The organism is Streptomyces naganishii JCM 4654, assembly GCF_014650575.1.
In the GTDB taxonomy this organism is placed as follows: domain Bacteria; phylum Actinomycetota; class Actinomycetes; order Streptomycetales; family Streptomycetaceae; genus Streptomyces; species Streptomyces naganishii.
Window position 1 is genome coordinate 57,672 of record NZ_BMVF01000018.1, and the last position, 56,885, is coordinate 114,556.

Annotated in this window: 52 protein-coding genes, 1 pseudogene and 1 riboswitch (2 of these 54 cut by a window edge); of the genes and pseudogenes, 32 read left to right on the forward strand and 21 right to left on the reverse strand. The window is 72.6% G+C overall.

Annotation, left to right across the window (positions count from 1 at the left end):
• The 4 genes from IE217_RS27365 to sucD all read left to right on the forward strand — a co-directional run.
• On the forward strand, nt 1–241 hold the 3' portion of the coding sequence (locus IE217_RS27365) for a VWA domain-containing protein (protein WP_190180625.1). The gene continues 953 nt to the left of window position 1, outside the view; 241 of the gene's 1,194 nt are visible here — the last part of the coding sequence; the start codon falls outside the window, past its left edge; the stop codon is at nt 239–241.
• Nucleotides 242–344: 103 nt separating this feature from the next.
• Nucleotides 345–1,919, forward strand: a complete 1,575-nt coding sequence (locus IE217_RS27370) for a hypothetical protein (RefSeq protein WP_190180626.1) — start codon at nt 345–347, stop codon at nt 1,917–1,919.
• Nucleotides 1,920–2,476: 557 nt separating this feature from the next.
• On the forward strand, nt 2,477–3,658 hold the full coding sequence (gene sucC / locus IE217_RS27375; protein WP_190180627.1) for an ADP-forming succinate--CoA ligase subunit beta: 1,182 nt from the start codon (nt 2,477–2,479) through the stop codon (nt 3,656–3,658).
• A gap of 21 nt (nt 3,659–3,679) precedes the next feature.
• A complete protein-coding gene (gene sucD, locus IE217_RS27380) occupies nt 3,680–4,564 on the forward strand; it encodes a succinate--CoA ligase subunit alpha (protein ID WP_189703472.1) in 885 nt (294 codons plus the stop codon).
• A gap of 108 nt (nt 4,565–4,672) precedes the next feature.
• Here the strand turns inward: sucD and IE217_RS27385 are convergent, their stop codons facing one another.
• On the reverse strand, nt 4,673–5,500 hold the full coding sequence (locus tag IE217_RS27385; RefSeq protein WP_373298142.1) for an RNA polymerase sigma factor: 828 nt from the start codon (nt 5,498–5,500) through the stop codon (nt 4,673–4,675).
• A gap of 96 nt (nt 5,501–5,596) precedes the next feature.
• Here IE217_RS27385 and IE217_RS27390 point away from each other — a divergent pair, with 96 nt between their 5' ends.
• Nucleotides 5,597–7,387 (forward strand): cell division protein PerM, encoded by a 1,791-nt coding sequence (locus tag IE217_RS27390; RefSeq protein ID WP_190180628.1) that lies wholly within the window; start codon nt 5,597–5,599, stop codon nt 7,385–7,387.
• A 10-nt stretch (nt 7,388–7,397) separates the two neighbouring features.
• Here IE217_RS27390 and IE217_RS27395 read toward each other — a convergent pair whose 3' ends face one another.
• A complete protein-coding gene (locus IE217_RS27395) occupies nt 7,398–8,414 on the reverse strand; it encodes a helix-turn-helix transcriptional regulator (RefSeq protein ID WP_190180629.1) in 1,017 nt (338 codons plus the stop codon).
• Between the two features lie 93 nt (nt 8,415–8,507).
• On the opposite strand from IE217_RS27395, the gene IE217_RS27400 reads away from it, so the two are divergent.
• Nucleotides 8,508–8,906 carry a VOC family protein gene (locus IE217_RS27400; RefSeq protein WP_190180630.1) on the forward strand — a complete coding sequence of 133 codons (399 nt, stop codon included), beginning with the start codon at nt 8,508–8,510 and terminating at the stop codon, nt 8,904–8,906.
• A 65-nt stretch (nt 8,907–8,971) separates the two neighbouring features.
• Here the strand turns inward: IE217_RS27400 and IE217_RS27405 are convergent, their stop codons facing one another.
• Complete coding sequence (locus tag IE217_RS27405) at nt 8,972–9,814, reverse strand: hypothetical protein (protein ID WP_190180702.1); 843 nt, start codon at nt 9,812–9,814, stop codon at nt 8,972–8,974.
• Nucleotides 9,815–10,104: 290 nt separating this feature from the next.
• Between IE217_RS27405 and purN the strand changes: the two genes are divergently transcribed.
• The gene (purN, locus tag IE217_RS27410; protein WP_190180631.1) at nt 10,105–10,734 is read left to right on the forward strand and encodes a phosphoribosylglycinamide formyltransferase; all 630 of its coding nucleotides are present in this window, start codon (nt 10,105–10,107) and stop codon (nt 10,732–10,734) included.
• The gene (gene purH / locus IE217_RS27415; protein ID WP_190180632.1) at nt 10,731–12,296 is read left to right on the forward strand and encodes a bifunctional phosphoribosylaminoimidazolecarboxamide formyltransferase/IMP cyclohydrolase; all 1,566 of its coding nucleotides are present in this window, start codon (nt 10,731–10,733) and stop codon (nt 12,294–12,296) included. Before purN ends, purH begins: the two co-directional genes overlap by 4 nt.
• 136 nt (nt 12,297–12,432) lie before the next feature.
• Here the strand turns inward: purH and IE217_RS27420 are convergent, their stop codons facing one another.
• Nucleotides 12,433–12,981, reverse strand: a complete 549-nt coding sequence (locus IE217_RS27420; RefSeq protein WP_190180633.1) for a hypothetical protein — start codon at nt 12,979–12,981, stop codon at nt 12,433–12,435.
• A gap of 280 nt (nt 12,982–13,261) precedes the next feature.
• On the opposite strand from IE217_RS27420, the gene IE217_RS27425 reads away from it, so the two are divergent.
• The 14 genes from IE217_RS27425 to IE217_RS27490 all read left to right on the forward strand — a co-directional run bounded on the left by IE217_RS27425 (nt 13,262) and on the right by IE217_RS27490 (nt 30,028).
• Nucleotides 13,262–14,116 carry a bifunctional methylenetetrahydrofolate dehydrogenase/methenyltetrahydrofolate cyclohydrolase gene (locus tag IE217_RS27425; protein WP_190180634.1) on the forward strand — a complete coding sequence of 285 codons (855 nt, stop codon included), beginning with the start codon at nt 13,262–13,264 and terminating at the stop codon, nt 14,114–14,116.
• Entirely contained in the window at nt 14,106–14,609 is a 504-nt protein-coding gene (locus tag IE217_RS27430; RefSeq protein WP_190180635.1) for a DUF3017 domain-containing protein, read from the forward strand. Before IE217_RS27425 ends, IE217_RS27430 begins: the two co-directional genes overlap by 11 nt.
• A 267-nt stretch (nt 14,610–14,876) precedes the next feature.
• On the forward strand, nt 14,877–15,338 hold the full coding sequence (locus tag IE217_RS27435; RefSeq protein ID WP_190180636.1) for a helix-turn-helix domain-containing protein: 462 nt from the start codon (nt 14,877–14,879) through the stop codon (nt 15,336–15,338).
• 117 nt (nt 15,339–15,455) lie between these two features.
• Nucleotides 15,456–16,826: a helix-turn-helix domain-containing protein gene (locus IE217_RS27440; RefSeq protein WP_190180637.1), complete on the forward strand. Its 1,371-nt coding sequence runs from the start codon at nt 15,456–15,458 to the stop codon at nt 16,824–16,826.
• Nucleotides 16,827–17,128: 302 nt separating this feature from the next.
• Nucleotides 17,129–18,118 (forward strand): malate dehydrogenase, encoded by a 990-nt coding sequence (locus IE217_RS27445; RefSeq protein WP_190180638.1) that lies wholly within the window; start codon nt 17,129–17,131, stop codon nt 18,116–18,118.
• A gap of 143 nt (nt 18,119–18,261) precedes the next feature.
• Entirely contained in the window at nt 18,262–19,245 is a 984-nt protein-coding gene (locus tag IE217_RS27450) for a serine/threonine kinase C-terminal domain-containing protein (RefSeq protein WP_190180639.1), read from the forward strand.
• Nucleotides 19,246–19,384: 139 nt separating this feature from the next.
• Entirely contained in the window at nt 19,385–21,124 is a 1,740-nt protein-coding gene (locus tag IE217_RS27455) for an AbeC-like domain-containing protein (RefSeq protein WP_190180694.1), read from the forward strand.
• The gene (locus tag IE217_RS27460; RefSeq protein ID WP_190180640.1) at nt 21,108–21,467 is read left to right on the forward strand and encodes a hypothetical protein; all 360 of its coding nucleotides are present in this window, start codon (nt 21,108–21,110) and stop codon (nt 21,465–21,467) included. Before IE217_RS27455 ends, IE217_RS27460 begins: the two co-directional genes overlap by 17 nt.
• A 7-nt stretch (nt 21,468–21,474) precedes the next feature.
• Complete coding sequence (locus IE217_RS27465) at nt 21,475–22,437, forward strand: serine/threonine kinase C-terminal domain-containing protein (RefSeq protein ID WP_190180641.1); 963 nt, start codon at nt 21,475–21,477, stop codon at nt 22,435–22,437.
• Nucleotides 22,438–22,625: 188 nt separating this feature from the next.
• Nucleotides 22,626–24,152 (forward strand): aldehyde dehydrogenase family protein, encoded by a 1,527-nt coding sequence (locus tag IE217_RS27470; RefSeq protein WP_190180642.1) that lies wholly within the window; start codon nt 22,626–22,628, stop codon nt 24,150–24,152.
• 90 nt (nt 24,153–24,242) lie between these two features.
• Nucleotides 24,243–25,796 (forward strand): GMC family oxidoreductase, encoded by a 1,554-nt coding sequence (locus IE217_RS27475; protein ID WP_190180643.1) that lies wholly within the window; start codon nt 24,243–24,245, stop codon nt 25,794–25,796.
• Nucleotides 25,796–27,100, forward strand: a complete 1,305-nt coding sequence (locus tag IE217_RS27480; RefSeq protein ID WP_229865635.1) for a quaternary amine ABC transporter ATP-binding protein — start codon at nt 25,796–25,798, stop codon at nt 27,098–27,100. Before IE217_RS27475 ends, IE217_RS27480 begins: the two co-directional genes overlap by 1 nt.
• Nucleotides 27,100–29,058, forward strand: a complete 1,959-nt coding sequence (locus tag IE217_RS27485; RefSeq protein ID WP_190180644.1) for an ABC transporter permease — start codon at nt 27,100–27,102, stop codon at nt 29,056–29,058. The genes IE217_RS27480 and IE217_RS27485 overlap by 1 nt, the downstream gene beginning before the upstream one ends.
• A 1-nt stretch (nt 29,059) precedes the next feature.
• The gene (locus IE217_RS27490) at nt 29,060–30,028 is read left to right on the forward strand and encodes an ABC transporter substrate-binding protein (protein WP_190180645.1); all 969 of its coding nucleotides are present in this window, start codon (nt 29,060–29,062) and stop codon (nt 30,026–30,028) included.
• 127 nt (nt 30,029–30,155) lie between these two features.
• Here the strand turns inward: IE217_RS27490 and IE217_RS27495 are convergent, their stop codons facing one another.
• Together IE217_RS27495 and IE217_RS27500 are read right to left on the reverse strand one after the other, a co-directional pair.
• A complete protein-coding gene (locus IE217_RS27495) occupies nt 30,156–30,563 on the reverse strand; it encodes a barstar family protein (protein ID WP_229865636.1) in 408 nt (135 codons plus the stop codon).
• A 715-nt stretch (nt 30,564–31,278) separates the two neighbouring features.
• Entirely contained in the window at nt 31,279–31,692 is a 414-nt protein-coding gene (locus IE217_RS27500) for an ATP-binding protein (RefSeq protein WP_190180647.1), read from the reverse strand.
• A 248-nt stretch (nt 31,693–31,940) separates the two neighbouring features.
• Here IE217_RS27500 and IE217_RS27505 point away from each other — a divergent pair, with 248 nt between their 5' ends.
• Both IE217_RS27505 and IE217_RS27510 read left to right on the forward strand, forming a co-directional pair.
• Entirely contained in the window at nt 31,941–32,792 is an 852-nt protein-coding gene (locus IE217_RS27505; RefSeq protein ID WP_190180648.1) for a helix-turn-helix domain-containing protein, read from the forward strand.
• Between the two features lie 11 nt (nt 32,793–32,803).
• A complete protein-coding gene (locus tag IE217_RS27510; protein ID WP_190180649.1) occupies nt 32,804–32,995 on the forward strand; it encodes a hypothetical protein in 192 nt (63 codons plus the stop codon).
• Between the two features lie 28 nt (nt 32,996–33,023).
• Here IE217_RS27510 and IE217_RS27515 read toward each other — a convergent pair whose 3' ends face one another.
• Complete coding sequence (locus tag IE217_RS27515; RefSeq protein WP_190180650.1) at nt 33,024–33,533, reverse strand: carboxymuconolactone decarboxylase family protein; 510 nt, start codon at nt 33,531–33,533, stop codon at nt 33,024–33,026.
• Nucleotides 33,534–33,580: 47 nt separating this feature from the next.
• Between IE217_RS27515 and pdxR the strand changes: the two genes are divergently transcribed.
• Complete coding sequence (gene pdxR, locus IE217_RS27520) at nt 33,581–34,975, forward strand: MocR-like pyridoxine biosynthesis transcription factor PdxR (protein WP_190180651.1); 1,395 nt, start codon at nt 33,581–33,583, stop codon at nt 34,973–34,975.
• Between the two features lie 47 nt (nt 34,976–35,022).
• On the opposite strand, the gene IE217_RS27525 is transcribed toward pdxR, so the two are convergent.
• A complete protein-coding gene (locus IE217_RS27525) occupies nt 35,023–35,871 on the reverse strand; it encodes a hypothetical protein (RefSeq protein WP_190180695.1) in 849 nt (282 codons plus the stop codon).
• Between the two features lie 82 nt (nt 35,872–35,953).
• Nucleotides 35,954–37,159, reverse strand: coding sequence for an ornithine--oxo-acid transaminase (gene rocD, locus IE217_RS27530; protein ID WP_190180652.1), 1,206 nt, complete (start codon nt 37,157–37,159; stop codon nt 35,954–35,956).
• A 125-nt stretch (nt 37,160–37,284) separates the two neighbouring features.
• Nucleotides 37,285–37,410: riboswitch (ZMP/ZTP riboswitch) on the forward strand.
• A 31-nt stretch (nt 37,411–37,441) separates the two neighbouring features.
• Between rocD and IE217_RS27535 the strand changes: the two genes are divergently transcribed.
• Entirely contained in the window at nt 37,442–38,890 is a 1,449-nt protein-coding gene (locus tag IE217_RS27535; RefSeq protein ID WP_190180653.1) for a glycine hydroxymethyltransferase, read from the forward strand.
• A 268-nt stretch (nt 38,891–39,158) separates the two neighbouring features.
• Here IE217_RS27535 and IE217_RS27540 read toward each other — a convergent pair whose 3' ends face one another.
• Nucleotides 39,159–39,842, reverse strand: a complete 684-nt coding sequence (locus tag IE217_RS27540; protein ID WP_190180654.1) for a hypothetical protein — start codon at nt 39,840–39,842, stop codon at nt 39,159–39,161.
• A gap of 131 nt (nt 39,843–39,973) precedes the next feature.
• Between IE217_RS27540 and trpS the strand changes: the two genes are divergently transcribed.
• Complete coding sequence (gene trpS / locus IE217_RS27545; RefSeq protein WP_190180655.1) at nt 39,974–40,987, forward strand: tryptophan--tRNA ligase; 1,014 nt, start codon at nt 39,974–39,976, stop codon at nt 40,985–40,987.
• A 171-nt stretch (nt 40,988–41,158) separates the two neighbouring features.
• Nucleotides 41,159–41,752, forward strand: coding sequence for a 2'-5' RNA ligase family protein (locus IE217_RS27550; RefSeq protein ID WP_190180656.1), 594 nt, complete (start codon nt 41,159–41,161; stop codon nt 41,750–41,752).
• Between the two features lie 48 nt (nt 41,753–41,800).
• Here IE217_RS27550 and dprE2 read toward each other — a convergent pair whose 3' ends face one another.
• A complete protein-coding gene (gene dprE2, locus IE217_RS27555; RefSeq protein ID WP_229865637.1) occupies nt 41,801–42,577 on the reverse strand; it encodes a decaprenylphospho-beta-D-erythro-pentofuranosid-2-ulose 2-reductase in 777 nt (258 codons plus the stop codon).
• 85 nt (nt 42,578–42,662) lie between these two features.
• Here dprE2 and IE217_RS27560 point away from each other — a divergent pair, with 85 nt between their 5' ends.
• The gene (locus IE217_RS27560; protein ID WP_190180658.1) at nt 42,663–43,577 is read left to right on the forward strand and encodes a YihY/virulence factor BrkB family protein; all 915 of its coding nucleotides are present in this window, start codon (nt 42,663–42,665) and stop codon (nt 43,575–43,577) included.
• Here the strand turns inward: IE217_RS27560 and IE217_RS27565 are convergent.
• On the reverse strand, nt 43,525–44,799 hold the full coding sequence (locus tag IE217_RS27565) for a D-alanyl-D-alanine carboxypeptidase family protein (RefSeq protein WP_229865640.1): 1,275 nt from the start codon (nt 44,797–44,799) through the stop codon (nt 43,525–43,527). The two genes, IE217_RS27560 and IE217_RS27565, sit on opposite strands and share 53 nt — an antisense overlap.
• A 91-nt stretch (nt 44,800–44,890) precedes the next feature.
• Between IE217_RS27565 and IE217_RS27570 the strand changes: the two are divergent.
• Together IE217_RS27570 and IE217_RS27575 are read left to right on the forward strand one after the other, a co-directional pair.
• Nucleotides 44,891–45,025, forward strand: a pseudogene (locus tag IE217_RS27570) (SCO4848 family membrane protein); the annotation flags it as partial.
• 349 nt (nt 45,026–45,374) lie between these two features.
• Complete coding sequence (locus IE217_RS27575) at nt 45,375–46,931, forward strand: ABC transporter substrate-binding protein (protein ID WP_190180660.1); 1,557 nt, start codon at nt 45,375–45,377, stop codon at nt 46,929–46,931.
• A 4-nt stretch (nt 46,932–46,935) separates the two neighbouring features.
• On the opposite strand, the gene IE217_RS27580 is transcribed toward IE217_RS27575, so the two are convergent.
• Together IE217_RS27580 and IE217_RS27585 are read right to left on the reverse strand one after the other, a co-directional pair.
• Nucleotides 46,936–48,426: a HAMP domain-containing sensor histidine kinase gene (locus tag IE217_RS27580; protein ID WP_229865641.1), complete on the reverse strand. Its 1,491-nt coding sequence runs from the start codon at nt 48,424–48,426 to the stop codon at nt 46,936–46,938.
• A 17-nt stretch (nt 48,427–48,443) separates the two neighbouring features.
• A complete protein-coding gene (locus tag IE217_RS27585) occupies nt 48,444–49,133 on the reverse strand; it encodes a response regulator transcription factor (RefSeq protein ID WP_190180662.1) in 690 nt (229 codons plus the stop codon).
• 165 nt (nt 49,134–49,298) lie between these two features.
• On the opposite strand from IE217_RS27585, the gene IE217_RS27590 reads away from it, so the two are divergent.
• Complete coding sequence (locus tag IE217_RS27590; RefSeq protein ID WP_190180696.1) at nt 49,299–51,713, forward strand: MMPL family transporter; 2,415 nt, start codon at nt 49,299–49,301, stop codon at nt 51,711–51,713.
• Here the strand turns inward: IE217_RS27590 and IE217_RS27595 are convergent.
• The 7 genes from IE217_RS27595 to sdhA form a co-directional block, all read right to left on the reverse strand.
• On the reverse strand, nt 51,706–52,320 hold the full coding sequence (locus IE217_RS27595; protein ID WP_190180663.1) for a Uma2 family endonuclease: 615 nt from the start codon (nt 52,318–52,320) through the stop codon (nt 51,706–51,708). The two genes, IE217_RS27590 and IE217_RS27595, sit on opposite strands and share 8 nt — an antisense overlap.
• A 90-nt stretch (nt 52,321–52,410) precedes the next feature.
• Nucleotides 52,411–53,160 carry a TetR/AcrR family transcriptional regulator gene (locus IE217_RS27600; protein WP_190180664.1) on the reverse strand — a complete coding sequence of 250 codons (750 nt, stop codon included), beginning with the start codon at nt 53,158–53,160 and terminating at the stop codon, nt 52,411–52,413.
• Between the two features lie 9 nt (nt 53,161–53,169).
• Nucleotides 53,170–53,658: a thiol-disulfide oxidoreductase DCC family protein gene (locus IE217_RS27605; RefSeq protein ID WP_229865642.1), complete on the reverse strand. Its 489-nt coding sequence runs from the start codon at nt 53,656–53,658 to the stop codon at nt 53,170–53,172.
• 47 nt (nt 53,659–53,705) lie between these two features.
• Nucleotides 53,706–54,113 (reverse strand): hypothetical protein, encoded by a 408-nt coding sequence (locus IE217_RS27610; protein ID WP_190180666.1) that lies wholly within the window; start codon nt 54,111–54,113, stop codon nt 53,706–53,708.
• A gap of 165 nt (nt 54,114–54,278) precedes the next feature.
• A complete protein-coding gene (locus IE217_RS27615; protein WP_190180667.1) occupies nt 54,279–54,689 on the reverse strand; it encodes a VOC family protein in 411 nt (136 codons plus the stop codon).
• A gap of 113 nt (nt 54,690–54,802) precedes the next feature.
• Entirely contained in the window at nt 54,803–55,576 is a 774-nt protein-coding gene (locus IE217_RS27620; protein WP_190180668.1) for a succinate dehydrogenase iron-sulfur subunit, read from the reverse strand.
• Nucleotides 55,576–56,885: the 3' portion of a succinate dehydrogenase flavoprotein subunit gene (gene sdhA / locus IE217_RS27625; RefSeq protein WP_190180669.1), read on the reverse strand. Its footprint extends 445 nt past the window's final position; only the last 1,310 of its 1,755 coding nucleotides appear in the window; the start codon falls outside the window, past its right edge; the stop codon is at nt 55,576–55,578. Before sdhA ends, IE217_RS27620 begins: the two co-directional genes overlap by 1 nt.

The window sequence follows — 56,885 nt, forward strand, 5'->3', positions numbered from 1 at the left end:
GTACGAGGGCGGCATACGCGACGAGATGCTGAAGCGGGTGGCGGCGATGAAGGCGTCGGGAGTGCAGTTCGTCGCGCTGCTCGCGCTCTCCGACGAGGGGGCGCCCGCCTACGACCGTGAGCACGCGGCGGCGCTCGCGGCGCTCGGGGCGCCGGCGTTCGCCTGCACGCCCGAGCTGTTTCCGGAGGTGATGGCGGCGGCGATCGAGAAGCGTCCGCTTCCGGTGCCGGACACCGTCTGACGCCTAGGGGCGGTGAGCTGACGACTTGTCGACCGAATCCTGCCGGAAAAACGGACATGCCTACCCATCGGTAACAGAGGGCTTGCGTGACCGCGGGAGGCCCGTGCGAGGATTCGGTGACCTGTCGGCAACATGTCATCCGACCGGGAAGGAACCCCTGTTGACCTTGCCAGCAGCCCTGTCCGGTGCCGCTCTGCGCGCGATGCGCACGGCGGCCGGGCGGCGTGCGCTGCAACTGGGGTTCCTTGTGGGCGCGTTGTTCGCGCTCGGGTTCCTCTGCGGGGAACAGGCACACGCGGCGGAGTCGGCCCAGGCCGCCCACCACGGCCCCGGGCGCCTCGCGCTCCCGGTCCACTCGATGACCGAGGCGGTCCCGCGGCCGACGGCGACACCCGTTGCCCGGCCGGCGACCGAACCCGCCGCGCGGCGGCCGGTGACGGAGTCCGTGGCACGGCCGATGACGGGGCCTGTCGTCCGGCCTGCGGCCGAGGCCGCCGTGCGGCCGGTGGAGGACGCCGTCGTGCGGCCTGCGGCCGTATCGCTTGTGGTCCCAGTCACCGATTCCGTCGTCCGGCCGGTGACCGAGGCCGTGGTGGCGCGGCCCGTGGCCGGGGCTGCCATGCGGCCTCTGGTCAGCGGTGTTGCGCGGCCGGTGGAGCACTATGTCGTGCGGCCGTCTGCTGAATCGTTCGTAACCTCAGCCACCGATTCCGCCGTACGGCCGGTGACGGGGTTCGCGGCGCGGCCTGCGGCCGAAGCCGCCGTGCGGCCAGTCGTCGGGGACGTCGTACGGCCGCTGACCGACGACGTCGCGCCGCCTGCGGCCGAAGCTGTCGTGCGGCCTGCGGCCGAAGCAGCCGTGCGGCCGGTCGTCGAGGATGTCGCGCCGCCGCTGACCGACGACGTCGCGCCGCCTGCGGCCGAAGCTGCCGTGCGGCCTGCGGCCGAAGCTGCCGTGCGGCCGGTCGTCGAGGATGTCGCGCCGCCGGTGACCGACGACGTCGCGCCGCCGCTGACCGACGACGTCGTGCGACCGGTCGTCGAGGACCTCGCGCGGCCGCTGACCGACGACGTCGTGCGGCCCGTGGTCGACGACGTCGTGAGCCCCGTCGTCGCGGGCGTTGGGCGGGTTGTCGAGCCCGTGGGGGAGCTGGTGGATGCCGTCGCCGGGGGCCCTGCGGGGTCGGCGGGTGTTCCGCCGGTCGCGGAGCCGCCCACGTCGCCGGACGGTGGCCCCGCGCTTCCGGTGCCGCCGGTTTCCCGGCCGTCGGGCAGTGTGCCGGCCGCCGGACAGGGCGGGCGAGTCACGCAAGCCGGCCCCGTGGCGCACACCGCGCGTCCGGAGCCTTCCGAGGCCGGGGCGCGGGCCCCGCACGGAATCGTCACGGTCTTCCGGGAGCCCGGGCAGGACGGCTCGGCGGCCGGTCACCGCGCCGCCCGGGCGCTCCAGCACCGGGCCCCCGCCGACGTGCCCGCACCCCAGGCGCCGGCCGGCGACCCGAACGGTGCGCTGGGCGACCACCCGGCCGGCGACTCCGGGGCGCCGCGGCACGGGGACGCGTACGCGGTCACCGTGAACCACCGGGCCCCGCTGCGGCTGCTGCCCGGTCCCGCCGCGGATGCCGAGGCGCCCCGGACCCGGGACCTGCACCCGGACATCCCCCTCTTCCCCGGTTAGGCGAAGCCGGCCTCCGCCGCGGGCGTGCTCGCCCGCCCGGCTCCTTCACCACCGCCGGCGCCCGCGCGCACCGCCCCGCCCGGCCGCTCACCCCGGGGGACGCGCGCGCGAGGCCCGCGGGACGGGTGCGTACCCCCTCAGACTCCGTGGCCCGACGGACCCGGACGGCCGAAAGCCGTCGGCCGGTCCGGGCGTCCGGTCGGACGTCCGCGGAAGGAGGGCAGGCTGGTCCCCATTGGGGTGGGGATCATCCGCCCAGGCCCCCGCAAGGGGGCTGTCGCGGGGGCCTCACCGGGTCAACCCCAGCCCGGTGAGGCCCTTCGGCCTCCGGCACGCAGTGCCAGAGAGGACGGCATCATGTGACAGGTATCACCGCTCAGGTGTGACCCCCCGATTTATGGCACCCCCGCGAGCGGCGATAACCTGCGAGACGGACATGCCGCGCGCTCGGACACCGTGTGCGCCTCCCTTGTGACACAGAGCGGACGTCACGTTGCCCTTCGCGGCACGCCCACGCATCCAACGAACCGCGAGATCACTGATAGGGACGGAAGCGCGTGGACCTGTTCGAGTACCAGGCGAGGGACCTCTTCGCCAAGCACGGTGTACCGGTGCTGGCCGGTGAAGTCATCGACACGCCTGAGGCGGCGCGCGAGATCACCGAGCGGCTGGGCGGCAAGTCGGTCGTCAAGGCCCAGGTGAAGGTCGGTGGTCGAGGCAAGGCCGGTGGCGTGAAGCTCGCCGCCACCCCCGACGAGGCCGTCGCCCGCGCGACGGACATCCTCGGCATGGACATCAAGGGCCACACGGTCCACAAGGTCATGCTGGCCGAGACCGCCCCGGAGATCCTCGAGGAGTACTACGTCTCCTTCCTCCTCGACCGGGCCAACCGCACCTTCCTCTCCATCGCCTCCGTCGAGGGCGGCATGGAGATCGAGGAGGTCGCCGCCACCCGTCCCGACGCCGTCGCCCAGGTCGCGATCGACGCCATCGACGGCGTGGACAAGGCCAAGGCGCAGGAGATCGTCGCCGCGGCGAAGTTCCCGGCCGAGGTTGCCGACAAGATCGCCGACGTCCTGGTGAAGCTGTGGGAGGTCTTCGTCAAGGAGGACGCCCTCCTGGTCGAGGTGAACCCGCTCGCCAAGGTCGCCTCCGGTGACGTCATCGCCCTGGACGGCAAGGTCTCCCTGGACGACAACGCCGAGTTCCGTCACCCCGAGTTCGAGGAGCTCCACGACAAGGCCGCCGCCAACCCCCTCGAGGCGGCCGCCAAGGAGAAGAACCTCAACTACGTCAAGCTCGACGGCGAGGTCGGCATCATCGGCAACGGCGCGGGTCTGGTCATGTCGACCCTGGACGTCGTCGCCTACGCCGGCGAGGCCCACAAGGGCGTCAAGCCCGCCAACTTCCTCGACATCGGCGGCGGCGCCTCCGCCGAGGTCATGGCCAACGGCCTGGAGATCATCCTCGGCGACCCGGACGTGAAGTCGGTGTTCGTCAACGTCTTCGGCGGCATCACCGCCTGCGACGCGGTCGCCAACGGCATCGTGCAGGCCCTGGAGCTCCTCGAGTCCAAGGGCGAAGAGGTCACCAAGCCGCTCGTCGTGCGCCTGGACGGCAACAACGCCGAGCTGGGTCGCAAGATCCTCGACGACCGCAAGCACCCGCTCGTCCAGCGGGTGGACACCATGGACGGCGCGGCCGACAAGGCCGCCGAGCTGGCTGCTGCCGCGAAGTAAGGGACGAGGTCACACAACACCATGGCTATCTTCCTCACCAAGGAATCCAAGGTCATCGTCCAGGGCATGACCGGCTCGGAGGGTCAGAAGCACACCCGCCGCATGCTGGCGTCCGGCACGAACATCGTCGGCGGCGTGAACCCGCGCAAGGCCGGCCAGAGCGTCGACTTCGACGGCACCGAGGTACCGGTCTTCGGCACCGTCAAGGAGGCCATCGAGAAGACCGGCGCCGACGTCACGGTCATCTTCGTCCCGGAGAAGTTCACCAAGGACGCGGTCGTCGAGGCCATCGACGCCGAGATCCCGCTGGCGGTCGTCATCACCGAGGGCATCGCGGTGCACGACACGGCGTCCTTCTGGGCGTACGCCGGCAAGAAGGGCAACAAGACCCGGATCATCGGCCCGAACTGCCCCGGCCTGATCACCCCGGGCCAGTCGAACGCCGGCATCATCCCGGCCGACATCACCAAGCCGGGCCGCATCGGCCTGGTGTCGAAGTCCGGCACGCTGACGTACCAGATGATGTACGAGCTGCGTGACATCGGCTTCTCGACCTGCGTCGGCATCGGCGGTGACCCGATCATCGGCACCACCCACATCGACGCCCTGAAGGCCTTCCAGGACGACCCCGACACCGACCTGATCGTCATGATCGGCGAGATCGGCGGCGACGCCGAGGAGCGGGCCGCGGCCTTCATCAAGGAGAACGTGACCAAGCCGGTCGTCGGCTACGTCGCGGGCTTCACCGCGCCCGAGGGCAAGACCATGGGCCACGCCGGTGCCATCGTCTCCGGCTCCTCCGGCACCGCCCAGGCCAAGAAGGAGGCCCTCGAGGCCGCGGGCGTCAAGGTCGGCAAGACCCCGACCGAGACGGCCAAGCTGGCCCGCGAGATCCTCGCCGGCTGAGCTCCGTACGGTTCCTGAACCACGTCGGTGGGCCCGTTCCCCTTCAGGGGGACGGGCCCACCGGCTTTCCGGGCGACCGGCCACGTGGCGCCGTGCCGTCCGGCCGTCTCACCTCGCCTCGGGCATCAGCCGTTCCGGCCCGGCCGCCTGCTGCTCGCGCAGCTTCTTCCGCAGCTTCAGCGCGTCCTTGGACAGCGGCCCGAGCGCGCCCGCGGCCGGCAGTCCCGCCACCGCGTGCCCCGGGGACACCGGCGCGAGGTAGTGCGTGGGAGCGGTGCGCAGGGTGAGCGCGGTGGCGCCGATGATGGTGACCGTGAAGGCGACGGCGGAGCGGGTCCAGAACCGGGTCCTGCGCTCCCCGGTCGTACGCACCGCCGTCGGCATGACCGCCGGGAGGCGTTCGGTGGCGGCCAGCCGGGTCAGCCGCCGGTGCAGTTCCGCCGTGTCCGCCAGTTCCGGCAGGCGCGCGGCGACGGCCTCGCGGGCGTGCATCAGCCGGTTGGCCGCCGCCGGGGTGCTCGCCTCCGTCTCCGCGGCCGTCTCGGGCAGGTCGAGACCCACGCCGTCGTAGAGGACGAGGGTGCGGCGGTGCGGCGGCGGGAGCCTGAGCAGGACCTCCTGGAGCGCGCGGTCCGCGGGATCGGGGGGCGGGTCGGTGAGCTGTCCGCCCGGGCGGAAGCGGTGCCAGGGGGACAGGGCGCACTCGTACGCCGCCGCCCGCACCCAGCCCGCCGGGTCCCGGTCGTGGGCCACCTCCGGCCAGCGCTGCCAGGCCTGTTGGAAGGCGCGCTCGACGGCCTCGCGGGCGCGGTCGTGCCGGCCGGTGAGCAGGTAGGTCTGGCGTACGAGGGCGGGGGCGCAGTACGCGTAGAGGGCGTCGAAGGCCTGAACGGGTGTCAGAGTGGCCGTGTCCCGGTCGGTATGACGGTCCGTCACGATGCGTCCCTCCGTGTGAATAGGCACATAAACGTATATTGAGCGACACAGCGGAACTTCGCCTCTTGCGCCGGGAAAGCGGGTGTCGTTGGGAGCATGGCGGTCGTGACCAGCACGCCCCGCCGCCGCCCTCCCCTGCACCGACTGCGCACCCGGGTACGCGACCGCTCGCCCGGCCTCGGCGCCGGCTTCCTGGGCGGCGCCGTCGCGGCGGGACTCGGGCTCGGCTCCTTCGCGGTCCTGGTCATCGCCCTGTGGATCAGCTCGCCGTACCCCGACAGCGGCCCGGGCGGCGCCCTGCACGTGGCCGCCGCGCTGTGGCTGCTCGCGCACGGCGCCGAGCTGCTGCGCACCGACACGCCCACCTCGGTGCCCGCACCCGTGGGGGTGACCCCGCTGCTGCTTCTCGCCCTGCCCGCGCTGCTCGTGCACCGCGCCGCACGGGACGCGACCGACGCGGGCGACGGCGGACCGCTCCTCCCGCCCCGCACCGCCTGGGCGGGCGTGGTCCTCGGCTACGTCGTCGTCGCGGGGGCCGCCGCCGTGTACGCGGCGGGCGGTGTGCTGCGCCCCTCGTGGCCGTGGACCCTCCTGTGGGTGCCGCTGGTCGCCGTGGTGGCGGCGGGCAGCGGCGTGTGGACGGCGTACGGCTGTCCGCGCGCGCCGCTGGAGCGGGCGCTGGGCAGGCTGCCCAAGAGCGTCCGGCGGCTGCTCCTCGCGCCCGGACCCCGCGCGCGCCTGGGCGCGTCGTCGCGGGCGGCCGGGGCGGGGGCGACGGTGTTCGCCGGGGGCGGGGCGCTGGTGCTCGGGGTGTCCCTGGTCGGGCACTCCGCGGCTGCCCAGGGCGCCTTCGTACGGCTGACGGAGGGCTGGTCGGGGCGGTTCGCGGTACTGCTGCTGTGCCTGGCGCTGCTGCCCAACGCGGTGCTGTGGGCGGTGGCGTACGCGCTGGGACCCGGCTTCGTCCTCGGCGCGGGACACGTCGTCGACCCGTTCGCCTCGGCCCCGGCCCCGCTGCTGCCGCCGTTCCCGCTGCTGGCGGCGGTGCCGGACGCGGGCCCCGGCACCTCGGCGCACTGGGTCGCGGCGGTGGTCCCGGTGGCGGCCGGGCTGACCATCGGCTGGTTCGTGGCCGGGGCGGCCGTACGGGACGGACGGGACGCGCCGGACGGACGGCAGGGCGAACCCGTGCGGGCGTGGACATGGCGGCGCACGGTGGCCGGGGCGGGGCTCGCGTGCCTGCTGTGCGCGCTCGGGCTCGGGGTGCTCGCCGAGCTGGCGGGCGGGCCGCTCGGCAACGCCGCGCTCGCCCGGTTCGGGCCGGTGGGCTGGCAGGTGGGCGCGGCGGCGCTGGTGTGGACGGCGGCGGGGGCGCTGCCCACGGCGCTGGCCGCACGGGCGTGGCGCTGCCGGGGCGGCAGGGCGACGGCGGCGGAGAGCGGGACCGGGCAGCGGATCGCCAGGCCCCGTCAGGCCCCGGCGGCGAAGGTACCGGCCGCCGCGCAGGCCGCCGGGGCCGGGCCCCGGCTCCAGGACCCGACCCTCGAGCCGTACGACGTCCTGCCCCAGGATCCCGAGGGGCCCGAGTCCTCCGCCTGGCACGACGACGACACCGCCCGCCGGGCCCGCTGGGAGGCGCTCAGACAGGCGGCGACGAAACCGACGGAGCCGCACGAGGCGGGGGAGACGCCACAGGAAGCGGAGCCGCCGCACGACGCCGGGCCGCCGGAGGCGGACAGGTCACCGGCAGTGCAAGAGCCCTCGGCAGTGCAAGAGGCCCCCGAAGGTCACGAACCACCGTCCACCGAGCCCCCCGCGAATCCCCCCGCGAACCCCCCGGCGCAGCCCCCCGAGGACGGCGACCCCGGCCGGGCCCCGCGCCCCTAGCTGTGCCCTCTCATGACACGCGCGGTTCCTCGCTGTCAGGCGGCCGGCGGGCCCAGGACGTGAGGCGATCGGCGAGCGCGATGACGAGGTGGCGCAGTTCATCGGGGCGCTCGACGACGAACGGGCGGTCGAGTGAGGCGAGTACCGCAGGCAGCCAGTCGAGCCGTTCCGCCCGCAGCTCGACGCGCAGCCAGCGCTCGGTCGCCCGGTCCTCGCCCGTCACGGGCGCGTACTCCTCCAGGCTCGCGACGCCGGCGGGCAGGTGGGCGCGGATCTGCTCGACCGTCCCGTGGATCCGCAAGGTCACCTCATGCAGGTACTCGGCCGTGGCGAACCCCGACAGCAGGCGCTGTGCCGCACCGGGACCCACGGGCGCTTCGAATGAGCCGGGCAGGGTCCGCGCGTCCGCGATGCGGTCGAGCCGGAAGGTCCGGTCCTCGCCGATCCTGGCGTCCTTGCCCGTGACGTACCACCGGCCCGCGTGGGCGACGATCCCGTACGCGTGCAGCGTGCGCTCGCTGCGCCGTCCGTCGCGGTCGGTGTAGCGGATCGAGACCGGCCGGCGGTGGCGCACCGCGTCGGCGACGGTGAGCAGGACCCCGGCGTCCGGGGCGTCGGAGTCGTCGAGCCGATCCGTGAAGGCGAGTGCTTCCAGGAGTGTGTCGAGCCGACGGGCGATGCGCTTGGGCAGCACCCGCCGGATCTTCGCCGATGCCGTCTCGCTCGCCGTGTGCTCCGCCGTCGTCAACCCCGCTCGGCGGCCGGCGACCAGGCCGAGCAGCACGGCCAGCGCCTCGTCGTCGCTGAGCATGAGCGGAGGCAGGCGGTACCCGGGGGCGAGCCGGTACCCGCCGTAGCGGCCCCGCACCGACTCCACGGGCACATCGAGGTCGATCAGCTGGTCCACGTACCGCCGCACGGTGCGCCCTTCGACGCCGAGACGGTCGGCGAGTTCGGCCACCGTCCGCGTGCCGCCCGACTGCAGCAGCTCCAGGAGTGTCAGCACGCGGGCGGTCGGTCGGGGCATGTTCGCAGCGTAACGCGAATACTGGACCGATTCTGTCCTCTATTTCTCCTAGCCTGCGCAGTGCACGCCTCCCGCACAGCCAAGGAGATCCCCATGGACTTCGTCTCGATCCGCATCATCACCAGCGACGTCGCGCGCCTCGTCGAGTTCTACGAGCGAGCCACAGGGGCGAAGGCGACGTGGGCCACCGAGGACTTCGCCGAACTCAGGACCGCGGGCGCCACCCTCGCGATCGCCGGCACCCGCACCGTCCCGCTGTTCGCCCCGGGCTCCGCCCGCCCGGCGGACAACCACAGCGTGATCACCGAGTTCCTCGTCGACGACGTCGACCGCGTCCACCGGAACCTGACCGGCTTCGTGACCGACTTCGTCACCGAGCCCACCACGATGCCCTGGGGCAACAGGTCGCTGCTGTTCCGTGACCCCGACGGCAACCTCGTCAACTTCTTCACGCCCGTCACCGCGGCGGCCGTCGAGAAGTTCGCACGCTGACGCCCCGCACAGCCGCTCCCGCGGGAGGGCTCGCCGAACGCCGGACCGCACACCGGACCGGCTGACTAGTCGTTCATCCCCAGCACGCCCCGCAGCTCCTGCGGCAGATGCCGGTCGCAGGACTGCTTGGCCTGGTTGGTCGGGGCGTCGTTCACGCACGAGTAGTAGTCGCGGTACACCAGCTGCGCGGTGAAGGACACCGCGACCAGGGCCAGCGCCAGCGAGGCGGTGACCAGGCCGCTCACCGCGGCCGTGGTCTGCGGCCGGCCCTCGGGCGCCGGGGCGGCGCCGCCCGCGTCGGACCGGCCCGGCTTGGCGCGCAGCGAGCTCACGCCCCAGTACAGCGCCAGCGCGCCGAGCAGCAGCGCCACGTACGGCCAGCTGAACAGGGCGAAGAAGAAGGCCCACATCCCGCACAGCAGCGCGTACCGCGCGCGGCGCTGGGCCGGGTCCGTGGGGTCCCAGCGCAGCCCCGGGCCCTGGCCGCCGCCGGGACCGCCGGGTCCGCCCGGGCCGCCGGGTCCCGGACGCTGGGGCCGCTCGCCGAAGCCGCCCTGGGAACGGCCGGGCTGCCGGTCGCTCCACTGACTGCCCCAGGGTGAACGACCGTCCTCGCCCGAGCCGGAGCCCGAGCCGTCGCCCTGGCCGCCGGAGCCGCCCTCGTCCGAGCCGTTGCCGGACGGATGCCGCGGCCGCCAGGGGCTGTCCGGGGCGCCCTCGGGCGGCGGAGCGAAGGGGTTGTCGTCCGGGGCCGGTCCGCCCCGCCCGCCGTTCCCCCCGCCGTTCCCACCGCCCGACGGGGCGTCGGGCGGCGAACTCGGGCGCTCCCGCAGCAGCACGGCGCCGCGCGTGTTCCCCTGCGCCGGCTGCGGGGGGAGCGTGAGGAGTCGCAGGCTGCGGTCCGGCATCAAGTGAGCGTCTTCCCCTTGGTGAGTCACGACTGAACTGGGGGTCCCCGCAGGTGCTCAACGCCCTGGGCGCGGGGTCCCGTCATCAGGAGAACGCGCGGTGCGCGTGGTGCGTTCCCGTACCAGCTCTCCCCAGACGCTACCTTCCGGCCACGCCCCCGTCCCACGGGGGCCGTCCGGTGTGCCGGTATCGTTGCTGGCGGTCGGCCGCTTCGTAGGCTTCCCCGTATCCGGGGGACCGAAGCATTCGTACGACCGTACAAACAGCTTCCCCGAGAAAGGGCCCCATCGTGGCCGCCAAGCCCGTGGCCAAGCGCCTCGTCGTGCTGGTCTCCGGATCCGGCACCAACCTCCAGGCGCTCCTCGACGCGATCGACGCGGCGGGAGCCGGGGCCTACGGCGCCGAGATCGTCGCCGTGGGCGCCGACCGCGACGGCATCGAGGGGCTGGCCCGCGCCGAGCGCGCCGGGGTGCCGACCTTCGTGCGCAGGGTGCAGGACTACGCCACGCGCGAGGAGTGGGACGCGGCGCTCGCCGAGGCCGTCGCCGCCCACGAGCCCGACCTGGTGGTGTCCGCCGGGTTCATGAGGATCGTGGGCAAGGAGTTCCTCGCCCGGTTCGGCGGGCGGTTCGTGAACACGCACCCCGCCCTCCTGCCCAGTTTTCCCGGAGCCCACGGCGTGCGGGACGCGCTCGCGTACGGCGCCAGGGTCACCGGCTGCACCGTCCACTTCGTCGACGACGGCGTCGACACCGGCCCGATCATCGCCCAGGGCGTGGTCGAGGTCCGGGACGAGGACGACGAGAGCGCTCTGCACGAGCGCATCAAGGAAGTCGAGCGAAGGCTGCTCGTCGAGGTCGTGGGGCGGCTCGCCCGCAACGGCTATCGCATCGAGGGACGAAAGGTAGTAATCCTGTGACCGCCGAGAGCAACAAGCGGCCCATCCGGCGCGCGCTCGTCAGCGTCTACGACAAGACCGGTCTGGAGGAGCTCGCGCGCGGGCTGCACGAGGCCGGAGTCGCACTCGTCTCCACCGGCTCCACCGCCGCGCGGATCGCCGCGGCCGGTGTGCCCGTCACCAAGGTCGAGGAGCTCACCGGCTTCCCCGAGTGCCTGGACGGCCGGGTCAAGACCCTGCACCCGAAGGTCCACGCCGGCATCCTCGCCGACCTGCGCCTCGAGGACCACCGGCAGCAGCTGGCCGACCTCGGCGTCGAGCCGTTCGACCTGGTCGTGGTCAACCTCTACCCGTTCCGCGAGACCGTCGCCTCCGGCGCCTCGGACGACGAGTGCGTCGAGCAGATCGACATCGGCGGCCCCTCCATGGTCCGCGCCGCCGCCAAGAACCACCCGTCCGTCGCCGTGGTCACCAGCACCGGCCGCTACGCCGACGTGCTGCACGCGGTGAAGTCCGGCGGCTTCGACCTCGCCACCCGCAAGCGCCTGGCCGCCGAGGCCTTCCAGCACACGGCCGCCTACGACGTGGCCGTCGCCTCCTGGTTCGCCTCCTCCTACGCGCCCGTCGACGAGTCGCGGTTCCCCGACTTCCTCGGCGCCACCTGGGAGCGCGCGCACACCCTGCGCTACGGCGAGAACCCGCACCAGCCGGCCGCGCTGTACACGGACGCCGGCGGCGCCGGGCTCGCGCAGGCCGAGCAGCTGCACGGCAAGGAGATGTCGTACAACAACTACACGGACACCGACGCCGCCCGCCGCGCCGCCTACGACCACGACGAGCCGTGCGTGGCGATCATCAAGCACGCCAACCCGTGCGGCATCGCCGTCGGGGCCGACGTGGCCGAGGCGCACCGCAAGGCGCACGCCTGCGACCCGGTGTCCGCGTACGGCGGTGTGATCGCCGTGAACCGTCCGGTGAGCCGGGAGATGGCCGAGCAGGTCGCCGACATCTTCACCGAGGTCGTCGTCGCGCCGGACTACGAGGAGGGGGCCCTCGAAGCCCTCACCAAGAAGAAGAACATCCGCGTCCTGAAGGCCCCCACCGGGCCCGCCGCTCCCGTCGAGGTCAAGGCGATCGACGGCGGCGCGCTGCTCCAGGTCGCCGACCGGCTCCAGGCCGACGGCGACGACCCGGCCAACTGGACGCTCGCCAGCGGCGAGGCGCTCCCCGCCGACGAGCTCGCGCAGCTCGCCTTCGCGTGGAAGGCGTGCCGGGCGGTGAAGTCCAACGCCATCCTGCTCGCCAAGGACGGCGCCTCGGTCGGCGTCGGCATGGGCCAGGTCAACCGGGTCGACTCCTGCCGGCTCGCGGTCGAGCGGGCGGGCGAGGAGCGGGCGCGCGGCTCCTACGCCGCCTCCGACGCCTTCTTCCCCTTCCCCGACGGCCCCGAGATCCTCATCGCGGCCGGCGTCCGGGCGATCGTCCAGCCGGGCGGCTCGATCCGCGACGAGCAGGTCGTCGAGGCCGCGAAGAAGGCCGGCGTGACGATGTACTTCACCGGCACCCGCCACTTCTTCCACTGACCGTCCACCGGCCGCCCCCGGCCGGGAACGACCGCGGCCTCCGGCTCCCCGGGAAGGGGACGGAGGCCGCGGTCGCACGCGCCCGGGAAGGCGCGTCGGGCTCAGTAGCGGGGCCGGCTCAGTAGCGGGCGCAGGCTCAGTAGCGGGGCCGGTTGAACCAGGCCTTGCCCTTGGCGTTGCCCACGAAGACGGCGATCAGGATCGCCAGCACCAGGTGGACGATGCCCACCAGCGTGAACGGGTACAGGGCGAGCACCGCGGTGATGATGCCGAAGACCAGCGTCGTCACGCGCAGGCCGTTGCCGCCGCTGGTGAACTTCGCCGCCAGCACCGCCGCCCACACCAGCCACGCCAGGGCGAGCACCGCGAAGCCCCACAGCGCGCCGGTCGGGTAGTCGGAGAGCTGCGGCAGGTCGCCGTTCTTCTTCAGGTGGTCGATGGTCAGCGCGCTGAAGACGAAGATCGCCACACCGATCGCCTGGAGGCCGACGATCACCCACAGCATCACGCGGGCCGCGCTCACCGTGCCCGGCATCGTCTCCGGCACCGGAGCGCCGTACGGCTGGACCGGCGGGGCCTGCGGGTAGCCGTAGCCCGGGGCCTGGCCCTGCGCCGGGTAGCCGTAACCCTGCTGCGGCTGCTGCTGCGGGGCGCCGTAGGGGTTGTTCGGGTCGCCGTAACTCATGGCGGTGTTTCCTCCGTTGATCAAGTGCGGGGACGACGCGCGGCGGCACCGTTCGGAGGAGATGTCTACAGAAAGTGCGGTCCGTCCCCCCGTTGAGCTGCCCGCGGCACTGTGCGGTTCATCGTTCTTGACCGAGGACATGCTTGTCCAGCCGCATTTCGCATGTGTTGTGCAAGTGCAACATCACTGATCTTGGCGGCGATCGGGCGGACGGACCGGGACGGACGCTTCGGCGGACCCGGATTGGAACGACGGGCCGGTCATCCGCGAGGATGGGGGCATGACCGCCCAGATTCTCGATGGCAAGGCCACCGCAGCCGAGATCAAGTCCGATCTGACCGCCCGCGTGGCGGCGCTGAAGGAGAAGGGCGTCACGCCCGGCCTCGGCACGATCCTGGTCGGGGACGACCCCGGCAGCCGCAAGTACGTCGCGGGCAAGCACCGCGACTGCGCCGAGGTGGGCATCGCCTCGATCCAGCGCGAACTGCCCGCGACCGCCACGCAGGAGGAGATCGAGGCGGTCGTCCGCGAGCTGAACGAGGACCCCTCCTGCACCGGTTACATCGTCCAGCTGCCGCTGCCCAAGGGCATCGACGAGAACCGCGTCCTGGAGCTGATGGACCCCGACAAGGACGCCGACGGCCTGCACCCGATGAACCTCGGCCGCCTCGTCCTCAACGAGCCCGCCCCGCTGCCCTGCACCCCCAACGGCGTGCTCACGCTGCTGCGCCGCCACGGCGTGGAGATCAAGGGCGCGGAGGTCGTGGTCGTCGGCCGGGGCGTCACCATCGGCCGCCCGATGCCGCTGCTGCTGACCCGCCGCAGCGAGAACGCCACCGTGACCCAGTGCCACACCGGCACCCGCGACCTGTCCGCCCACCTCAAGCGGGCCGACATCATCGTCGCCGCCGCCGGCTCGGCGCACCTGGTGCGCGCCGAGGACGTCAAGCCCGGCGCGGCCGTCCTCGACGTCGGCGTCTCCCGCAACGACGAGGGCAGGATCGTGGGCGACGTCCACCCGGACGTCCGCGAGGTGGCCGGATGGATCTCCCCGAACCCCGGCGGCGTCGGCCCCATGACGCGGGCCCAGCTGCTGGTCAACGTGGTCGAGGCGGCGGAGCGCAGTGTCGGCTGAGGCGGACGGCGGCACCCGGGGCACCCCCGCGGCCGCCGAGCCGGAGACCGAGGTGCGGGACGCGGTCAGCGCGCCGGACGCGGACGGGCGGCCGCGCCGGGTCACGCGCCGCTTCCCGCTGTTCACCAGGGACACCGCGCGCCCCGAGGGCGGCGGCCGGGCCGCGTCCGGCGACGCCCCCGCGCCCGCGCGGCAGTGGCCGATCCTCGCCGTGCTGTCCGTGGTCGGGCTGGGGCTGCTGGTGACCGCCTTCGACGCCTTCCGCGTCGGGCTGCTGCTCATCGGCGTCGCGCTGCTCGGCGGCGCCGCGCTGCGGTGGCTCCTGCCCAGGGTGGGGATGCTCGCCGTGCGCTCCCGCTTCACCGACATCGTCACCTACGGCGTCCTCGGCTGTGCCATCGTGCTGCTCGCGCTGATGGCGCAGCCCAAGCCGTGGCTGGAGATACCGTTCCTGGACGACGCGCTGCACTTCACCGTCCGCAACAGCCAGTGACGCCCGCGCGCGCCCCGGAGCGCGCACGGCGACGGCGGCCCATCCTCTCCCCCGAGTCAGGACGGGCCGCCGTCCCGCATCCACCCTGGTGCACCTGAACGGCCTGTTCAACGGCTGTCCGTGCGCTGTGGCACGGAAGTGACCGTTCCGCTACGGTGTCCGCGCTTGGCCACAGGGGCGCTCGCGCCCGGCGCGGGAACCGTTGTGCCCGCGGGTGTCGTCACTCGCTGCGACCGGGCAACGCGAGGGACGCCGTGGAGGTGAGCGATGGGCGCCTGGCAGCCGCTGCCGGACGATCTGCCGCCGGAGGTACGGCACTTCGTGGAGCAGCTGCGCCTGCTGAAGGACCGGACCGGCCTCAGCCTGGTCGCGCTCGGCGCGCGCACCGCGTACAGCAAGTCGTCCTGGCAGCGCTACCTCAACGCCGTCCAGCCGCCGCCCCGGCAGGCGGTCGCCGCGCTGTGCCGGGTCGCGGGACTGGACGGTCCGGACGCCGAACGCCACACCGTGCGCTGGGAGATGGCCGTCCAGGCCTGGCCCCGCCCGGCGGCCGCCCCCGAGCGGCCCGAGGGGAGCGAGGCGTACGAGGACGACCCCACCGTTCCCTGGTGGGACCGGCCCGAGGAGAGCCCGCGGCACGGGCCGGGCGGACGCCTCCTGATCTACGCCGTGCTGCTGCTCCTCGTCCTCATGGTCACCGCGGTGGCGGGCGCCGTGGCGCTGGGCTGAGCGGGGCGCGCGCCCGTGTACCGATGTGCCCACAAAGCAGGGTTCGGGGGAGAAGTCGCCCGACAACCGGGCTAGCGTGGACATTCAGGCAAGCACCGGGGAGCAGGGGGGGAAGCTATGGCTCGTTGGAAGGCCTTGCCCGAGGAACTCGACCCGCAGGTCAGGGAGTTCGCGAGTCAGCTGCGGCGGGTGGTGGACCGCGGCGGTCTGAGCGTGGCGGCGCTCGCCGACCGGACGGGGTACAGCAGGACGTCCTGGGACCGGTATCTCAACGGCCGGCTCCTCGCGCCCAAGGGAGCGGTCGTCGCCCTCGCCGAGGTCACCGGCACGGAGCCGGCACACCTCGTCACGATGTGGGAACTCGCCGAACGCGCCTGGAGCCGCGCGGAACTGCGCCACGACCGCACGATGGAAGCCATCCGCATATCCCGCGCCAGAGCCGCGCTGTCCGGCCCCACCCCGCCCACGGCACCGTCGCCGGAGACCGAGCCCCGCGACACCGCCGTGGGCGGCACGCCCGCGGAACCGCGCGACGCCGTCGGCCGCGACGCGACCGTTCCGGACACGGGGGCCGCCGCGGCCGGCGGTGGCGCCGGTGACCGTGCGGCTGCCGGTGCCGGTGCCGGTGCCGGTGGCGGTTCCGGTGGCCGTGCGGGTGCCGGTGCTGGTGGCGGCGCGGGGGCGGGGGCGGTGCCCAACTCCTGGGGGCTGGCCGGGTACCGGGGGCCCACCGGGGCGGACGGCCGCGACGCCGGGGGTGCGGCCGTCGCGGCCCACGGCGCCGCCGTTCGGGGACCGTCCGGTCCGTCCGCGCGCTGCGAGCCGTCCGGTTCGTCCGTGCGCCCGGGTTCGGCCGGTCCGTCCGCCAACCCCGGTCCCTCCGGCCGCCCCGGTTCGGCGGGGCCGGACGGCCCCGCCGGGCCGTCCAGTTCCGGCAAGGACGATGGGCCGTCCCGGCCCGCCCCGCCCTCCGCCCGTGGTGACCGGGGGCGCGGGCGGCGGGCGGTCATGTTCCTCGCCGGGCTGGCCGGGGTGCTGGTGCTCATCGGGGCCGTGTTCTACGCGACCGGCGGCGACCGCGGCGGGAAGGCGGCGGGGGCCGCCAAGTCGCCGTCGCCCTCCGCCACCACACCTCTGAAGCTGCCGGCGGGGGTCAAGTGCGCCGGGGCCTCCTGCACCGGGAAGGACGCCGAGAGCATGGGATGCAGTGGGAATCTCGTGAGCACCGCGCGCAGCGTCACCGTGGGGAACGCCCTTCTCGAGGTCCGCTACAGCCGGACCTGCGGTGCGGCGTGGGGCCGCATCACGCGGGCCGGACAGGGGGACGAGGTGCGGGTCGTGGCCGGCGGCCGCCAGGAGACCGGCACCGTCACGGCGGCCGGCGACACCATCGCGTACACCCCCATGATCGCCGTCAGGGACGCGGCCGGGGCGAAGGCCTGCGCGACCCTGGCCTCCGGCCGGCAGGCGTGCACCGATCAGCCCTGACCGATGCCGTACCGCGTGCATGGGATCCGCCGAACGGGGAAGGCGGACAACACCCCCACGGGATTCCGGTCCTCCGGCAACCCCCGTACGGCGGCCGCCCTCGTCTCTCCTCTCCCGGACGGGCGGCCGCCTTTTGGCGCAAGGAGCGAGGTCAGTCTGTGGGCCGGGCCACAGGGGCCCGGACGTCTCGCATCGCGGATGCGCGATAGCCTGACGGCCGGACATCTCTTGACGCCAAGAGATCGATCATCCGCACCCCGGGGCAGGGACGCCCCACCGCCAGCTGTCATACGGAGAACGCCATGACCCGCACTCCCGTGAACGTCACCGTCACCGGCGCGGCCGGCCAGATCGGTTACGCCCTGCTCTTCCGCATCGCCTCCGGCCAGCTGCTCGGCGCGGACGTGCCGGTCAAGCTGCGCCTCCTGGAGATCACGCCGGCGCTGAAGGCCGCCGAGGGCACGGCCATGGAGCTGGACGACTGCGCGTTCCCGCTCCTCCAGGGCATCGACATCAGCGACGACCCGAACGTCGCCTTCGACGGCACCAACGTCGCCCTCCTCGTCGGCGCCCGCCCGCGTACCAAGGGCATGGAGCGCGGCGACCTCCTCGAGGCCAACGGCGGCATCTTCAAGCCGCAGGGCAAGGCCATCAACGACCACGCCGCGGACGACGTCAAGATCCTGGTCGTCGGCAACCCGGCGAACACCAACGCGCTCATCGCGCAGGCCGCCGCCCCGGACGTACCGGCCGAGCGCTTCACCGCGATGACCCGCCTGGACCACAACCGCGCGCTGACCCAGCTGGCGAAGAAGACCGGCACCACGGTCGCCGACATCAAGCGCCTGACCATCTGGGGCAACCACTCCGCCACCCAGTACCCGGACATCTTCCACGCCACGGTCGCCGGCAAGAACGCCGCCGAGGTCGTGAACGACGAGAAGTGGCTGGCCGAGGACTTCATCCCGACCGTCGCCAAGCGCGGCGCGGCCATCATCGAGGCCCGCGGCGCCTCGTCGGCCGCCTCCGCCGCCAACGCCGCCATCGACCACGTGCACACGTGGGTCAACGGCACCGCCGAGGGCGACTGGGTCTCCATGGGCATCCCCTCGGACGGCTCCTACGGCGTCCCGGAGGGCCTGATCTCCTCCTTCCCGGTCACCACCAAGGACGGCAAGTACGAGATCGTCCAGGGTCTGGAGATCAACGACTTCTCCCGCGCCCGCATCGACGCCTCCGTCAAGGAGCTCGAGGAGGAGCGCGAGGCCGTCCGCTCCCTCGGCCTCATCTGACAGCCGCCGGACCGCCGTCCGGACCGCCTCCGGACCGTCACCGACGTGTGCAGGCCCCGTCCCGTTTTCGTACGGGACGGGGCCTGTCGGCGTGTACGCCGCTATCGTCGAGTTCCGTACGGCTTCTGGGGGACGGGTACGCCATGCGCCAACGGTGGGACGCGGAACAGCAGCGGTGGGTGGACGACGAGGGGGGCTCCGGCGCACGGCCGAAGACCCCGGACACGCCCTGGTGGGCGGGCGCCGAGACGCAGGTGGGCCCCGCCGGCCCGCCGGGTCCGGCACCCGCTCCGCCCCCGCTTCCGCGCTCGCCAACCCCGCCGCCCACGTACGTCCCGTACGCCCAGCCCGCCACGCCCATACCCACCCCCGCCCCCGACCCAGCCCCCACGCCCCCGCAGCCCGTGCCGCCCGCGCGGGCCCGCGGTCCCCGCACGGGCCTGGTCCTGGTCGCGGTGGTGGCCGTCCTCGCCGGGGGCGGGGCCGGTGCCGCGGTGTGGTGGGCCGCCCGCGACCACGGCACCGGCCATCACCAGGCCGGCCCGGCGGCGCACGCCTCCGTGAGCGCCACCGCGCCGGCCGACGCGTCCGCCCCACCGGCCACCCCCACCCCGTCGGCCACCGACGAGGCCTCTGCCTCCACCACCCCCGAGACCGTGGCGAGCACGGGCCCCTCGCCGGGCTACCGCCGGGCCGTGGACCCCGTCGGCTACAGCCTCGACGTGCCGGACGGCTGGACGCGCCAGGAGGAGCGCGGGGTCAGCGCGGAGGTCGTCACCTACAGCTCGCCCGGCGGCGACAGCAGCCTGAAACTGTTCGAGGTGGTGGAGCAGACCCCCGCCAAGTCCCTGGACCTCGCGGAGAACGGCCCCAGCGGATTCGTCCAGGTCCTCCACGGCTACCGGGTCCTCAAGCGCGCCTCGGGCCCCGGCTGGTCCGAACTGGACTACCGCTACGACGACACCACCTCCGGCCCCACCCAGGTCATCGACCGCCGCTTCGCCGCCGCCGACGGCCGGCTCTACGCGATCCGCTCCTCGGGCCCGGAGGGCTCGGACGTGACGGCGCCGTTCACCGCGGCGTACGACTCCTTCTGCCCGTCGGGAGCGACCTGCCCCGCCGGCTGAGCGACGGCGACGGCGGCGGTCGGTAACGGTCGGGCTTCGGCAGGTGACGATCAGCTTCCGGCACCACGCACGCCCCACTATGCTGATGGTTCATCAAACCGCGTGCCCTGCACGCACGTTCGACCATCGGGGGATGGGCGTGAGCACCGCCTACGTGCCGCAACAGCCGCAGCCGGCCCGGCCCGCGGCACCGGCGCCGACGACCGCGCCGTACGCCAGCGAGGCCACCCGCCTGCTGTGCGCGGGCACCTACCTGGACTCCGGTTACCGCGACGAGGTCATCGACGAGCTGTATCTGAACGAGCAGCGCATCGCCGCGCCCTCCCTCGGCTTCGACGCCTCCCGCGTCCTCGCCCACGCCCTGCGCGCCCGGCGCCTGGAGCTGGCCTGGGACGGGGCGATCCTCGGGCTGTGGGCCGTCGGCGCCGCGCTCAGCCAGGGCTGGCTGCTGTTCTTCCTCGGACTCGGGCTGCAACTCGCCATCGCCTCCTGGATCCGGGGCCGCGACGAACACCCGCCGCTCTACCGGGTGGTGCCCGCCTTTCTGCTGCGCTGGTACAGCCGTATCGGCCTGCTGTACCTCTTCGCGGCCACCGTGTTCCTCGCCTTCGGCGCGGGCGGCGACTCGTCCGGCTCACCGTCGCCGTACGACGGCGTCTACGGCACGACGAGCACGTCCGGCCTGTCCGCGACGGACGTGCTCGACCCGGGCGGGAGCACCTTCAGCGCCCTTCAGGCCTGGCTCGCGCTCGCCGTGCTCGCGCTCATCGCGCTCTGCGTCGCCGCGCAGCGCTCCCAGGTCACCCGGTCGCTGAGCCAGGAACTGTCCACCCGGCGCTTTCCCGACGCGGCGGCCGACCCGGCGCTCGCCGCCGTGGGCGGACGGCTGCTGCGGATGATCGGGCGCATCCGCGCCGAGCAGCACCAGCCGCTGATCATGTACCACGAGGCCCGCCCGTTCTGCGGGGCCGGCAGCGCGTACGACACCTGGGTGCTCGCCGTCGAACTGCGGCCCGACGCCATGCGCAAGCAGCGCCCGCTGACCAACCGGGCCGTCCTCGACACCGTGCGCCCGCTGCTGGAGCAGTTGCGCGAGTCGGCCGCGACCGGCCAGTTCCCGGTGCGCGACCGGCTGCGCGGCCTCGAGATCGACGAGTGCGTGTTCCTGCCGGTGGAGGGCCTGCTGCGCCGCGAGGACGCCCCCTACCGGCCGGAGGTCTTCGAGGACCACCGCAGGCGCGCGGTCGAGGAGGGCGCCGAGAAGCGGCGGCACTTCCTGCGCGTACGGGTCGGCGGCTGGGAGGAGGAGCTCGTCGTCAGCGTCTTCTTCCGCGTCCACACCCAGGGCCGGATGCTGATGCTGGAGGTCGCCCCGCACGTCCTGACGCCGGTGCGCGAGGAGTTCAAGGACGCCGACCGCGTCGCCCACCGCTACAACCGCAACAGCCTGCTGGGCAAGGCCGCCTACGCCGTGCCCCGGGTGCCGCGTTCGGGGGGCACGGCCCTCGCGCACCTGGGCCGGCTGGCCGCGTTCGGCTGGCGGCTGCTGACCGCGGGCAACGCGGGCGCGCTGCCCGAGGGCCCGGCGCGGTCGGTGCGGGAGCTGGGGGCGGCGCCGCGCGGGTCGCTGTTCCAGGAGATGGACGTCGACCGCTACCTGCGCACCGTGCAGGACCGGATCGCGCACGGAGTGCGCGCCGCGCTCCTCGAAGCCGGTTACCAGACCGGCGAGTTCGTCCAGAAGATCGTCAACATCAGCAACGGCGGCGTGAACATCGAGTCGGTGGAGGACTCCACCTTCGCGGTGGGTTCCCACGCCACCGCCACCAGCGGCGCAGAGCCGCAGAAGGGAGCGGACGGCGATGACCGACCCGCATGACGAGCCCAGCGTCACCCTGGGGAACGTCTCCGGCAGCACCTTCGCCATCGGCAGCCACGCCCGCGCGGTCAGCCACCACGGCACCGCGCCGGCGCGCGACGAGGCGACAGAGCAGCTGCTGGCCGCGGTGCGCGAACTGCGGGCCGACCTGACCCGGGTGCGCGGCACCGACCGGACCGCGGCGCTGGACGCCGAACTGGCCGGTGCGGAGGAGGAGATCACCGCCACCGGGCAGGCCGGCCCGACCCGCCGCGAGCGGCTGCGCGCGCTGCTCGCCGACTCGCAGTCGCTGCTGAACGTCCTCGCCTCCGCGGGCACCGTGGCGGGGCTGCTCGGACGGTGAGCGCACGATGAGCGGGGGACAGCGGTACTGGAACGAGGAGGCCCAGCGCTGGGAGGACGCCGCCACCCGCCCGGCCCCGGCGACGGAGCCACCCCTCCCGGTGCCCCCGGCGCCCCCGGCGGCGCCGCCCCCGTCCCACCCGGACGCCGTGCCCCCGGTGCCGCCGCCGGCGTACGACCCCGACGCCGTGCCCCCGGTGCCGCCGCCGGCGTACGACCCCGACGCCGGATGGCACCCGCCCACCACCCTCACCGCGCCGCCCACGACACAGCCCCCGCACGCCGGGCACCCGCTGTGGTGGAAGGCGGCGGTGGCGGCGGCCGCCGCGGTGGTCGGGGCAGGCACCGCGTTCGCGGTGGTGAAGCTGACCGGCGCCGACGGCTCCGACGCCACCCGCACCTCGGCCACCGCCTCACCGCACGGCAGGTCCCCCGCGCCCACGGGACAGCCCACCGGCGCGACCCCCACGGACGGGACCGCCGAGGCCTCGCCCTCAGCGTCGGCGTCCGCCCTGCCCGAGGGCTACCACACGGTCGACGACCCCTCCGGCTTCTCCCTCGCCGTGCCCGACGGCTGGCAGCGCAGCGAGCGCCCGACCGGCGTCTTCTACACGACGGGCGGCGACCACCGGCTGCTGCAGGTCTTCGTCGTCACCGAACCCGGCATGACGCCCTACGAGGCGGTCCAGAAGTCCTCCGAGAACCTGGGCACGCAGCCCGCGTACAAGGAGATCGGCCTCGAGCAGAGCGGCCCCCCGGCGGGCGCGTCCGCCGCGGTCGGCTCGGACACGGCCCGGCTGGTGTACGCGTACGACAGCGAGAAGCTCGGCGAGCGCCGGCAGGTGGTCGAGTACGCCTTCACCGCCGACGACGGCAAGGAGTACGCCGTACTGGCGGCGGGCCCGGCGGCCGAGTGGCCGCAGGCGCAGAAGGACGCCGACACGGCCCTGGCGGCCTTCGCGACGCACTAGCCTCCACGCGGCCTCCGCCCGATCCGCGCCCCTTTTGTTCCTCCGTGCCCCCAACTTCCGTGACACGGAACACATTGGGCCATGGATTGCGCATGCGATTCCGGGGGACGGGCAGGCGCTCCCGGTCCCTGTGGGTGACACCCAGGTGACACAGGGCGACTGGGCAGGAACGGAAGGCACCATCGATCATGGCCGACAGTACGGAGCGCAAGGCGCGCAGCACCATTCACGCGGGCGGGGAGTGGCTCGAGGCGGTTTCAGGGGCCACGCGTGACATCCTCGACCCCGCGGACGCCGAGCCGTTCGCCGTGGTCGCCGAGGGGGACGAGAAGGACGCCGACCGGGCCGTCGAGGCCGCCCGCCGCGCCTTCGACGGCGGCGAGGGCGCCTGGCCCCGCACCCCGGTCGCCGAGCGCGCGGCCCTGCTGCGCCGGGTCGCCGCGCTGCTCGTGCGTGACCGCGAACGCCTCGGCCTGATGGAGAGCCGGGACGCGGGCAAGACCCTGGAGGAGGGCCGGACCGACGTCGACTGCGTCGCCGACGCCTTCCGCTACTTCGCCGATCTCGTCGCGGCCGAGGCCCCCGGCCGGGTCGTCGACGCGGGCTCCCCGGACATCCACAGCGTGGTCGTGCACGAGCCCGTCGGGGTGTGCGCGCTGATCACGCCGTGGAACTACCCGCTCCTCCAGGCCAGCTGGAAGATCGCCCCCGCCCTCGCGGCCGGGAACACCTTCGTCGTCAAGCCCAGCGAGATCACCCCGCTGACCACCGTCGCCCTCGTCGAACTCCTCGTGGAGGCGGGCCTGCCCGCGGGCGTCGCCAACATCGTCACCGGCCCCGGCCACACCGTCGGCGCCCGCCTCGCCGAGCACCCGGACGTCGACCTGGTCTCCTTCACCGGTGGCCTGGCCAGCGGCACCAAGGTGGCCCAGGCCGCCGCACCCACCGTCAAGAAGGTGGCGCTCGAACTCGGCGGCAAGAACCCCAACGTGGTCTTCGCCGACGCCTGCGCCACGGACGAGGGCTTCGACACCGCCGTCGACCAGGCCCTCAACGCGGCCTTCATCCACAGCGGCCAGGTCTGCTCGGCCGGCTCCCGGCTCATCGTCGAGGAGTCCGTCCACGAGCGCTTCGTCACCGAACTCGCCCGCCGGGCAGGCAGGATCCGCCTCGGCCGCGGCACTGTGCCCGGCGTCGAGTGCGGCCCGCTCGTCTCCGAGCAGCAGCGCGCGAAGACCGAGTCCTACGTCGGCTCGGCGCTCGCCGAGGGCGCGGTGCTGCGCTGCGGCGGCAGGCGCCCCGAGCCCGCCGCCGACCGCCCGGCGAGCGGCTACTTCTACGAGCCGACGGTGCTCGACCGCTGCAACCGCCAGATGAGGGTCGTACGCGAGGAGGTCTTCGGACCGGTCCTGACCGTGGAGACCTTCCGCACCGAGCACGAGGCCGTCGCCCTCGCCAACGACACCGAGTACGGCCTCGCGGGCGCCGTGTGGACCGCCGACGCGGGCCGGGCCCGCCGGGTCGCCGGGCGGCTGCGCCACGGCACCGTCTGGATCAACGACTTCCACCCCTACCTGCCGCAGGCGGAGTGGGGCGGCTTCGGCAGGAGCGGCACCGGGCGCGAACTCGGCCCCGCCGGACTGGCCGAGTACCGCGAGACCAAGCACGTCTACCAGAACCTCGCACCCCGCCCGGTGCGCTGGTTCGCCGGCTGAGCCGCAGGCACCCCTCGTCCGAGCCGCCCCCCGGCCGTCACGCCGGCCCGGCCCCCGAACTTCCCCGTCCCCCCTGGAGTACCACCCCCCATGCCCGATCACACCCACACCCACGGCCACGACGGCCGCCACGAGTACGACTACGTCGTCATAGGCGGCGGCACGGCCGGTTCCGTCATCGCCTCCCGCCTCACCGAGAACCCGGACGTCACCGTCGCCCTCGTCGAGGGCGGCCCCAGCGACGTCGGCCGCGAGGACGTGCTGACCCTGCGCCGCTGGATGGGCCTGCTCGGCGGCGAACTCGACTACGACTACCCGACCACCGAACAGCCGCGCGGCAACTCGCACATCCGGCACAGCCGCGCCCGCGTGCTCGGCGGCTGCTCCTCGCACAACACCCTCATCGCGTTCAAGCCGCTGCCGTCCGACTTCGACGAGTGGGAGGCGGCCGGCGCCAAGGGCTGGGGCGCGGTGCCGATGGAGGCGTACTTCGCCCGGCTGAAGAACAACATCGTCCCGGTCGACGAGCGGGACAGGAACGCCATCGCCCGCGACTTCGTCGACGCCGCGCAGACCGCGCTCGGCGTGCCGCGCATCGAGGGCTTCAACCGGGGGCCGTTCACCGAGGGCGCCGGCTTCTTCGACCTCGCCTACCACCCGGAGGGCAACAAGCGCTCCAGCGCCTCGGTCGCCTATCTGCACCCGGTGATGGACGAGCGGGCCAACCTGACGCTCCTGCTGGAGACGTGGGCGTACCGGCTGGAGCTGGACGGCACCCGCGCCGAGGGCGTGCACGTGCGCACCAAGGACGGCGAGGAGATCCTGCTGCGCGCCCGCCGCGAGGTCGTGCTGTGCGCGGGCGCGGTCGACTCCCCGCGCCTGCTGCTGCACTCGGGCATCGGCCCCGGTCAGGACCTGGAGAGGCTGGGCATCCCGGTCGTGCACGACCTGCCGGGCGTCGGCGAGAACCTGCTCGACCACCCCGAGTCGGTCATCGTCTGGGAGACCGAGGGACCGATCCCGGAGAACTCGGCGATGGACTCCGACGCGGGCCTGTTCGTGCGCCGCGACCCCGAAGGGCCGGGCCCGGACCTGATGTTCCACTTCTACCAGATCCCGTTCACGGACAACCCCGAGCGCCTCGGCTACGAACGCCCGCCCCACGGCGTGTCGATGACCCCGAACATCCCCAAGCCCCGCAGCCGCGGCCGCCTTTACCTCACCAGCGCCGACCCGTCCGTCAAACCGGCCCTGGACTTCCGCTACTTCACCGACGAGGACGACTACGACGCCCGGACCCTCGTCGACGGCATCCGCATCGCCCGCGAGATCGCCCGGACCGAGCCGCTGGCCGGCTGGCTCAAACGCGAGGTGTGCCCCGGCCCGGACGTCACCGGCGACGAGGAGCTGAGCGAGTACGCCCGCAAGGTGGCCCACACCGTCTACCACCCCGCCGGCACCTGCCGGATGGGTTCGGCCGACGACCGACTCGCGGTCGTCGACCCGGAGTTGCGCATCCGAGGCCTGGACGGCATCCGCGTCGCGGACGCCTCCGTCTTCCCGACCATGACCGCGGTCAACCCGATGATCGGGGTGCTCATGGTCGGGGAGAAGGCCGCCGATCTCATCGGAGGTGAGGCCTGATGGCTCTCGCGGTCCCCACACGCAAACCGCCCACCGGCGAGGCGCCCGCCGCCCCCGTCTTCCGCGTCGACGGCCTGTGGAAGGTCTTCGGCCCGAAGGCCGGCCGGGTCCCCGCCGACCGGGAACTCAGCGCCCTCGGCCCGGCCGAGCTGCGCGAACGCACCGGCTGCACGGCCGCCGTCCGGGACGTCTCCTTCGACGTGCGCAAGGGCGAGGTCTTCGTCGTCATGGGCCTGTCCGGCTCCGGCAAGTCCACCCTCGTACGCTGCCTGACCCGGCTGATCGAGCCGACCGCCGGCACCATCGCCATCGACGGCGAGGACGTGCGCGCCATGGACCGGGCCCGGCTGCGCCAACTGCGCCGCCACCGCGCCGCGATGGTCTTCCAGCACTTCGGCCTGCTGCCGCACCGCACGGTCCTGGACAACGTGGCCTACGGCCTCCAGATCCAGGGCGTCGGCAAGGGCGAGCGGCGCGAGCGTGCCGCCGAGGTCGTCGCCAAGGTCGGCCTGGAAGGCATGGAGCAGCGCCGCCCCGGCCAGCTGTCGGGCGGCCAGCGCCAGCGCGTGGGCCTGGCCCGCGCCCTGGCCGTGGACCCCGAAGTGCTGCTGTTCGACGAGCCGTTCAGTGCGCTCGACCCGCTCATCCGGCGGGACATGCAGGAGGAGGTCGTCCGGCTGCACCGGGAGGAGGGCCGCACGATGGTCTTCATCACCCACGACCTGTCCGAGGCCCTCAAGCTCGGCGACCGCATCGCCCTGATGCGCGACGGCCGTGTCGTCCAGCTCGGCACGCCCGAGGAGATCGTCGGCTCCCCGGCCGACGACTACGTCCGCGAGTTCGTCCGCGACGTCCCGCGCGAACAGGTCATGACCGTGCGTACGGCCATGCGCCCCGCCGCCGGTTCCGAGGCCGGCGACGGCCCCGCCCTCGCGCCCCAGGCCACCGTGTCGGAGGCCATCGAGGCCGTCGCCCGCACCGGTTCCCCGGCGCGCGTGATGGACCAGGGCCGCTGCCTCGGAGTCGTCGACCACGAGTGCCTGCTCGGGGTCGTGGCCGGAACGGAGCCTACGGCCGTGGCCGGACGGGAGCAGGCCGTCGTGGCCGGGACGGGGCCCACAGCCGTGGCTGGGACGGAGCAGACGGTAGTGGCCGGACGGGAGCAGACCGCCGCGGCCGGTACGGAGCATTCAGCCGCGGCCGGTACGGAGCATTCAGCCGTGGCCGGAACGGGGCAGACAGCCGTGGCCGGAACGGGGCAGACAGCCGTGGCCGGAACGGAGCAGCGCGAGGAGGCGAACTGATGGCGACCACCGCCGCGTCCGCCTCACGCCCCGCGCTGTCCGTGCCCTCGGTCCTCAGACACCGCGCGGCGCACAAGCTGCTGGTCCTCGCGGTGCTCGCGGCCGTCCTCGTCCCGTTCGCCGCCGCCCGCTGGTCGAGCGGCAGCTGGCCGCAGGCGCTGACCGTGGACCTGTCCAAGCCGCTCGGCAGCGCCAGCAACTGGATCATCGACAACCGGGACAGCCACCCGCTGTTCCTGTACTTCTTCGGCTACATCAGCGAGGCGGTCGTCGTCTCCGTCCGTGCCGTGTACCTGTTCCTGCTGGCCGCGGGCTGGGCGGGCGTCACCGCCCTCGGCGCGGCCGTCGCCTGGCGGGTCGCCGGGGCCCGGCTCGCCCTCGGCACGGCCGCCGCGCTGCTGGCCTGCGCGGTGCTCGGCATGTGGGTGCCCACCATGCAGACCCTCGCCCTGATGGTCGTCGCGGTGCTCGCCTCGGTCGTCGTGGGCGCGCTGCTCGGCCTGGCCGCCGGTCTCTCCGACCGCATGGACCGCGCCCTGCGCCCGGTCCTGGACACCATGCAGGTGCTGCCCGCGTTCGCGTACCTGCTGCCGGTCGTCCTGGTCTTCGGCATCGGCGTGCCCGCCGCCGTCCTCGCCACGGTCGTCTACGCCGCCCCGCCCATGGCCCGGCTCACCGCCCTCGGCCTGCGCGGCGCCGACAAGGAGGTGCTGGAGGCGGTCGACTCCCTCGGTGCCACCGCGCGCCAGCGTCTGTTGACCGCACGCCTCCCGCTGGCCCGCAAGGAACTCCTGCTCGGCCTCAACCAGACGATCATGATGGCGCTGTCCATGGCCGTCATCGCCTCCGTCATCGGCGCCGGCGGCCTCGGCGACCGCGTCTACCAGGCGCTCGCCTCCGTCGACGTCGGCGCGGCCCTCGCGGCCGGCATCCCGATCGTGCTGCTGGCCGTCGTACTGGACCGGGTGACGGCGGCCGCGGGGGAGCGGCTCGGGCAGGAACGGCACGGCGTCCGCGCCCTGCCGTACGCCGCCGCGGCCGCCGTGGCCGTGGCGGCCGCCGCACTGGCCGCGCGCCTGGCCGGCCGGACGGACTGGCCCGCCGGCTGGACGGCCGGGATCGCCGAGCCGGTCGACCGCGCGGTCGACTGGATGACCGCCCACCTGTATTCCGGCGTCCCCTACGTCGGCGGCACCGCGGACTGGGCGGGCCACTTCACCACCTGGGTCCTGGACCCGGTGCGCTCCGGGCTCCAGTGGCTGCCCTGGTGGTCCGTGCTGCTGATCGTCGCCGCGCTCGCCTGGCTGATCGGCACCTGGCGCACCGCGCTCACCGCGGCCTGTGCCATGGCCGCCATCGGCGTGCTGGGCGTGTGGAAGCCGTCCCTGGACACCCTGTCCCAGGTGCTCGCCGCCGTCGCCGTCACTCTCGTCCTCGGCTTCGCCACCGGCATCGCCGCCGCCCGCAGCGACCGGTTCGAGAGGCTGCTGCGGCCCGTCCTGGACGTCTTCCAGACGATGCCCCAGTTCGTCTACCTGATCCCGGTCGTCGCCCTGTTCGGCGTGGGCCGTGCGCCCGCCGTCGCCGCGGCCGTCGTCTACGCCCTCCCGGCGGTCGTACGGATCACCGCGCAGGGCCTGCGCCAGGTCGACCCGGCCGCGCTGGAGTCGGCCCGCTCGCTCGGCGCCACCGGCGCACAGCAGCTGCGGCAGGTGCAACTCCCGCTCGCCCGCCCGGCGTTGCTGCTCGCGGTCAACCAGGGCGTGGTCCTCGTCCTCGCCGTCGTCATCATCGGCGGCCTGGTCGGCGGCGGCGCCCTCGGCTACGACGTCGTCTTCGGCCTGGCCCAGGGAGACCTGGCGACCGGCCTGGTCGCGGGCATCGCCATCGTCTGCCTCGGCCTGACCCTCGACCGGGTCACCCAGCCGACGCGGCGCCGGACCGGGAAGGGAGCCTGAGATGAGGAAGCCCGTACGCACCACAGCCCTGATCGCCGCCGCGGCCGCCACCTGCTCGCTGCTGGCCGGCTGCGGGGCCGCCGACATGACCCGGCAGGCCTCGCCGTTCGCGGGCGCGCGGGGCTCCAAGACCGTGACCCTGTCCGTGCAGTCGTGGGTGGGCGCCCAGTCGAACGTGGCCGTGGCGCAGTACCTGCTCGAACACGAGCTGGGCTACCGCGTCGACACCGTCCAGGTCGACGAGGTGCCCGCCTGGGACGCGCTCAGTCAGGGCCGGGTCGACGCCATCCTGGAGGACTGGGGCCACCCCGACCAGGAGAAGCGCTACGTCCAGGACAAGAAGACCATCGCGCCCGGGGGTGACCTCGGGGTGACCGGGCACATCGGCTGGTTCGTCCCCACGTACCTGGCCAGGCAGCACCCGGACATCACCGACTGGCGCAACCTGAACAAGTACGCCTCCCTCTTCCGCACCCCGGAGAGCGGCGGCAAGGGCCAGCTGCTGGACGGCTCGCCGTCCTACGTCACCAACGACAAGGCGCTGGTGAACAACCTCAAGCTGGACTACCAGGTGGTCTTCGCCGGTTCGGAGGCCGCGCAGATCACGCAGATCCGCCAGTTCGCCAAGGAGAAGAAGCCGTTCCTGACGTACTGGTACATGCCGCAGTGGCTGTTCAAGAAGGTCCCGATGACGGAGGTGAAGCTGCCGCCGTACAAGGAGGGTTGCGACGCGGACGCCGCCAAGGTCGCCTGCGCCTACCCGCACACGCCGCTGAAGAAGTACCTCAACGCCGGCTTCGCGAAGTCCGGCGGCAAGGCGGCGGCCTTCCTGAAGAAGTTCAAGTGGACCACCGAGGACCAGAACGAGGTCTCCCTCCTGATAGCCGACCAGAAACTGACCCCGGCTGATGCGGCAAAGAAGTGGGTGAACACCCACAAGTCCACGTGGAAGACGTGGCTGCCCAGGTAGCCGGCTCTTCTTCGACGGCCCCTCGCCCACCGGCTCCGGTGAGCGAGGGGCCGTCGGCGTCCAGCCGGGCGAACAACCGAACCGGCGGCCGTGTCGCGACAAGGAGTTACTGTGAGTTCTTGCGCAGTCAAGGGTTGAGAAGATCCTCGAAGACGCGCAAGATTCCCTCGAAATTCGATTCATCGCACAGCAACACGATGCCGAATTTGCCTGCCTCATCCCCTTCGGGATGCTTCACATATGACCACTTTCTGCCGGCTTCGGAGATGATCCTGAACAGCCGCAGGCGATCTTCCTGGTCATCCGGGAGCAAACGATCGACACCGGAGAGCACCAGCAGGTACTGATCACAGGGCAACCAGCCCAGGTCTCTCAGGCAGTCATGGAGTGCCGGCCAATTCCAGCCGAAATAGTCCGGTAGCCTGAACGCGTCCCAGAATTTCTGGAACACGTCGTCAGCGCTGTGCGTACCCGCACCATCCACTGATGCCACAAAGTTGAGGCCACCTGCGGGAAGCAGTGTCTCGACCGGCACGTGCGCTCCATGGGTCAAGCTACATCGAGGACAATCCGAGCGCATGGTCTCGAGTCACCTTCTACAGAAGCGGGAGTCCCGTTGCCAATCCATTCGCCTCCTAAGGATGAGGCACCGCAGCCGAGCAGCGCCGGCCTGCCCGTCTCCTTCGATCGGAAATTTCGGCCCTGGCGCTACAGTATTAGTCATTCGGAACTCAAGCTGCGAAGTGTTGAGCCGGCGTCCGAGTTGCCCGAATTCATCGAGGTGACATTCTACGGCGTGATCGGAATGAAGTTGAAAACGGTGTACCGGCCGCTCACCATCAGCCACGCGGATCCGGTACAGGCGGAGAAGATCTTGAGGTTCTCCGACGCAAAACCGTCTCATTCTCGACACGTTCACTGTCTGGCGCTGCGGTCCGACAGTGGTGATGGATTTGTCGCCTGCCTCAGTTACACTATCTGGTCGCATAAAGGGGACCCGGATCATGCGCCGTCGGGCACTCCGCGCGAGGGTTCGGTACTGATCCTCAGAAGTTAGTGGTAGGGCTACTTGCAGAGGTGTCCGGCCGAAATTGTCCGGCCGGGCACGCTGCTGGCCGTCTGGGTGAGCGCGGCAAGCATCTCCGGCAACACCGGCGCCATCAGGGCGTGGGCCCACACCGGCTACTGGACGAAGGTCATCGACCACGGCGGCCGCTTGGGAATTTATGTCGCCGGGGGCGAGACGCCCTCTAACCCGCAGCGTGGAACGAGAGCCCCGCGATCACGGACGTTCCGCGGGTGGGGCGGGGCCGGACGGTCCAGGCGGTGGCGAGGCTGTCGACGAGGAGCAGGCCCCGGCCGCTCTCGCAATCCGTGTCCGGATGGGCTAGTTGGGGTTTGCCGGTGCCCGGGTCGGAGACGGCGAGCCAGTAGTGCCCGTCGGCGGGCCACAGGACGAGTTCGATCAGGTCCTCGTCCTCCCGGCAGGCGCCGTGACGGATGGCGTTGGTGATGAGCTCGGAGGTCAACAGGCCCAGGTCGTCGCCGAGATGGGGGCGAACGACGTCCGGCAGCGACTCGGCGACGGCGTGGCGGGCCCTCCGTGCGGAGGTGGGGTGGGCGGGGAAGTGCCAGTGGACGGGGACGAGGGGGATTTCGGGCATGGCGAACTCCGCGACGGTGTGAGGGGTTTCGGTTCGCCGGTGGCCTGCCGCCCTGGTCGCGGCACACCCGTCCCAGGGCAGGCGGGCATGCTCGCGCGGTGCGCTTCCGGCGTTGCGGTGTGTAGCGTGCGCGATACTGACCGTAGGGCACGGGGGGCCATATTTGCCACACGGTCCGCAACAATGGCCTCGATGCGGTGAACTGTGCCGCAGGCCCTACGACGGTCGCGCGGTGCGGAAGGAACGACATGCCACCAAGGACGATCCTCACCCAACGTCAGAAGCGTCTGGGAAGCGAACTGCGCAGGATGCGCACCACAGCCGGCATGTCCGCGGAGTACGCAGCAGGACTCCTCGGCGTCGACCGGAGCAGGATCTCCAACATGGAGTCCGGACTGCGCGCGATCAGCGCCGAACGGCTGCGCACACTGGCTTGCAACTGCGACTGCACCGACGAGAAGTACATCGACGCCTTGGCCGAGATGGCGGAGCCGAGAGAAACGGGATGGTGGGAACGCTACCGGGGCAGCCTGCCTCAAGGCCTGCTGGACATCTCCGAAACCGAGGCCGGCGCGGTACGTCTGCGAGGCGCGAACACCGTGCACGTACCAGGGCTGCTCCAGACATCGGCGCACGCCATGGCCATCTTCCGCGCTGTCGTCCCACAGCTTCCCGAGCATGAGGTCGCCCTCCGGCTGGCACACCGTGCGGAGCGCCAGAAGGTGATCACCGGCGACGACCCGGTCCCTTATGTCGCCGTCATCCACGAGGCCGCGCTACGCATGCAGTTCGGCGGACGAGACGTTGCCCTGGCACAGCTGGAGTACCTCCTGGAGGTCTCCGAGTGGGACAACGTGACCGTGCTGGTCATCCCGTTCACCCACGGCGCTTTCCCCGGAGCGGGGCACACGGTCGTCTACACCGAGGGGCCTGTGCGGCAGCTCGACACCGTGCAGGTGGACAACTCCCACGGGCCGGTCTTCCTGCATGCCGACGGTCAGCTCGCGAAATACCGAGCACAGCTTGACCTGTTGGAAGATCTGGCACTGTCCCCCGAGCGCTCCCGCGACTTCATCCGCCGGATCGCCCGACAGCTATGAGGAGAAGCCAGATGGCCGACATCACCTGGGAAGCCCCGCTCTGCGGTGAGGGCAGCTCCTGCTTCCGCCTGGGCACCGACGCCGACGGCAACGGCTACATAGCCGTTGCCGGGCAAGAGGACCACTACCTCACCGACTCCCTGGAAGCCCTGCGCACCCTCATCACCGACATCAAGGCCGGCAAGGCCGACCACCTGCTGTAGGGCTGGCCGAGTCGGGAGGTGGCTCGGGTCAGCCGTGCTGGCCCGGTGTGTAGTGGCCCGGGACCATGCGGGTCGTCACGCCGAAGCGGTTCCAGGCGTTGATCATGGTGATCGCGGCGATCAGCTGGGCCAGCTCCGGCTCGTCGAAGTGCTTGGCGGCCTTCTCGTACACCTCGTCGGGCACGAAGCCGTCCGTCAGGACGGTCACCGCCTCCGTCAGCTCGATCGCTGCGATCTCCTTCTCGGTGTAGAAGTGCCGCGACTCCTCCCAGGCGCTCAGCTGCACGATCCGCTCCACGCTCTCCCCGCCCGCGAGCGCGTCCTTGGTGTGCATGTCCAGGCAGAAGGCGCAGTGGTTGAGCTGCGAGGCGCGGATCTTCACCAGCTCGCGCAGCTTGGGGTCCAGGCCCTTTCCGGCGGCGGCCTCCAGGCGGATCATCGCCTTGTAGACCTCGGGCGCGTGCTGCGCCCAGTTCAGCCGCGGGGTGTGCTCGGGGGCGTACTCGACCGTTTCCTCGGTGGTGTCATCAGTGCTCATGCCGTCGAGCCTAGGAGCGGGGCAGCCCAGGAGTATGGTCCATTTCCATGGCGAGAACGCGGGCCACTTTGGGAGTCGACCTCCACCTCCAGCCGGCCGGGCCGGGCGTGCGCCGCGGGCTGACCGGCGCCCTGCGCGAAGCGGTCCGCACCGGCCGCCTCGCGCCCGGCACACGGCTGCCGTCCTCCCGTACGCTCGCCGCCGACCTCGGCATCGCCCGCAACACCGTCGCCGACGCCTACGCCGACCTCGTCGCCGAGGGCTGGCTGACCGCCCGCCAGGGCTCGGGCACCCGTGTCGCCGACCGCGCGCCGGCGCCCCCGACGGCGGCGGCCCACCCGCGCCGGGCACCGGGCGCACCCACCCACGATCTCGCCCCCGGCAACCCCGACCTGGCCTCCTTCCCGCGCGCCGAGTGGCTCAGGGCCGCCCGCCGCGTCCTGACCGCCGCCCCGAACCGGGCCCTCGGCTACGGCGACCCGCGCGGAAACCCCGACCTGCGCACCGCGCTGGCCGGCTACCTCGCCCGCGTGCGGGGCGTGCGCACCGACCCCGAGCGCCTGGTGGTGTGCTCCGGCTTCTCGCACGGCCTGGGCATCCTCGCGGCGGTCCTCCGAGCGCGCGGCGCGAGCACGGTCGCCGTCGAGTCCTACGGACTGGACGCGCACTGGCACCTGCTGGAGCGTGCGGGCCTGCGCACCCGCCCGCTGCCCTTCGACGAACGCGGCACGGTCACGGACGGACCCGGCGGCCCGGACGGCGCCGGCGCGGTGCTGCTCACGCCCTCCCACCAGTTCCCGATGGGCGTGCCGCTGAGCCCCGGCCGGCGCGCGGCGGTGGTCGACTGGGCCCGCCGCACCGGCGGCCTGGTCCTGGAGGACGACTACGACGGCGAGTTCCGCTACGACCGCCAGCCCGTCGGCGCGCTCCAGGGACTGGACCCCGACCACGTCGTCCACCTCGGCACCGCCAGCAAGTCCCTCGCCCCCGGGCTGCGGCTGGCCTGGATGGCGCTGCCCCCGTCCCTGGTCGAGGAGGTCACGGCCGCCAAGGGCCGCTCCGACACCTGCGGGGTGCTGGACCAGCTCACCCTCGCGGAGTTCATCACCTCCGGCGCCTACGACCGCCACGTCCGCGCGGCCCGCCTGCGCTACCGCCGTCGCCGGGACGCCCTCGTCGCCGCCCTCGCCGAGCACGCCCCCGAGGTCCACGCCACCGGCATCGCCGCCGGCCTGCACGCCGTGCTGCGCCTGCCGCCCGGCACCGAACCCGCCGTGGTCCAGGCCGCGGCCTGGCAGAACCTCGCCGTCCACGGCCTCACCCGCTTCCGTCACCCCCGGTCCACCGCCGCCCCCCTCGACGCCCTGGTCGTCGGCTACGGCACCCCACCGGACCACGCCTGGACAGCGGCCCTGGACGCGCTGTGCCGGGCCCTGCCGTGACCGACGGCCACCGGCGGGGCCAAGCGTCAGGTAAGGGCCTTGGAGGGTCACACCTTCTCGGTGGCCGTCTCCTCGGCCGAGGCCGGGGCCTCGCCGAAGCGGGCCAGGGCCAGGGCGCCGGCGACCGCGACCACGAACCCCAGCACGGCGAGCCAGGCCAGGCCCTCGCGGGTGCGGTCGCCCAGCCAGATCACGCCGATCGCGGCCGGGCCGATCGTCTCGCCGATCACCATGCCCGCGGTGGCCGTCGTCACCGAGCCGCGCTGGAGCGCCGAGGTCAGCAGCACGAAGGCAGCGCCCCCGCCCAGGAGCAGGGCGTACGTCGCCGGGTTGGTCAGCAGGTGCACCGGGTCCAGCGAGTCGATCAGCCGCACCGACACCTCCACCACGCCGAAGCCGAGCCCCGCACCCAGGCCGAGGACCAGGGCCCGCCCGCGCTCGGGGAGCCGGCCGCCCACCGCGCCCATGGCGAGCACGCCGAGGCCCGCCCCGAGCATCGCCCACTTCAGCGCCGTAGAGCCCGGCTCGCTGCCCTCGGTGCCCGAGGCCAGGCCCAGCATCGCCAGGCCCGCGCAGACCACGCCCACCGCGCCCCACTCCATCGCGCTCAGCCGCACCCCGAGCAGCCGGGCCGAGGCCACCGCCGTCACCGCGAGGCTGGAGGCGAGGGCCGCGCCGACCGCGTAGATCGGCACCGATCTGAGGGCGACGATCTGGAGCAGGAAGCCGAGACCGTCCAGGCCCAGACCCGCCACGTACCGCCACTGCCGCACCGCCCGCAGCAGCAGCGCCGCGTCCCCGCCCCCGCCGCCCGAGGCGGCCGCGGACCGGGCGGCGATCGCCTGGAGAACCGTCGCCGTACCGAAACACACCGCCGCGCCGAGCGCGCACACCATTCCCAAGAGCACGCTGTGACTCTAGGGGAGTGCCGGACCCCTGCCCGCCCCGGGCGGCCCTCCCACTGCTCCCGGCCGGCCCCTACGCCCCCAGCACCGCCCGCAACTGGTCCAGCCCCCAGTCCAGGTCCTGCTCACCGATCACCAGGGGCGGGGCGATGCGGAGCGTCGAGCCGTGGGTGTCCTTCACCAGGACGCCCCGGTCCAGCAGCCGCTCGGAGATCTCCCGGCCCGTGCCGTGGGCCGGATCGACGTCCACCCCCGCCCACAGTCCGCGCCCGCGCACCGCCGTGACCCGGCCCGTACCCGCCAACTCGCCGAGGCGCCGGTGCAGATGCTCGCCCAGCTCCGCCGCCCGCGCCTGGTGCTCGCCCGACTCCAGCATCGCGATCACCTCCAGCGCCACCGCGCACGCCAGCGGATTCCCGCCGAACGTCGACCCGTGCTCGCCGGGCCGGAACACCCCGAGCACCTCCCGCGAGGACACCACCGCCGACACCGGCACGATCCCGCCGCCCAGCGCCTTGCCCAGCACGTACACGTCCGGCACGACACCCTCGTGCTCGCACGCGAAGGTGCGGCCCGTGCGACCGAGCCCGGACTGCACCTCGTCCGCCACGAACAGCACGTTCCGCTCCCGGGTCAGCTCCCGCACGGCCGCCAGGTAACCGGCCGGCGGCACCAGCACGCCCGCCTCGCCCTGGATCGGCTCCAGCAGCACGGCCACCGTGTTCTCCGTCACCGCCGACCGCATCGCGGTCATGTCGCCGTACGGCACGATCTGGAAGCCGGGCGTGTACGGGCCGAAGTCGGCGCGTGCCTCGGGGTCGGTGGAGAAGCTGATCACCGTCGTCGTACGGCCGTGGAAGTTGTTGCCCGCGACCACGATCTTGGCCATCTCGGCGGGCACGCCCTTGACCTTGTAGCCCCACTTGCGGGCCGTCTTCACGGCGGTCTCCACCGCCTCGGCGCCCGTGTTCATAGGCAGCACCGTCTCCATGCCGCACAGCGCGGCCAGCCGCTCGCAGAACGCGCCGAACCGGTCGTGGTGGAAGGCGCGCGAGGTCAGCGTCACCCGCTCCAGCTGGGCCCTGGCGGCGTCCACCAGGCGCCGGTTGCCGTGCCCGAAGTTCAGCGCCGAGTAGCCGGCCAGGAAGTCGAGGTAGCGGCGGCCCTCCACGTCCGTCATCCACGCGCCGTCCGCGGTGGCGATCACCACGGGCAGCGGGTGGTAGGTGTGCGCGCTGTGGGCGTCGGCGGCGGCGATCAGGTCTTCCGTAGCGGACACGGCATCTCCGAGGTCGGCCGGTGCGGGGGCCGGTCCGGCGGACGGACCCCTGGGACGCCTCCTTCCTATCCCCGCTCGCATGCTGGACGCCGGAACCCGGCCGCGAAACCCGCCCGGTAGGCTGATCGGCGGGCCGTGACTGGCGCGCTGGGCTCCGCCGACCGCGTTCGCGGACCGGAACCCGAAGATGGGACCGACCATCGGGGAGCGGCCCGAACGAAGAACGTGTGCCGTGCGCCTGGGCCGTACCGTGAACGCCGAACGCCACGTCCGGAGGTCCCCATGCCAGAGCAGCCCCTTTCCCCCGAGTCCACCGCCTTCCGCGCCGCCCTGGACGTGGTGCGCGCCGTGGAGCCGCGCGTCGCCGACGCCATCGGCCAGGAGGTCGCCGACCAGCGCGAGATGCTCAAGCTGATCGCATCCGAGAACTACGCCTCCCCGGCCACCCTGCTGGCGATGGGCAACTGGTTCAGCGACAAGTACGCCGAGGGCACCGTCGGCCGCCGCTTCTACGCCGGCTGCCGCAACGTCGACACCGTCGAGTCGCTGGCCGCCGAGCACGCCCGCGAACTCTTCGGCGCCCGCCACGCCTACGTCCAGCCGCACTCCGGCATCGACGCCAACCTCGTCGCCTTCTGGGCCGTCCTCGCCGACCGCGTCGAGGCGCCGTTCCTGGAGAAGACCGGCGCCCGCCAGGTCAACGACCTGTCCGAGGCCGACTGGGCCGAGCTGCGCCAGGCCTTCGGCAACCAGCGCATGCTCGGCATGTCCCTGGACGCCGGCGGCCACCTCACCCACGGCTTCCGCCCGAACATCTCCGGCAAGATGTTCGACCAGCGTTCCTACGGCACCGACCCGGCCACCGGCCTGCTCGACTACGACGCCCTGCGCGCCTCCGCCCGGGAGTTCAAGCCGCTGATCATCGTGGCCGGCTACTCGGCCTACCCCCGCCTCGTGAACTTCCGGATCATGCGCGAGATCGCCGACGAGGTCGGCGCCACGCTCATGGTCGACATGGCCCACTTCGCGGGCCTGGTCGCGGGCAAGGTCCTCACCGGCGACTTCGACCCGGTGCCGCACGCCCAGATCGTGACCACGACCACCCACAAGTCGCTGCGCGGCCCGCGCGGCGGCATGGTCCTGTGCGACGACTCCCTCAAGGACCAGGTCGACCGCGGCTGCCCGATGGTGCTCGGCGGCCCGCTGCCGCACGTGATGGCCGCCAAGGCGGTGGCCCTGGCCGAGGCCCGGCAGCCCTCCTTCCGGGACTACGCCCAGCGCATCGTGGACAACTCGCGCGCCCTGGCCGAGGGCCTGACGCGGCGCGGCGCCACCCTGGTCACCGGCGGCACGGACAACCACCTCAACCTGATCGACGTGGCGACGTCGTACGGCCTCACCGGCCGTCAGGCGGAAGCGGCGCTGCTGGAGTCGGGCATCGTCACCAACCGCAACGCCATCCCGGCCGACCCCAACGGCGCCTGGTACACCTCCGGCATCCGCGTCGGCACCCCCGCCCTGACCACCCGCGGCCTCGGCACCGCGGAGATGGACGAGGTCGCCGGCCTCATCGACCGCGTGCTGACCGCCGCCGAGCCGGGCACCACCGCCAAGGGCGCCCCGTCCAAGGCGCAGCACGTGCTCGACGCGAAGATCGCGGACGAGATCTCCCACCGCGCCACCGACCTGGTCGCGGGCTTCCCGCTCTACCCGGAGATCGACCTCGGCTGACGGAGCCCCGACCGCCCCCACGCGCCCGCCCCCGGCCGCCCAACGGACGGCCCGGTCACGCACCGGGGCCCCTGAGACCCGTCGGAGGCTCACCGGCCGACGGGGCTCAGGCCGGCCGGGACCTCGCCTCGGAACCCGGCCGGGCTCACGGACCGGCCGGGCTCACGGACGGGCCGGGCGCACGGATCGCGATCTCCCGGCGGCGGCCGGGGCCGAGGGGGCGGAGTGTTTCCGGGGCCGGCCGGTCGGGCTCAGGGCCGCGGTCGGCTCACAGGTCGATCAGTTCCTGGCGCGGGCCGCCGTGCGGCGGGCCGGTCTCACGGCGGCCCGTCGCGCGGCGTACCAGTACGGAGCCCGCGACCCCGGCGGCGAGCCCCGCGGCCGCCCACCACACCCGCTCCCGCGTCCCGTCGCCGCCGGCCGCCGCGGGCTCGCGCCCGAGCAGGCCGTCGTGGTCCGCGAGGTCGAAGAAGCGGCGCGACGCCCGGTGCCAGCGGATGTCGTCGTCCGGCAGGTCCGGCGCCGGGTCGGTGCGCACCCACGGCGTGCCGTCCTCGGCCACGAACAACTGGTCCTGGCGCAGCATCGCCACGTCCCCGCCGGGCGCCCGGCTCGTCTGCGGCCAGCCCCCGACCCCGGTCAGCCCCCACAGCACGGTGATCCGCACCGGCGGATGGCGCCCCTCCGTCCAGGCCCGCGGAACCCGCTCCGTACCCGGGTACGTCGGATCCAGCACGCTGCGCAGCCCGTCGAACTCGGGCTCCCCGGAATGCCAGGCCGCCGTCCGCCCGGTGGCGGTGTACGTGACCACCGCCACATCGGGCTCGGCATACGCCCCGGGGGCGGACATCGGGCGGAACCCCGAGGCGTCCGCCGCGGCCGCGCTCCCCGGCCGGCCCGCCAGGACCACCGCGGCCGCGGCCGCCACCACCGCTCCCACCGCCCGTCGCATGAAGACCCCCCTCCCTCGAGGCCCTTATTACCACCCCCCGGCCACAACGGATCCGCCGCGGCGCGCAACGGTGCACGGCCGGTGCCGGGCCGTTTCCGGATCAGTGCCCCGTACCTGAGAGAATGGTGAGCATGGCCAACGACCGACCTCGCGTGCTGTCCGGGATCCAGCCCACCGCGGGCTCCTTCCACCTCGGCAACTACCTCGGCGCCGTCCGCCAGTGGGTGTCCCTCCAGGAGACCCACGACGCGTTCTACATGGTCGTCGACCTGCACGCGATCACGATCCCGCAGGACCCGGCCGTGCTGCGCGCCAACACCCGGCTCGCCGCCGCCCAGCTGCTGGCCGCCGGGCTCGACCCGGACCGCTGCACGCTCTTCGTGCAGAGCCACGTGCCCGAGCACGCCCAGCTCGCCTGGGTCATGAACTGCCTCACCGGCTTCGGCGAGGCCTCCCGGATGACCCAGTTCAAGGACAAGTCGGCCAAGCAGGGCGCCGACCGCGCCTCCGTCGGCCTGTTCACGTACCCGATCCTCCAGGTCGCCGACATCCTGCTGTACCAGGCCAACGAGGTGCCGGTCGGCGAGGACCAGCGCCAGCACATCGAGCTGACCCGCGACCTCGCCGAGCGCTTCAACGGCCGCTTCGGCGAGACCTTCACCGTCCCGAGCGCGTACATCCTCAAGGAGACGGCGAAGATCTACGACCTCCAGGACCCCACGGTCAAGATGAGCAAGTCGGCCTCCACGCCGAAGGGCCTCATCAACCTCCTCGACGACCCGAAGGCCACCGCCAAGAAGGTCAGGAGCGCGGTCACCGACACCGACACGGTCATCCGCTTCGACCCGGAGACCAAGCCCGGCGTCAGCAACCTGCTGTCCATCTACTCGACCCTGACGGGCGCGGGTGTGGGCGAACTGGAGGAGAAGTACGCCGGCAAGGGCTACGGTGCGCTCAAGACCGACCTCGCCGAGGTCATGGTCGAGTTCGTGACGCCGTTCCGGGAGCGCACCCAGGGCTACCTGGACGACCCGGAGACGCTGGACTCGATCCTGGCCAAGGGCGCGGAGAAGGCGCGCGCGGTCGCCGCCGAGACGCTCGCCGAGGCGTACGCCAGGGTGGGCTTCCTGCCCGCCAAGCACTGAGGCGCACCACCGCACGCCCGCGCCGGGGGCGAAGCGCTGCACATCACTGCGGCTGCGCCTGCCCACAGGACGGCCGTGGTCGTACAGTCGAAGCCGGACGGCGGTGACGAAACGGCCAAAGGGCCGAGAACGAAACAGACGACCCATCCGGCACGACGACAGGGAGACGACGTGGGGACCGTAACGATCGGCGTGTCGATCGCGGTCCCGGAGCCGCACGGCAGCCTGCTCCAGGAGCGGCGCGCGGGCTTCGGCGACGCCGCGGCTCACAACATCCCCACGCACGTCACGCTGCTCCCGCCGACCGAGGTCGGCGACGGCGACCTGCCGGCCGTCGAGGCCCATCTGACCGCGGTGGCCGCGGCCGGACGCCCCTTCACCATGCGGCTGTCGGGCACGGACACCTTCCGCCCGCTGTCGCCGGTGGTGTACGTGCGGGTGGTCGAGGGCGCCGAGGCCTGCACCTGGCTCCAGAAGCAGGTCCGCGACGCCTCCGGCCCGGTGGCGCGGGAGCTCCAGTTCCCCTACCACCCGCACGTCACGGTGGCGCACGGCATCGAGGACGCGGCGATGGACCGCGCCCTGGAGGAACTCGCCGACTACACCGCCGAGTGGCACTGCACGGGCTTCGCCCTGCACGAACAGGGCGCGGACGGAGTCTGGCGCCGGCTGCGGGAGTTCACCTTCGGCGGCCGCACGGTGGTGCCCCCGCAGGCGGCCCCGGTCGACACCCCCGCCGACCACGGCACCCTCCCCACCCGATAGACCGCGCCCGGCAGGAGACGTCGGCGGCAGCCCCCGCGAACCGGGCTTCTACAGCGGCAGCCGTCGGAACAGTGCTCGTGGCAGGTGGCGTACGGCCGATGCCATCAGGCGCAGGGAGCCCGGTACCCACACGTCCTCCGAGCGGCGCCGCAGGCCCAGTTCGATCGCCGTGGCGACCTCGCCGGGTGTGCTCGTGAACGGTTCGGCCGGCCGCCCGGCCGTCGCCCGCGTCCGCACGAAGGCGGGCCGGACGACCATGACGTGGACGCCCGTTCCGTACAGCGCGTCGCCGAGGCCCTGCGCGAAGGTGTCCAGACCGGCCTTGCTGGAGCCGTAGATGAAGTCCGCCCTGCGGGCCCGCCCGGCGGCCACGGAGGAGAGCACCACCAGCGAGCCGTGCCCCTGGTTCTGCAGCTCGCGCGCGGTCACCAGGCCCGCGGACACCGCCCCGGTGTAGTTGGTCTGCACGACGGCCACCGCGTTCAGCGGCTCGCGCTCGTCGTACGCCTGGTCGCCGAGCACGCCGAAGGCCAGCAGCACCATGTCGACGGCGCCCTCGGCGAACACCTTGCCGAGCGCGGCCTCGTGGGCCAGCGGGTCGACCGCGTCGAAGGCGACGGTGCGCACCTCGGCGCCCAGCGACCGCAGATGCGCGGCGGCCTCCTCCAGCGCGGGAGCGGGGCGGCCGGCCAGCCACACCGTGCGGGTGCGCCGCGCGATCAGCCGGCGCGCGGTGGCCAGCGCGATCTCCGACGTGCCACCGAGGACGAGCAGGGACCGGGGGAGACGGCCGGCGGGGGCGAGGCGGTCGAGGACATCCTTCACGGCAGACGACACTATCGCTCGCTTATGGGCGTTTTGTCGCAGAAACGCGGTGTTCATGCGTCCCGGCAGCGGGCACAGTCGGATCATGGACTGGCTGAAGAACCTTCCCGTCGTCGGCCCTTGGCTGGCGCGCCTGATGCTCACGCACGCCTGGCGTTCGTACGAGCGTCTGGACCGGGTGAAGTGGACGCGGCTCGCCGCCGCCATGACGTTCGTCAGCTTCGTCGCCCTGTTCCCGCTGCTGACGGTCGGCGCGGCGATCGGCGCCGCCACGCTCGGCCCCGCACAGCAGCACACCCTCCAGAACAAGATCGAGCAGCAGTTCCCGGGGCTCGGCAGCCAACTGGACATCAGCGCCCTGGTGCAGAACGCCGGCACGGTCGGCGTGATCGCGGGTGCCTTCCTGCTGTTCACCGGCATCGGCTGGGTCGGCCAGATGCGGGACTGCCTGCGGGCGGTGTGGGAACTGCCCGACGCCGACGGCAACCCGCTGCTGGACAAGCTCAAGGACGGCGGCATCCTGCTCGGTTTCGGCGGCGCGGTGGTCGTCACCCTCGCCGTCTCCACCCTCGCCTCGGCCGCCGTCGGCTGGACCTCCCGCCAGTTCGGCCTGGACGAACACGGCTGGGGCAGCCTGCTGTTGCGCGTCGTCGCCTTCGCCGTCGCCGTGCTCGCCGACTTCCTGGTCCTGCTGTACGTCCTGACCCTGCTGCCCGGCGTCGAGCCCCCGCGCCACCGGCTGCTGGTCGCCGCACTGCTCGGCGCGGTCGGCTTCGAACTGCTCAAGCTGCTGCTCAGCGGCTACATCCAGGGCGTCGCGGCCAAGAGCATGTACGGCGCCTTCGGCGTCCCCGTCGCCCTGCTGCTGTGGATCAACTTCACGTCCAAGCTGGTGCTGTACTGCGCCGCCTGGACGGCGACGGGGAGCAAGGAGAAGGAGGCGGGGCTCAGGAGCGGCTCCGGCGGCGCATCAGATCCGGCAGCGGCCAGCGGCGGTTGACCAGGAACGCGCCCGCCGCGAGCAGCACCAGCACCCCGGCGGAGATGCCCAGCGCGATCCCCATCCCGCCCGAGCCGCTCTTGACGGAGGCGCCGGCCACCGGCCGGGACGAGGAGCCGCCCGCGCCGCCCGACTGGCCCGCGGAGGAGTTTGCGCCCGGCTGGGTCGCCGCGTCCGCGCTCTTCGGCGGCACCAGCGTGCCCACCGGCTGCACCTTCCCGGCCGCCTTGAAGCCCCAGTCGAAGAGCTTGGCGCTCTCCCGGTAGACCTCGTTGTGCTCCTTCTTCTCCGGGTTCATCACCGTCACCAGCAGCACTCGGCCGTCGCGCTCGGCGACACCGGTGAAGGTGGCGCCCGCGTTGGTGGTGTTGCCGTTCTTCACCCCCGCGATGCCCGGGTACACGGAGAGGTCGTAGTCGCCGCTGAGCAGCCGGTTGGTGTTCTGGATCTCGAAGGAACCCCGGGTGGACTTGCCCTTCTTGTCCTTCGTCGTCTCGCCCGGGAAGGAGGCCCGCACGGTCGAGCAGTACTCCCGGAAGTCCTTCTTCTGCAGCCCGGAGCGCGCGAACAGCGTCAGGTCGTACGCGGAGGAGACCTGGCCGTCGGCGTCGTAGCCGTCCGGGCTCACCACATGGGTGTCCATGGCCTGGAGTTCGGCGGCGTGCGCGTTCATGTCCTTCACGGTCTGCGGCACGCCGCCGTTCATCGCCGACAGCACGTGCACCGCGTCGTTGCCCGAGCGCAGGAAGACGCCCAGCCACAGGTCGTGGACCGTGTAGGTCTCGTTCTCCTTTATCCCGACCAGGCTTGAGCCCGCGCCCATCCCGGCCAGGTCGGTCACGGCCACCTTGTGCTTCTGGTCGCGCGGGAACTTCGGCAGCACGGTGTCCGCGAACAGCATCTTCAGCGTGCTCGCCGGGGGCAGCCGCCAGTGCGCGTTGTGCGCCGCCAGCACCTGGCCCGACTCCGCGTCGGCCACGATCCAGGAGCGCGCGGTGAGGTCCTTGGGCAGCACCGGTACGCCGCCGGCGAGGTTCACCTGGGTCCCGGGCAGGCCGAGGCGGGCGCCGCCCACGGCGGACATCCGCGCCGGGGGAGTGGCCGACGGGCTCGTCTTCGGCGCCGGGGCCGCCAGGGCGGCGGGCGCGGTGAGCGAAACCGACAACAGGGCGGCGGAAGTGACCACCAGGGGTCGCCTGACGGTCTTCTGGGGTGCGGACACGGTCGGAAAAGTACCTGCCCCGCGCGGCGAAGTCCCGTCCCCCCTCCCACCCCGGACACGGAGCGGGGCGCGCGCCAGCGATACTGGGCGTATGAAGCTCAGCCGCCCCCTCTCCTGGTTCCTGCTCGCCTTCGGGGTGTGGAGCTGGATCATCTGGGTCACTTTCGTCAAGAATCTCGTCAAGGACGGCAGCGGCCTCGCGTTCGACCACGGCCGGCCGACGGCCTAGGTTGCGCGGGCTGCGCGCACTGCGCCGGACGTCATAGCGTTCCGGACACCCGGAGGGACGGACGGCGTCGGGCTCTTCCGGCTCGCCCCCGGGCAGGCCCGAGCGGTCCCCGATCGGGGCACGGTAAAAGGACATCAGGGTGCATACCGGGGCAAGGCGCGCAATCCCGGTGACAAGCTGAGAACCGGCCGGGAAACGAACCGGCAACAAATTTCCGTAACTTCTTTCCATTCTCTCCAGAACCCTCTTCCCCGGGCGAAACCCGTGTGATTAGGTATCGGCGCCACCAAGGGGGGTGGCGTATGCGCTTGCACAGGGGCCCCTGAGGGGTCTGGGGAGGACACCGATGCGATCCGTTCGCATGCGGATACTCGTGACGCTGCTCGTCCTGGCCGTCGTGGGTGTCGGCGGCTGGCAACTGCTGCCGTCGCAGGGAGACAAGAACAAGACCATCAAGGTCGGCACGACGGACGCCGTCACCTCGCTCGACCCGGCCGGCGCCTACGACGCCGGCTCCTGGGCCCTGTTCAGCAACGTCTTCCAGTCGCTGCTCACCTTCGCGCCGGACGGCGCCACCCCCGTCCCCGACGCGGCCAGGAGCTGCGGCTTCGTCGGCGGCGGACTGCGCACCTACCGCTGCGAGGTGCGGGACGGGCTGAAGTTCCCGAGCGGACGCGCGATGACGGCCGAGGACGTGAAGTACTCCTTCGACCGCGTCAAGAAGATCAACTCCGACGTCGGCCCGGCATCCCTGTTCTCCACCCTCGGCTCCGTGGACGCCAGCGGCCAGGAGGTGACGTTCCACCTGTCGACGCCGGACGCCACCTTCCCGTTCAAGGTGGCCACCGGCGCCGGGTCCATCGTCGACCACACCCACTACGCCCTCGACGCGCTGCGCGGCGGCACGCAGGTCGACGGCACCGGCCCGTACCAGCTGACCGGCTACACCAAGGACAAGAGCGCGCAACTGACGCCGAACGGTTCCTACCAGGGCGCCGTCACCGGCGCCCGCAGCCCGGTCGAGCTGCGCTACTACTCCGACGGCAAGGCGCTCGACGCGGCGTGGAAGGACAAGCAGGTCGAGGTCGCCACCCGCACGCTGACCCCGGACGTCCTCGCCCGGCTCAACCCCAGCGACCCCAGCCAGCGCGTGTCGGAGTCCGACAGCTCCGAGACCCGCAACCTCTACCTCAACACCCGGGCCTCCTCACCGCTGCACGACGTGCGCGTCCGCCGCGCCATCGCCTGGCTGATCAACCGCGAGCAGCTGGCCACCTCCGTCTACGACGACACGGTCGACGCGCTCTACTCGCTGATCCCGGCCGGCATCACCGGCCACACCACGTCCTTCTTCGACGCCTACCCGGCGCAGAGCGTCAAGAAGGCCCGGGAACTGCTGACCGAGGCCGGCGTGTCCGTCCCCGTGCGCTTCACCTACGGCTACGGCAAGGGCCGCGGCTCGGGTGAGCAGGAGGCCGCCGAGCTCAAGCGGCAGCTGGAGGCGGGCGGCCTGTTCAAGGTCGACGTCAAGGGCTACGAGTGGACCGACTTCCAGAAGCGCTGGGCGGCCGGCAAGCTCGACGCCTACGCGGTCGGCTGGGTCGCGGACTACCCCGACCCGGACACCTTCGGCGCCCCGCTGGTCGGCACCGGCTCCACGATGAACACCGGCTACAGCAGCAGGGCCGTCGACCGCCTCATCACCGACAGCCGGCAGTTCGCCGACCGCAGCCGGGTGTTCGCGGACTTCCGCACCCTCCAAGCCGACGTCGCCCAGGACGTGCCCCTGATCCCCCTGTGGCAGCAGAAGGAGTACGTCGTCACCAGCGAGGACGTGGGCGGCGGCCAGTACCTCTCGGACGGCACCGGCGTCTTCCGCCTCTGGAAACTCGGCTGGATCTGACCCGTCACCGCCGGCGGGCCCCGGGCTCAGGGGAGTCCTCGGCCCGCTCGTGCGGCCCGGGTACCTCGCACGGACCCGCCGGCAGGGTGACCGTCACCTCCAGTCCCTCGCCCGGGGCGGTGCGGACGCCCACCTCGCCGGAGTGGGCCTCCACCACGCCCTGGACGATGGCCAGGCCCAGGCCGCTCCCGGCGCCGGTGCCCGTGCGGAAGAAGCGGTCGAAGACGCGGGCCGCGTGCTCCTCGGCGAGCCCCGGCCCCTTGTCGGCGACCCGCAGCCGTACGACCCGTCCGGCGCGTTCCACGCCGAGCCGCACCGGGACGTCGGCGGCCGTGTGCACGCGCACGTTGGTCACCAGGTTGCCCAGCACCTGCCGCAGCCCCGACTCGTCGGCCCGCACCAGCACCGAACCCGCCGCCTGGACCGTCACCGGCCGCTCCGGCTGCTGCGCGCGCAGGTCCTCGGCCGCGTCCCGCACCAGCCGGCTCACGTCCACGTCGCGCAGCCGCAGCTCGGGCCGCTGGTCCAGGCGGGCCAGGGTGAGCAGTTCGTCCACCAGCCGGCCCATCCGGTCCGTCTCGGCGTTCACCCGGTCCCAGGCCCGCCGCCGCTCGGCCGGCTCGGTGAGCATCCCCTTGTCGTAGAGCTGGAGGTAGCCGCGTATCGCCGCCAGCGGGGTGCGCAGCTCGTGCGAGGCGTCGGCGACGAAGCGGCGCAGCTGGGCCGCGCTGCGCTCGCGCGTGCGGTACGCCGACTCCACCTGGTGCAGCATGGAGTTCAGCGCGATGCGCAACTGCTCGACCTCCTGGGTCGGGTGGTGGCTGGAGGGCACCCGCCGGGTCAGGTCGCCCTCGGCTATCGCGGAGGACGTCTCCACCATGTCCTCCAGCGGCCGCATCCGCCGCCGCACCGAGAACATGGTCAGGCAGACCAGCAGCGCCAGCAGCAGCGTGCCCACGGCGAGGTCGAGCTTGAGAGCCTTGCCTATGCCCGTGTGCAGGGCGTCGGTGGAGGTGGCGAACAGCAGGTAGTTGCCGTCCTCGAGCCGCACGGCGGTCGTCCGGTACGACGCCCCGTGCACCGTCACCTCGTGCGGGGTGCCGCCGGCGGCCAGTACGCGCGGGTCGCCGACCACCCCGGCCAGCGCGCGCTGGGTGTCGCTCGGCGCGAAACCCGCGATGGGGATGGGCCGGCCGCGCCCGTCGACCGCGGTGAACACCGAGTCCGGGCGGGACTGCTGACTGCTGGGCTGCACGAACCGCTCCCGCACCAGCGCCAGCGCGGCCAGCGAGTCGATCTGCCGCATGGTCAGCCCCGAACTCGCGATGGACTGCCGCGTCTTGAGCAGCTGGGAGTCCACCTGGCCGAGCAGATAGTGACCCATCCCCATCAGGCTCACCGCGGTGGACACCACGATGCCCACCGCCAGCAGCGCCACGTTCGTCAGGGTGAGCTTTCCGCGCAGCGAGTGCGTGCCGTGCCGCCGGCGCGGCACACGCGGGCCGGTCCTCCTCACGCCAGCCCGTATCCGACACCGCGCCGCGTGGTGATCACCGGCGGCCCGAGGGTGTCCAGCTTGCGGCGCAGATAGCTGATGTAGGTCTCGACCACGGTCGACTCCGCCGGCGCGTGCTCGTACTGCCAGACGTGCTTGAGCAGTTGCTCCTTGGGCACGATCCGGCCGCCGTTGCGCACCAGGAAGCGCAGCAGGGCGTACTCGGTGGGGGTGAGCTCCACGGTCCGGCCAGCCCGGTGCACCGAGTACGTCGTCTCGTCCAGCTCCAGGTCGCCGTAGCGCAGCGGCGGGCGCCTCGGCAGCACGTCGTCTGGCCGGGTGCGGCGCAGCACGGCGGTGATCCGGGCGACCACCTCGTCGATGTTGAACGGCTTGGTGATGTAGTCGTCGCCGAAGCCGAGGGCGCCGACGACCTCCGCCGGTGAGTCCCGGGCGGTGAGGAAGACCAGCGCCAGCTCCGGCCGCCACGCCCGCAGCCGGCGCCCCAGCGCCCGGCCGTCGCCGTCCGGCAGCATCACGTCCAGCAGGGCCGCGTCCGGTGCGGTGCGCTCGGCCAGCGCGAGCGCCTCGCGGACGGTGCCCGCCGTCATCACCTCGAAGCGGTGGTAGCGCAGGGCGATCGCGAGGACGTCCGCGATGCTCGGCTCGTCCTCAACGACCAGCACGGTGCCTGGAGCCGTCGTCATGCCCCCAGTATCGGCGCGACCACCGGCGGCGGGGGCCGCGCCCGCTTTGGAGTTCCTTGAGAGTCCGGCCCGCCGCGCCCCGCGCGCGTGCGGCGCCTCCCATGCTGGGGTCAGGACCTGGGGGACCAACCGACCGATACAGAAGGAGCGTTGAGCGTGGCGGCATTGGCACGGTGGTGCTACCGGCACCGGCTGGTGGTCCTGTTGCTGTGGGTGGGGGCCCTGCTGGGCCTCGGTGCGACGGCCTCCGCGGCCGGCACCGATTACGCGAACGTGTTCTCGCTTCCCGACACGGACTCCAAGAGCGCGTACGACCTGATGGAGAAGGCATTCCCGGCCCGCGCGGGCGACACCGACACGGTGGTGTGGAAGGTGGACGGCGGCTCGGTCCGCGACGCCGCCGTACGCTCCCGGATCCAGCCCGCGCTGGAGGAGATCTCCCGGATGAAGGGCGTCGGCGAGGTCGCCGGCCCCTACACCGGCCCCCGCGGCGCGGCGCAGATCAGCCGGGACGGGCGGATCGCGTACGCGCAGATCACCTTCACCGAGCGGGCCGACGCGGTGCCCAAGGACCTGGTCCAGCGGGTCGTCGACACCGCGCGGGGCGCCGGACGGGCGGGCCTGGAGGTCGATCTGGGCGGCCAGGCGATCCAGCGGGTGCAGCAGCCGCCGCAGGGCCTGGCGGAGACGGTCGGCCTGATCGCCGCCGCCGTCGTGCTGTTCCTGGCCTTCGGCTCCCTGTTCGCCATGCTGCTGCCGATCGCGGTCGCGGTCTTCGGCGTGGGCAGCGGCCTGTTCGGTGTGCAACTGCTCAGCCACACCACCGACATCCCCGACCTCGCGCCGCTGCTGTCCTCCCTGATCGGCCTCGGCGTCGGCATCGACTACGCGCTGTTCATCGTCACCCGGCACCGGCGCGGCATCCTGCGCGGCGCCGACCCCGAGGAGTCGGCCGTCACCGCGCTCAACACCTCGGGGCGCGCGGTGCTGTTCGCGGGCGGCACGGTGTGCATCGCGCTCGCCGGAATGCTGGTGACCAACCTGCGCTTCCTGGACGGCGTGGTCATCGGCACCTCCCTGACCGTGGTGCTGAGCGTGCTCGCGGCCACCACCCTGCTGCCCGCCCTGCTCGGCTTCCTCGGCCCGCGCGTCCTCAGCCGCCGGCAGCGGCGCCGGCTCGCCGCCGAAGGCCCGGAGCGGGAGCGGGCGAGCGGGGCCGCGGCCCGCTGGTCGGCCCAGGTGCAGCGCCGTCCCCGTACGGTCGCGGCGCTCGCCGTGGTGGTGATGGCCGTGCTCGCGCTGCCGGTGCTGTCGCTGCGCCTCGGCGCGGTCGACCAGGGCAACGACGACCCGTCCACCACCACCCGCAAGGCCTACGACCTGCTCGCCGAGGGCTTCGGCCCCGGCTTCAACGGCCCGCTCCAGGTGGTCACGGCCGACGGGGACACCGCCGCCCTGGTCAAGGGGATCCAGTCGACCGCCGACGTGGCCCGGGCCGTCGCGCTGCCGCCGCAGAACGGCGTGACGGTGGTCCAGGTGGTGCCGAAGACGTCCCCGCAGTCGAAGCAGACCGACGACCTCATCGACACCCTGCGGGACGAGGTGATCCCGGACGCCGGGGTGCGGGCCCACGTCGGCGGGGTGACCGCGGTGTCCAAGGACTTCGCGACCGTCACCGGCGACCGGCTGCCCTACTTCGTCGCCACCATCATCGGCCTCGGCTTCCTGCTCCTGCTGGTCGCCTTCCGCTCCCTGGTGGTGCCGCTGACGGCCGCCGTGATGAACCTGGTCGCCGCCGCGGCCTCCTTCGGCGTCCTCGTGGCCGTCTTCCAGTGGGGCTGGGGCCTCGACCTGCTCGGCCTCGGGAAGGAGGGCCCGATCAACGCCTTCCTGCCGGTCATCATGCTGTCCCTGCTGTTCGGCCTGTCGATGGACTACCAGGTCTTCCTGGTGAGCCGGATGCACGAGGAGTGGGTGCACACCGGGGACAACGCCCGCGCGGTCCGGGTGGGCCTCGCGGAGACCAGCCGGGTCATCAACTCCGCCGCGCTCATCATGGTCTGCGTCTTCATGGCGTTCGTGCTCAGCGGTGACAACGGCGCCGCGATGGCGGGCGTGGGCCTCGCCGCGGCGGTCGCCCTGGACGCCTTCATCCTGCGTACGGCCCTGGTCCCGGCGGCGATGCACCTGCTCGGCGCGGCCAACTGGTGGCTGCCGGCCGGGCTGGAGAAGCGGCTGCCGCACCTGGCGGTGGAGCCCCAGGAGGACCCGGCCCCCACCGAGCCCCCGTCACCGGGGGAGGGGCCCGCCTCGGTGGTCCACGGCTTCGTCCGCACGGCCGACGGCGACCCGGTGGAGGGCGCCTCGGTGACGCTGCTGTCCAAGGGCGGGCGCCGACTGGACCAGGTGACGTCCCTGGCGGACGGCTCGTACATCGTGTCGGTACCGGGGCCGGGCGCCTATCTGCTGACGACGACGGCTGCGACGTACGGGTCACGGGCGGCGCAGGTGGCGGTGACGGAGGGGCCGTTGCCGTACGACGTGGAACTGGCGGAGGGTGAGGTGGACGCGGTCAACTAGCCTTTTTCTGCGCGGCCTTGAGGATCTCCTCCACGTCGAGGGTGACCTTGGCGCCGATCGACTCGGGCAGGGTGACGGTCTCGCCGGGGGAGTACGGGCGGTGGTGCTCGTACTTCTCCCCGGTGGGGTCGGTGAGGACGTGCAGGCGCTGGTGCTTGCGGTCGACGATGACGTAGACCGGCACCTTCGCCTTGGCAAAGGCGACGGCCTTGGTCTTCAGGTCGTCCTTCCAGTTGCTGGAGGTGACCTCCAGGACCAGGCGGAAGCAGACCGGGTCGTACGCGTTGTTCTCGACGAAGTGGTCGTCGATGTCGGCGTCCACGATCACGAGGTCGGGGATCGCGTAGTCCTCGTCCCCGGTGGGCAGCCAGAGGCCGACGTTCTGCAGGACCTCGGTCTCGTCGCCGTGCAGGCCGGCCGCGATGAACGGGATCATGAGGCCGGTCAGGGCGCGGGCGTGAGGGGCATCCGGTGAAGGGGTCACGAGGAGATGTCCTCCGATGATCTCGACTCGATAGCCCGGATGGCGCTCCATGATCTCGTCGGCGATGGCCGTGAGCGAGAACGGCTCGTCGTCGAAGGGCTGCTCGATGGCTGCGGCGGACATCGCGTGCCTCCCAGGGGCTGGTGTCGAGAACATCATGGTAGGCAGGCCGCAGGGCCGGCGTCCCTTCCGAACCGCTTCACCCGGAAGTGATCAAGAGTCCCGGCGCTTGACCCGCGCCGGGTCCGGCAGCGCCCCCGTCATCCCCGGCAGGAAGTCCGTGAACAGCTCGTGCACCTCGTGCACGAGGGGCCGCAGGACGCGGAAGCGGGCCAGTGCCACACCGCGTGCGGTGAGCCGCGCGCCCCGCTCGGCGAGGCGGTAGCTGCGCTCGCGCCCCGGGGTCCGGTCGAAGATCCAGTACAGCACGAGCCCCATCTGCGCGAGCCACATCAGCTCGGGCAGCACCTCGCGCAGCTCCTCGGGCACCTTGGTCCTCGCCCCGTACAGCACCTGCCTGTGCACGCTGATGGCCTCCACGCGCGCGTGCTCGGACTCGGGGGAGAAGGGGCTGAGCGGGCTGTCGGGGTCGGCGGCGTTCTTGAAGAACTGCACCGCGAACTCGTGGTACGGCGTGGCCACGTCCAGCCAGGTCCGCAGCACCCCCGCCAGCCGCGCCTCCAGGTCGGTCTCCCGGGCCAGGACCTCCCGGACCGCCTCCTGGTGCTCGGCGGCGATCCGGTCGTAGAAGCCCTGGATCAGGTGCTCCTTGCCCTCGAAGTAGTAGTAGGCGTTGCCGACGGAGACCCCGGCCTCCTTGGCGATGGCCCGCATCGTCGTCTTGTCGTACCCGCGCTCCTGGAACAGCCGCATGGCCGTCTCCAGGATCAGCGCGCGGGTCTGCTCGGACTTGCTGGGACTCACACCGCCGGCACCGCGGCCGTCGTCACTCTTCTGGGGCACGTGAAGAGCCTAGCCAGTGGGGCAGGCGCCGCCGTCGCAGCCGGGTGCGTCGTAGGTCCAGCCGACGCGCCGGTCGTACGACCACCCGTCCCCGCGCCGGTAGACGCCCCCGCCCCACTTCGCGCCGTCCTCGCCCGCGCCGTTCCACCGCCGGCCGCGCCACTTGGCGGCGGCGAGCACCGCGCCCCGGGCGAGCCTGGCGCCCGCCGGGGTGCTGAGCCGGTGGGCGAGCGGCCGGTGCTCGCGCAGCGCCCACAGGACGACGATCCAGGCGGCGGCTCCCCGGTAGACCTGCCCGGCGTCGCCCACGACGGTGACCTCCTCCAGGGAACTCCCGTGGTCGAGGCCGGGGAAGCGCCGCCGTGCCTGCTCGGAGCCGGCCGGCACGAGCTCCAGCGGGACCAGTTGGCGCTGCCTGACGAGCCAGTCGCGCACGAAGGCGCACAGCGAGCACTCGGCGTCGTACAGGACGGTCAGCCCGCGGACCGGGACGCGCACGGCGCCCCGGTCCGCCGGACCACGGCCGGCCGGCCCCGGCACCGCGCTCACGCCTCGCCCGCCGGGGTGACGAAGCCCTGCGGCCCGACCGGCGGAACCTGCTCGCGCTCCATCACGCCGCGCCGCCGGATCCGGTTGAGCACGTACACGTTGCCCAGGTGCATCGCGCCGAGCACCAGCAGCACCACGCCGAGCTTGGTCGACAGGGCCTCGAAGATCCCGCGCGCGTCCTCGATGTCCTGGCCGCCGCTCAGATACAGCGCGACGAAGCCGAGGTTGACGAGGTAGAAGCCGACCACCAGCAGGTGGTTCACCGCGTCCGCGAGCTTCTCGTCGCCGTGCAGCACGTCGGCGAGGAAGATCCGCCCGTTCCTGCTGAGCGTGCGGGCCACCCAGACGGTCAGGGCGATGCTGACGAGCAGATAGATGACGTAGGCGATGACCGTACGGTCCATGTCCCCACCCTTCTTGAACACGTTCAAAACGTTGTCGTGGACGACTGTAGACCTGTTTTTGAACACGTTCAACGGGAAGGGCGGACGGGGCCCGGTGACCCGCGCCTCAGCCCCTGGACCTCACGGCCGTCCCGGCCTTCCCGGCCTTCCCGGCCTTCCCGGCCCTCAAGGCCGGCGGCCCAGCTCCGGCCGTTTGGTGTAGTCGGTGAAGCCCAGGATGTTGCCCCAGGGGTCGGCGATCTCCACGCTCCAGCCGGTGGCCACCGCGAACGGCTGGTCCAGCAGCACGATCCCGGCCGCCGTCAGCTCCCGCGCCGCCGCCCGCGCGTCCGCGACCTCCAGCCACACGCGCGGGGCCATCCACGGCGGCGGCCGGTGCCCGAGCACCTCCTCCAGCCGGAGCAGGATCCCCGGCGTCTCGGCCCCGACCCGCAGCCCCGCGATCCCGGCCTCGTCCAGCCGGAACCCCACCGCGAACCCGGCCCGCCCGTAGAACCGGACGGCCTCGTCGAGGTCCCCCACGCACAACAGCACGTTGTCGAACCCGAGCAGCTCGTACGACTCGTCATCTGACATGCCATCAGATATTAGGCGGGCGCACCCGCCCACTCACGCAACGACGCGGACCCCGCTCCGGCCGGAAGCCGGTGCGGGGTCCGCGTCGTCGTACGCCGAGGAGCCGGTCGGGCTCAGAAGCGCCGCGTGATCAGCGCGCGCTTCACCTCCGCGATGGCCTTCGTCACCTCGATGCCGCGCGGGCAGGCGTCGGTGCAGTTGAAGGTGGTGCGGCAGCGCCAGACGCCGTCCTTGTCGTTGAGGATCTCCAGCCGCTGCTCGCCGGCCTCGTCGCGCGAGTCGAAGATGAAGCGGTGGGCGTTGACGATGGCCGCCGGGCCGAAGTACTGGCCGTCGTTCCAGAACACCGGGCACGAGGACGTGCAGGCGGCGCACAGGATGCACTTCGTCGTGTCGTCGAAGCGGGCGCGGTCCTCGGCCGACTGCAGACGCTCACGCGTCGGCTCGTTGGTGTCCTTGGTGACCAGGAACGGCATGACGTCCCGGTACGCCTGGAAGAACGGCTCCATGTCCACGACCAGGTCCTTCAGGACCGTCAGGCCCTTGATGGGCTCGACCGTGATCGGCTTCTCGGGGTTGATGTCCTTGATGAGGGTCTTGCAGGCGAGGCGGTTCTTGCCGTTGATCCTCATCGCGTCCGAGCCGCAGATGCCGTGGGCGCAGGAGCGGCGGAAGGTCAGGGTGCCGTCCAGGTCCCACTTGATCTTGTGGAGGCCGTCGAGGACGCGCTCCTTCGGGTCGATCTCCAGCTGGAAGTCTTCCCAGGTCGCCTCCGCCGAGACCTCCGAGTTGAAGCGGCGGACGCGGAAGGTGACGGTGATGTACGGGGAGTCGGCGAAGCCGGGCTCGGGGGCCGCGTCCGCCTTCTCCATGGTCGGGGTTGCCATCAGTACTTACGCTCCATCGGCTGGTAGCGGGTCTGGACGACCGGCTTGTAGTCGAGACGGACGGTTTCGGACCCGTCGGCGCCGACCTCGCGGTACGCCATGGTGTGGCGCATGAAGTTGACGTCGTCGCGGTTGGGGTAGTCCTCGCGGTAGTGACCGCCGCGGGACTCCTTGCGGGCCAGCGCGGAGATCGCCATGACCTCGGCCAGGTCCAGCAGGTTGCCCAGCTCGATGGCCTCCAGGAGGTCGGTGTTGAACCGCTTGCCCTTGTCCTGGATCGCCACGTTCTTGTAGCGCTCGCGCAGCTCCGCGATCTTCTCGACCGCCGTCTTGATGGTCTGCTCGGTGCGGAAGACCATGACGTTGGCGTCCATGGTCTCCTGCAGCTCGCGGCGGATGTTCGCCACCCGCTCGGTGCCGGTGGAGGTCCGCAGCCGCTCGATCTGCTCGACCACGAGGGCCTCGGGATTCTCCGGCAGCTCGACGAAGTCGGCCCGCTGGGAGTACTCGGCGGCCGCGATGCCGGCCCGGCGGCCGAACACGTTGATGTCGAGCAGCGAGTTGGTGCCCAGGCGGTTGGCGCCGTGCACCGACACGCAGGCGACCTCGCCGGCCGCGTACAGGCCGGGGACGACGGTGGTGTTGTCCGCCAGCACCTCGCCCTGGACGTTGGTCGGGATGCCGCCCATGGCGTAGTGCGCGGTCGGCTGGATCGGGATCGGGTCCGTGTAGGGCTCGATGCCGAGGTAGGTGCGCGCGAACTCGGTGATGTCCGGGAGCTTGGCGTCCAGCTGCTCCGGCGGCAGGTGGGTCAGGTCCAGGTAGACGTGGTCGCCCTCGGGACCGCAGCCGCGGCCCTCGCGGATCTCCGTGTAGATCGACCGGGACACGACGTCACGCGAGGCCAGGTCCTTCATGACGGGCGCGTACTTCTCCATGAAGCGCTCGCCGTCCTTGTTGCGCAGGATGCCGCCCTCACCGCGGGCGCCCTCGGTGAGCAGGATGCCCATGCGCCAGATGCCGGTCGGGTGGAACTGGAAGAACTCCATGTCCTCCAGCGGCAGCCCGCGGCGGTAGACGGCCGCCTGGCCGTCACCGGTCAGCGTGTGCGCGTTGGACGTCACCCGGAAGAACTTGCCGCAGCCGCCCGAGGCGTAGATCACGGCCTTCGCCTGGAAGATGTGGATCTCGCCGGTCGCCAGCTCGTACGCCACCACGCCGGCCGAGCGCTTGACGCCGTCGACCTCGGTGATCAGCTGGTCGAGGACGTAGAACTCGTTGAAGAACTCCACGCCCTCCTTGACGCAGT

Coding starts and splice junctions, on each gene's coding strand:
- sucD (WP_189703472.1), top strand. CDS start 3,680: ATGGCTATCTTCCTCACCAAGGAATCCAAGGTCATCGTCCAGGGCATG.
- IE217_RS27390 (WP_190180628.1), top strand. CDS start 5,597: ATGGCGGTCGTGACCAGCACGCCCCGCCGCCGCCCTCCCCTGCACCGA.
- IE217_RS27395 (WP_190180629.1), bottom strand. CDS start 8,414: ATGCCCCGACCGACCGCCCGCGTGCTGACACTCCTGGAGCTGCTGCAG.
- IE217_RS27400 (WP_190180630.1), top strand. CDS start 8,508: ATGGACTTCGTCTCGATCCGCATCATCACCAGCGACGTCGCGCGCCTC.
- IE217_RS27405 (WP_190180702.1), bottom strand. CDS start 9,814: ATGCCGGACCGCAGCCTGCGACTCCTCACGCTCCCCCCGCAGCCGGCG.
- IE217_RS27420 (WP_190180633.1), bottom strand. CDS start 12,981: ATGAGTTACGGCGACCCGAACAACCCCTACGGCGCCCCGCAGCAGCAG.
- IE217_RS27425 (WP_190180634.1), top strand. CDS start 13,262: ATGACCGCCCAGATTCTCGATGGCAAGGCCACCGCAGCCGAGATCAAG.
- IE217_RS27435 (WP_190180636.1), top strand. CDS start 14,877: ATGGGCGCCTGGCAGCCGCTGCCGGACGATCTGCCGCCGGAGGTACGG.
- IE217_RS27440 (WP_190180637.1), top strand. CDS start 15,456: ATGGCTCGTTGGAAGGCCTTGCCCGAGGAACTCGACCCGCAGGTCAGG.
- IE217_RS27445 (WP_190180638.1), top strand. CDS start 17,129: ATGACCCGCACTCCCGTGAACGTCACCGTCACCGGCGCGGCCGGCCAG.
- IE217_RS27450 (WP_190180639.1), top strand. CDS start 18,262: ATGCGCCAACGGTGGGACGCGGAACAGCAGCGGTGGGTGGACGACGAG.
- IE217_RS27460 (WP_190180640.1), top strand. CDS start 21,108: ATGACCGACCCGCATGACGAGCCCAGCGTCACCCTGGGGAACGTCTCC.
- IE217_RS27465 (WP_190180641.1), top strand. CDS start 21,475: ATGAGCGGGGGACAGCGGTACTGGAACGAGGAGGCCCAGCGCTGGGAG.
- IE217_RS27470 (WP_190180642.1), top strand. CDS start 22,626: ATGGCCGACAGTACGGAGCGCAAGGCGCGCAGCACCATTCACGCGGGC.
- IE217_RS27475 (WP_190180643.1), top strand. CDS start 24,243: ATGCCCGATCACACCCACACCCACGGCCACGACGGCCGCCACGAGTAC.
- IE217_RS27480 (WP_229865635.1), top strand. CDS start 25,796: ATGGCTCTCGCGGTCCCCACACGCAAACCGCCCACCGGCGAGGCGCCC.
- IE217_RS27485 (WP_190180644.1), top strand. CDS start 27,100: ATGGCGACCACCGCCGCGTCCGCCTCACGCCCCGCGCTGTCCGTGCCC.
- IE217_RS27490 (WP_190180645.1), top strand. CDS start 29,060: ATGAGGAAGCCCGTACGCACCACAGCCCTGATCGCCGCCGCGGCCGCC.
- IE217_RS27500 (WP_190180647.1), bottom strand. CDS start 31,692: ATGCCCGAAATCCCCCTCGTCCCCGTCCACTGGCACTTCCCCGCCCAC.
- IE217_RS27505 (WP_190180648.1), top strand. CDS start 31,941: ATGCCACCAAGGACGATCCTCACCCAACGTCAGAAGCGTCTGGGAAGC.
- IE217_RS27510 (WP_190180649.1), top strand. CDS start 32,804: ATGGCCGACATCACCTGGGAAGCCCCGCTCTGCGGTGAGGGCAGCTCC.
- IE217_RS27515 (WP_190180650.1), bottom strand. CDS start 33,533: ATGAGCACTGATGACACCACCGAGGAAACGGTCGAGTACGCCCCCGAG.
- pdxR (WP_190180651.1), top strand. CDS start 33,581: ATGGCGAGAACGCGGGCCACTTTGGGAGTCGACCTCCACCTCCAGCCG.
- IE217_RS27525 (WP_190180695.1), bottom strand. CDS start 35,871: ATGGTGTGCGCGCTCGGCGCGGCGGTGTGTTTCGGTACGGCGACGGTT.
- IE217_RS27535 (WP_190180653.1), top strand. CDS start 37,442: ATGCCAGAGCAGCCCCTTTCCCCCGAGTCCACCGCCTTCCGCGCCGCC.
- IE217_RS27540 (WP_190180654.1), bottom strand. CDS start 39,842: ATGCGACGGGCGGTGGGAGCGGTGGTGGCGGCCGCGGCCGCGGTGGTC.
- trpS (WP_190180655.1), top strand. CDS start 39,974: ATGGCCAACGACCGACCTCGCGTGCTGTCCGGGATCCAGCCCACCGCG.
- IE217_RS27560 (WP_190180658.1), top strand. CDS start 42,663: ATGGACTGGCTGAAGAACCTTCCCGTCGTCGGCCCTTGGCTGGCGCGC.
- IE217_RS27575 (WP_190180660.1), top strand. CDS start 45,375: ATGCGATCCGTTCGCATGCGGATACTCGTGACGCTGCTCGTCCTGGCC.
- IE217_RS27585 (WP_190180662.1), bottom strand. CDS start 49,133: ATGACGACGGCTCCAGGCACCGTGCTGGTCGTTGAGGACGAGCCGAGC.
- IE217_RS27595 (WP_190180663.1), bottom strand. CDS start 52,320: ATGTCCGCCGCAGCCATCGAGCAGCCCTTCGACGACGAGCCGTTCTCG.
- IE217_RS27610 (WP_190180666.1), bottom strand. CDS start 54,113: ATGGACCGTACGGTCATCGCCTACGTCATCTATCTGCTCGTCAGCATC.
- IE217_RS27615 (WP_190180667.1), bottom strand. CDS start 54,689: ATGTCAGATGACGAGTCGTACGAGCTGCTCGGGTTCGACAACGTGCTG.
- IE217_RS27620 (WP_190180668.1), bottom strand. CDS start 55,576: ATGGCAACCCCGACCATGGAGAAGGCGGACGCGGCCCCCGAGCCCGGC.